This is a genomic window from Dellaglioa algida (genome assembly GCF_030127605.1).
GTDB classification, from domain to species: Bacteria; Bacillota; Bacilli; order Lactobacillales; family Lactobacillaceae; genus Dellaglioa; species Dellaglioa algida.
The window spans coordinates 230,687-288,357 of sequence record NZ_JANXLE010000002.1 but is presented as its reverse complement, the minus strand read 5'-3'; the positions used below and the strand labels follow the sequence as shown (position 1 = coordinate 288,357).

Annotated in this window: 55 protein-coding genes, 1 riboswitch and 1 other annotated feature (2 of these 57 running past the window's edge); of the genes, 49 read left to right on the top strand and 6 right to left on the bottom strand. The window is 35.8% G+C overall.

Annotated elements, in window-relative coordinates:
- Positions 1 to 1,612 carry the 3' portion of a bifunctional glutamate--cysteine ligase GshA/glutathione synthetase GshB gene (gene gshAB, locus N0K73_RS03135; RefSeq protein ID WP_112250157.1) on the top strand. The gene continues 653 nt to the left of window position 1, outside the view, so only the last 1,612 of its 2,265 coding nucleotides appear in the window; the start codon falls outside the window, past its left edge; the stop codon is at positions 1,610 to 1,612.
- A gap of 46 nt (positions 1,613 to 1,658) precedes the next feature.
- On the opposite strand, the gene N0K73_RS03130 is transcribed toward gshAB, so the two are convergent.
- Positions 1,659 to 2,105 carry a YueI family protein gene (locus N0K73_RS03130; RefSeq protein ID WP_112250155.1) on the bottom strand — a complete coding sequence of 149 codons (447 nt, stop codon included), beginning with the start codon at positions 2,103 to 2,105 and terminating at the stop codon, positions 1,659 to 1,661.
- 69 nt (positions 2,106 to 2,174) lie between these two features.
- Here N0K73_RS03130 and N0K73_RS03125 point away from each other — a divergent pair, with 69 nt between their 5' ends.
- The gene (locus N0K73_RS03125) at positions 2,175 to 2,792 is read left to right on the top strand and encodes a DUF1054 family protein (RefSeq protein ID WP_181647358.1); all 618 of its coding nucleotides are present in this window, start codon (positions 2,175 to 2,177) and stop codon (positions 2,790 to 2,792) included.
- 25 nt (positions 2,793 to 2,817) lie between these two features.
- On the opposite strand, the gene rpsD is transcribed toward N0K73_RS03125, so the two are convergent.
- On the bottom strand, positions 2,818 to 3,426 hold the full coding sequence (gene rpsD / locus N0K73_RS03120) for a 30S ribosomal protein S4 (protein ID WP_112250151.1): 609 nt from the start codon (positions 3,424 to 3,426) through the stop codon (positions 2,818 to 2,820).
- A gap of 372 nt (positions 3,427 to 3,798) precedes the next feature.
- Between rpsD and ezrA the strand changes: the two genes are divergently transcribed.
- The 17 genes from ezrA to thiT all read left to right on the top strand — a co-directional run bounded on the left by ezrA (position 3,799) and on the right by thiT (position 22,761).
- The gene (gene ezrA, locus N0K73_RS03115; protein WP_112250149.1) at positions 3,799 to 5,520 is read left to right on the top strand and encodes a septation ring formation regulator EzrA; all 1,722 of its coding nucleotides are present in this window, start codon (positions 3,799 to 3,801) and stop codon (positions 5,518 to 5,520) included.
- 148 nt (positions 5,521 to 5,668) lie between these two features.
- Positions 5,669 to 6,820 carry a cysteine desulfurase family protein gene (locus N0K73_RS03110; RefSeq protein WP_112250143.1) on the top strand — a complete coding sequence of 384 codons (1,152 nt, stop codon included), beginning with the start codon at positions 5,669 to 5,671 and terminating at the stop codon, positions 6,818 to 6,820.
- A 15-nt stretch (positions 6,821 to 6,835) separates the two neighbouring features.
- Complete coding sequence (gene thiI / locus N0K73_RS03105; protein ID WP_112250141.1) at positions 6,836 to 8,053, top strand: tRNA uracil 4-sulfurtransferase ThiI; 1,218 nt, start codon at positions 6,836 to 6,838, stop codon at positions 8,051 to 8,053.
- 114 nt (positions 8,054 to 8,167) lie between these two features.
- Positions 8,168 to 8,656: a thiol peroxidase gene (gene tpx, locus N0K73_RS03100; protein WP_112250139.1), complete on the top strand. Its 489-nt coding sequence runs from the start codon at positions 8,168 to 8,170 to the stop codon at positions 8,654 to 8,656.
- Positions 8,657 to 8,964: 308 nt separating this feature from the next.
- Positions 8,965 to 11,610, top strand: coding sequence for a valine--tRNA ligase (locus N0K73_RS03095; protein ID WP_112250137.1), 2,646 nt, complete (start codon positions 8,965 to 8,967; stop codon positions 11,608 to 11,610).
- A 73-nt stretch (positions 11,611 to 11,683) separates the two neighbouring features.
- Complete coding sequence (locus N0K73_RS03090; RefSeq protein WP_225416481.1) at positions 11,684 to 12,994, top strand: bifunctional folylpolyglutamate synthase/dihydrofolate synthase; 1,311 nt, start codon at positions 11,684 to 11,686, stop codon at positions 12,992 to 12,994.
- Positions 12,995 to 13,047: 53 nt separating this feature from the next.
- On the top strand, positions 13,048 to 13,728 hold the full coding sequence (gene radC, locus N0K73_RS03085; protein ID WP_057973852.1) for a RadC family protein: 681 nt from the start codon (positions 13,048 to 13,050) through the stop codon (positions 13,726 to 13,728).
- 208 nt (positions 13,729 to 13,936) lie between these two features.
- Entirely contained in the window at positions 13,937 to 14,941 is a 1,005-nt protein-coding gene (locus N0K73_RS03080; protein WP_057973947.1) for a rod shape-determining protein, read from the top strand.
- 100 nt (positions 14,942 to 15,041) lie between these two features.
- Positions 15,042 to 15,893, top strand: coding sequence for a rod shape-determining protein MreC (gene mreC, locus N0K73_RS03075; protein WP_057973853.1), 852 nt, complete (start codon positions 15,042 to 15,044; stop codon positions 15,891 to 15,893).
- A gap of 13 nt (positions 15,894 to 15,906) precedes the next feature.
- Complete coding sequence (gene mreD, locus N0K73_RS03070; RefSeq protein ID WP_057973854.1) at positions 15,907 to 16,428, top strand: rod shape-determining protein MreD; 522 nt, start codon at positions 15,907 to 15,909, stop codon at positions 16,426 to 16,428.
- Between the two features lie 19 nt (positions 16,429 to 16,447).
- Complete coding sequence (locus N0K73_RS03065) at positions 16,448 to 17,119, top strand: septum site-determining protein MinC (RefSeq protein WP_057973855.1); 672 nt, start codon at positions 16,448 to 16,450, stop codon at positions 17,117 to 17,119.
- A gap of 2 nt (positions 17,120 to 17,121) precedes the next feature.
- Positions 17,122 to 17,925 (top strand): septum site-determining protein MinD, encoded by an 804-nt coding sequence (gene minD / locus N0K73_RS03060; RefSeq protein ID WP_057973856.1) that lies wholly within the window; start codon positions 17,122 to 17,124, stop codon positions 17,923 to 17,925.
- A gap of 44 nt (positions 17,926 to 17,969) precedes the next feature.
- Positions 17,970 to 18,206 (top strand) — a binding site (T-box leader).
- A 165-nt stretch (positions 18,207 to 18,371) separates the two neighbouring features.
- A complete protein-coding gene (locus tag N0K73_RS03055; protein ID WP_112250131.1) occupies positions 18,372 to 19,028 on the top strand; it encodes an amino acid ABC transporter permease in 657 nt (218 codons plus the stop codon).
- Between the two features lie 11 nt (positions 19,029 to 19,039).
- A complete protein-coding gene (locus N0K73_RS03050) occupies positions 19,040 to 19,678 on the top strand; it encodes an amino acid ABC transporter ATP-binding protein (protein WP_112250129.1) in 639 nt (212 codons plus the stop codon).
- Between the two features lie 9 nt (positions 19,679 to 19,687).
- A complete protein-coding gene (locus N0K73_RS03045) occupies positions 19,688 to 20,542 on the top strand; it encodes an amino acid ABC transporter substrate-binding protein (protein ID WP_112250127.1) in 855 nt (284 codons plus the stop codon).
- A gap of 15 nt (positions 20,543 to 20,557) precedes the next feature.
- Positions 20,558 to 22,006: a cardiolipin synthase gene (gene cls, locus N0K73_RS03040; protein WP_057973860.1), complete on the top strand. Its 1,449-nt coding sequence runs from the start codon at positions 20,558 to 20,560 to the stop codon at positions 22,004 to 22,006.
- 53 nt (positions 22,007 to 22,059) lie between these two features.
- A riboswitch (TPP riboswitch) is annotated at positions 22,060 to 22,160 on the top strand.
- A gap of 46 nt (positions 22,161 to 22,206) precedes the next feature.
- Positions 22,207 to 22,761, top strand: a complete 555-nt coding sequence (thiT, locus tag N0K73_RS03035; RefSeq protein ID WP_112250125.1) for an energy-coupled thiamine transporter ThiT — start codon at positions 22,207 to 22,209, stop codon at positions 22,759 to 22,761.
- 83 nt (positions 22,762 to 22,844) lie between these two features.
- On the opposite strand, the gene N0K73_RS03030 is transcribed toward thiT, so the two are convergent.
- Positions 22,845 to 22,955: a DUF4044 domain-containing protein gene (locus N0K73_RS03030; protein WP_083478941.1), complete on the bottom strand. Its 111-nt coding sequence runs from the start codon at positions 22,953 to 22,955 to the stop codon at positions 22,845 to 22,847.
- 63 nt (positions 22,956 to 23,018) lie between these two features.
- The gene (locus N0K73_RS03025; RefSeq protein ID WP_057973862.1) at positions 23,019 to 23,969 is read right to left on the bottom strand and encodes a magnesium transporter CorA family protein; all 951 of its coding nucleotides are present in this window, start codon (positions 23,967 to 23,969) and stop codon (positions 23,019 to 23,021) included.
- Between the two features lie 199 nt (positions 23,970 to 24,168).
- On the opposite strand from N0K73_RS03025, the gene asnB reads away from it, so the two are divergent.
- The 30 genes from asnB (at position 24,169) to recD2 (ending at position 56,148) form a co-directional block, all read left to right on the top strand.
- Positions 24,169 to 26,055, top strand: coding sequence for an asparagine synthase (glutamine-hydrolyzing) (gene asnB, locus N0K73_RS03020; protein WP_112250123.1), 1,887 nt, complete (start codon positions 24,169 to 24,171; stop codon positions 26,053 to 26,055).
- A gap of 22 nt (positions 26,056 to 26,077) precedes the next feature.
- Entirely contained in the window at positions 26,078 to 27,277 is a 1,200-nt protein-coding gene (gene dapG, locus N0K73_RS03015) for an aspartate kinase (protein WP_057973864.1), read from the top strand.
- Positions 27,278 to 27,289: 12 nt separating this feature from the next.
- A complete protein-coding gene (locus N0K73_RS03010; RefSeq protein ID WP_057973865.1) occupies positions 27,290 to 27,655 on the top strand; it encodes a DUF3397 family protein in 366 nt (121 codons plus the stop codon).
- A gap of 172 nt (positions 27,656 to 27,827) precedes the next feature.
- A complete protein-coding gene (gene mraZ, locus N0K73_RS03005) occupies positions 27,828 to 28,259 on the top strand; it encodes a division/cell wall cluster transcriptional repressor MraZ (protein ID WP_112250121.1) in 432 nt (143 codons plus the stop codon).
- Positions 28,260 to 28,286: 27 nt separating this feature from the next.
- Complete coding sequence (gene rsmH, locus N0K73_RS03000; protein WP_057973867.1) at positions 28,287 to 29,237, top strand: 16S rRNA (cytosine(1402)-N(4))-methyltransferase RsmH; 951 nt, start codon at positions 28,287 to 28,289, stop codon at positions 29,235 to 29,237.
- Between the two features lie 27 nt (positions 29,238 to 29,264).
- Positions 29,265 to 29,645, top strand: coding sequence for a cell division protein FtsL (gene ftsL, locus N0K73_RS02995; RefSeq protein ID WP_057973868.1), 381 nt, complete (start codon positions 29,265 to 29,267; stop codon positions 29,643 to 29,645).
- A complete protein-coding gene (locus N0K73_RS02990) occupies positions 29,642 to 31,807 on the top strand; it encodes a penicillin-binding transpeptidase domain-containing protein (protein ID WP_112250119.1) in 2,166 nt (721 codons plus the stop codon). The genes ftsL and N0K73_RS02990 overlap by 4 nt, the downstream gene beginning before the upstream one ends.
- Positions 31,808 to 31,824: 17 nt before the next feature.
- Positions 31,825 to 33,297, top strand: coding sequence for a UDP-N-acetylmuramoyl-L-alanyl-D-glutamate--2,6-diaminopimelate ligase (locus N0K73_RS02985; protein ID WP_112250117.1), 1,473 nt, complete (start codon positions 31,825 to 31,827; stop codon positions 33,295 to 33,297).
- Positions 33,298 to 33,318: 21 nt separating this feature from the next.
- Positions 33,319 to 34,284 carry a phospho-N-acetylmuramoyl-pentapeptide-transferase gene (mraY, locus tag N0K73_RS02980; protein WP_284068606.1) on the top strand — a complete coding sequence of 322 codons (966 nt, stop codon included), beginning with the start codon at positions 33,319 to 33,321 and terminating at the stop codon, positions 34,282 to 34,284.
- A gap of 17 nt (positions 34,285 to 34,301) precedes the next feature.
- Positions 34,302 to 35,678: a UDP-N-acetylmuramoyl-L-alanine--D-glutamate ligase gene (murD, locus tag N0K73_RS02975; protein ID WP_112250113.1), complete on the top strand. Its 1,377-nt coding sequence runs from the start codon at positions 34,302 to 34,304 to the stop codon at positions 35,676 to 35,678.
- Positions 35,679 to 35,680: 2 nt separating this feature from the next.
- Positions 35,681 to 36,781, top strand: a complete 1,101-nt coding sequence (murG, locus tag N0K73_RS02970) for an undecaprenyldiphospho-muramoylpentapeptide beta-N-acetylglucosaminyltransferase (protein ID WP_112250111.1) — start codon at positions 35,681 to 35,683, stop codon at positions 36,779 to 36,781.
- A 19-nt stretch (positions 36,782 to 36,800) separates the two neighbouring features.
- The gene (locus tag N0K73_RS02965; protein WP_112250109.1) at positions 36,801 to 37,649 is read left to right on the top strand and encodes a cell division protein FtsQ/DivIB; all 849 of its coding nucleotides are present in this window, start codon (positions 36,801 to 36,803) and stop codon (positions 37,647 to 37,649) included.
- A 120-nt stretch (positions 37,650 to 37,769) separates the two neighbouring features.
- Positions 37,770 to 39,086 carry a cell division protein FtsA gene (gene ftsA, locus N0K73_RS02960; protein ID WP_057973875.1) on the top strand — a complete coding sequence of 439 codons (1,317 nt, stop codon included), beginning with the start codon at positions 37,770 to 37,772 and terminating at the stop codon, positions 39,084 to 39,086.
- Positions 39,087 to 39,103: 17 nt separating this feature from the next.
- Positions 39,104 to 40,336 carry a cell division protein FtsZ gene (gene ftsZ, locus N0K73_RS02955; RefSeq protein ID WP_112250107.1) on the top strand — a complete coding sequence of 411 codons (1,233 nt, stop codon included), beginning with the start codon at positions 39,104 to 39,106 and terminating at the stop codon, positions 40,334 to 40,336.
- Positions 40,337 to 40,366: 30 nt separating this feature from the next.
- The gene (locus tag N0K73_RS02950) at positions 40,367 to 40,780 is read left to right on the top strand and encodes a cell division protein SepF (RefSeq protein ID WP_057973877.1); all 414 of its coding nucleotides are present in this window, start codon (positions 40,367 to 40,369) and stop codon (positions 40,778 to 40,780) included.
- Positions 40,781 to 40,801: 21 nt separating this feature from the next.
- Positions 40,802 to 41,095 (top strand): YggT family protein, encoded by a 294-nt coding sequence (locus N0K73_RS02945; protein ID WP_057973878.1) that lies wholly within the window; start codon positions 40,802 to 40,804, stop codon positions 41,093 to 41,095.
- 4 nt (positions 41,096 to 41,099) lie between these two features.
- Positions 41,100 to 41,882 (top strand): YlmH family RNA-binding protein, encoded by a 783-nt coding sequence (locus N0K73_RS02940; RefSeq protein ID WP_057973879.1) that lies wholly within the window; start codon positions 41,100 to 41,102, stop codon positions 41,880 to 41,882.
- Positions 41,883 to 41,901: 19 nt separating this feature from the next.
- Complete coding sequence (locus N0K73_RS02935; RefSeq protein WP_057973880.1) at positions 41,902 to 42,603, top strand: DivIVA domain-containing protein; 702 nt, start codon at positions 41,902 to 41,904, stop codon at positions 42,601 to 42,603.
- Between the two features lie 282 nt (positions 42,604 to 42,885).
- A complete protein-coding gene (ileS, locus tag N0K73_RS02930; protein ID WP_112250105.1) occupies positions 42,886 to 45,669 on the top strand; it encodes an isoleucine--tRNA ligase in 2,784 nt (927 codons plus the stop codon).
- 120 nt (positions 45,670 to 45,789) lie between these two features.
- Positions 45,790 to 46,764: a diaminopimelate epimerase gene (gene dapF, locus N0K73_RS02925; RefSeq protein WP_284068605.1), complete on the top strand. Its 975-nt coding sequence runs from the start codon at positions 45,790 to 45,792 to the stop codon at positions 46,762 to 46,764.
- 69 nt (positions 46,765 to 46,833) lie between these two features.
- Positions 46,834 to 47,769 (top strand): alpha/beta hydrolase, encoded by a 936-nt coding sequence (locus tag N0K73_RS02920; protein WP_181647353.1) that lies wholly within the window; start codon positions 46,834 to 46,836, stop codon positions 47,767 to 47,769.
- Positions 47,770 to 47,795: 26 nt separating this feature from the next.
- On the top strand, positions 47,796 to 48,356 hold the full coding sequence (locus tag N0K73_RS02915) for an NUDIX domain-containing protein (protein ID WP_112250099.1): 561 nt from the start codon (positions 47,796 to 47,798) through the stop codon (positions 48,354 to 48,356).
- On the top strand, positions 48,349 to 48,606 hold the full coding sequence (locus N0K73_RS02910; RefSeq protein ID WP_112250097.1) for a twin transmembrane helix small protein: 258 nt from the start codon (positions 48,349 to 48,351) through the stop codon (positions 48,604 to 48,606). Before N0K73_RS02915 ends, N0K73_RS02910 begins: the two co-directional genes overlap by 8 nt.
- 28 nt (positions 48,607 to 48,634) lie before the next feature.
- Positions 48,635 to 49,318: a 5'-methylthioadenosine/adenosylhomocysteine nucleosidase gene (locus N0K73_RS02905; RefSeq protein ID WP_112250095.1), complete on the top strand. Its 684-nt coding sequence runs from the start codon at positions 48,635 to 48,637 to the stop codon at positions 49,316 to 49,318.
- Positions 49,319 to 49,343: 25 nt separating this feature from the next.
- A complete protein-coding gene (locus N0K73_RS02900; RefSeq protein WP_112250093.1) occupies positions 49,344 to 50,492 on the top strand; it encodes a cysteine desulfurase family protein in 1,149 nt (382 codons plus the stop codon).
- A 13-nt stretch (positions 50,493 to 50,505) separates the two neighbouring features.
- Complete coding sequence (locus N0K73_RS02895) at positions 50,506 to 50,847, top strand: DUF1831 domain-containing protein (protein WP_057973887.1); 342 nt, start codon at positions 50,506 to 50,508, stop codon at positions 50,845 to 50,847.
- Between the two features lie 245 nt (positions 50,848 to 51,092).
- Positions 51,093 to 52,232 carry a tRNA 2-thiouridine(34) synthase MnmA gene (gene mnmA / locus N0K73_RS02890; protein WP_057973888.1) on the top strand — a complete coding sequence of 380 codons (1,140 nt, stop codon included), beginning with the start codon at positions 51,093 to 51,095 and terminating at the stop codon, positions 52,230 to 52,232.
- 110 nt (positions 52,233 to 52,342) lie between these two features.
- The gene (locus N0K73_RS02885; RefSeq protein ID WP_112250091.1) at positions 52,343 to 52,999 is read left to right on the top strand and encodes a histidine phosphatase family protein; all 657 of its coding nucleotides are present in this window, start codon (positions 52,343 to 52,345) and stop codon (positions 52,997 to 52,999) included.
- Between the two features lie 11 nt (positions 53,000 to 53,010).
- Positions 53,011 to 53,673, top strand: a complete 663-nt coding sequence (locus N0K73_RS02880; RefSeq protein ID WP_112250089.1) for a tetratricopeptide repeat protein — start codon at positions 53,011 to 53,013, stop codon at positions 53,671 to 53,673.
- 15 nt (positions 53,674 to 53,688) lie between these two features.
- Positions 53,689 to 56,148, top strand: a complete 2,460-nt coding sequence (gene recD2 / locus N0K73_RS02875) for an SF1B family DNA helicase RecD2 (RefSeq protein ID WP_112250087.1) — start codon at positions 53,689 to 53,691, stop codon at positions 56,146 to 56,148.
- A gap of 41 nt (positions 56,149 to 56,189) precedes the next feature.
- Here the strand turns inward: recD2 and N0K73_RS02870 are convergent, their stop codons facing one another.
- Both N0K73_RS02870 and rnjA read right to left on the bottom strand, forming a co-directional pair.
- Positions 56,190 to 57,137 (bottom strand): diacylglycerol/lipid kinase family protein, encoded by a 948-nt coding sequence (locus tag N0K73_RS02870; RefSeq protein WP_112250085.1) that lies wholly within the window; start codon positions 57,135 to 57,137, stop codon positions 56,190 to 56,192.
- A gap of 121 nt (positions 57,138 to 57,258) precedes the next feature.
- Positions 57,259 to 57,671, bottom strand: partial view of a ribonuclease J1 gene (gene rnjA, locus N0K73_RS02865; protein ID WP_057973893.1) — the 3' portion only. The gene runs 1,264 nt beyond the window's last position; only the last 413 of its 1,677 coding nucleotides appear in the window; its start codon lies off the right edge, out of view; the stop codon is at positions 57,259 to 57,261.

The window sequence follows — 57,671 nt, the reverse complement described above, 5'->3', positions numbered from 1 at the left end:
TAGGAATAGTGAACTTGGTTATACCAATATAGACGATTCTATTCAAGCATCTTATCAATCTATCGAGACCTACGTTACGTCATTGAAAAAAATGGTTCAAGAGGGAAAACTGTTATCATTTTCTGAATTCTATGGGGACGTTCAATTTAAGTCAATCGACAAAAATGAGGATTCCTTGATTTCAAATGGTATCAATTATTTTGAATTGAGTGGACTAGATGTCGATCCATTTTCACGCGTAGGCATCAAGGGTGAGACAATTAAATTTGTTCAATTACTGTCAGCCTATTTTTTAATGACGCCCGATTTGGCAGAAGGTGAAGTTGATCAAACTTTACTCAAAGCAAAACAACTTAACAACGAAGTTGCGATGGAGGACCCTAAGACTGAGTCAGTTACTAAAAATATCGGTATAAAGTTACTGGATGAATTAATTCTATTTAATAACAATTTCTATTTGGATGATGAATTAAAAAATGAACTGGTCAGTTATAAAGAGCAGTTTGAACAACCTAAATTAAGTTTAAGTGCAAAAATAAATGAACAAGTTACTAATCAATCGTTGATCAAATTTGCGATGAATCAAGCGAATTTAAATAAACAATTCTATCAGTCACAATTAAGTTCACTAACTGGATTCAATAATTACTCAAGTAACACACAGCTTATTTTGGCTGGATTATTAAAAAAAGGATTGCGTTTTGACCTTGTCGATGATGACGGAGATGTTATCAGAGTTAATGGACATTTGTTACAACATGGGACAATTTCAGATTTAGACTCGAGCATCTTAAATCAAGTTGTACATGACAAGCAAACATTAAAAAAAGTGTTAGGACAGTTTGATATTAAGGTTCCTAGCGGAATTAGTGTACGTAGTCTGGACGAGGCAATGGATTATTATCCTGACATTGTTGGTAAGGCATTAGTTATTAAACCTAGGTTTGTTAAAAGCAGCCAAATGACGCACATATTCCGAGTGGCGCCAACGCTAAACGAGTACAGAGAAGCTATTAAACGAAATTTATTAGTGGACACTCAAGTTTTAATTGAGCAAATTGTTGTTGGTTCAGTTTATCGGTTTATGATGGTTGATAGGCGTGTGCAAGGAATTGTTGAAAGATTGCCCGTCAGTGTAGTTGGTGATGGTCGACAAACGTTAGCAGAATTAATTGCGCAAAAAAATGCGAAAATAGGTCGATCTAGTCGTGGCCCTTGGCACCAACTTAATTTACTAGAAGTTGAAAGGCAAACGTTGGAAACACAGGGCATAAATGAAACGACTATTATTCCAAGGGGATCTGAAGCCATTATTCGATACGATAATAATTTTAATGCTGGGGCTAGCCAGACCGAGGTTAGTGGGCAAATGGACGATTCCTACGTTTCATTAATAGAGGACTATGCCAAACGATTAAAAATAATGATTGGAGCATTTGATGTGGTAATACCCAATTTGTATATACCATATGATGCGAAACATGCGGATTCATTGATCGTTCTTTCAGTTGAAACAAGTCCGGATTTAGCGATTAATTCATTTCTAAATTTTGGAGATAAACAAGTTATCGCCGATAGAATTATAGAACTTCTACAAAAAAATAAGAACTAAACCTAACGCTTAATAGATAATGGCGTTAAGTTTAGTTCTTACTGGCTTAGTCAAATAGATTTTCAAAAAACGATTTTTTACTTTGTTGTGGTTCACTTTTAACGATTGGGTACTTCTCATTGATTGCAATAACAGGTTCATTTATTGCCGTTTTTTCAGTTGCAACAACCAAGCCCATAATCTCAGCACCTGCTGGATCTTCACTATTTGATGTTAATGTAAAATTAACATTGTGCTGATGAGCTAGGGTGATATAAGGTGCCAGTGAATCTTGATCAATCATACCGTTTAGTAAGACGCGGTAGTCCGGATGAGCTACTAATTCTTTTTCGAATCCAGTCATATTATCGGCAGCCGTCACCTCGTTAATTGTCATTGCTAAACTGACCCGTTCTCTGAATGTACCTAAGTATTTTCTTTGTTCGTCTGGATGAAGCTGTGGGACCCCATACAGTCCAGATTGAAGATGCGGGTCTATATTATTATCAGTCATTGTTGTTACCACCTTCTATATAAGTTATGTTTTTAGCATACCATGTTTGGTACAAAAGGAGAGAATGAAATGTTTATTAAAGACGATTTCTTGATTTTTAAAGATCAGACCTTAGATGGTCGATTGGAAAAGATCAAAGCAATTATTGATCCAAAATTTGAAAAGATGGGTGCAGAGCTAATACCATTTTTAAATAAACAGTTAGATAGTGAAATGTATTTGCATATCGCAAAACACGCACGAAGATCGAAAAATCCACCGCCCGATACTTGGATGGCTTTTAGTGGGAACAAGCGTGGTTATAAAATGATGCCTCATTTCGAGATTGGGTACTGGGATGATCGGTTATTCATCTGGTTATCAGCACTCGCAGATATTAAAGATAAAAGCGCGTATGGAGATAACGTCATTGAATCAGTAAAAACAATTCAGCAGTTAGATAGTTCATTTGTTCGCTCAGTGGATCATACAAACAAGGAAGCGACAGTTGCAGCAAATATGATCACACAAGCTGATGGCCAAAAGTGGAGTCGGGTACAGACCAGGGAATTATTGATAGGTCAAAACTTAGACGTAGCGGATAAGTTTTTTGAGTTGGATAAAGACGAACAACTTAATTATTTAAGGCAAATGCTGATACCATTAATTGAAATATATAAAATTTGGACAAAAAAAACATCCCATTAAAAATGAGATGTTTTTTATTTTGAAATTATAATTTGTTGTAGTATTCAACGATAAGTGATTCGTCAATATCTGCTTCAAGTTCTTCACGTTCTGGTAAACGAGTTAATGAACCCTCTAATTTATCAGCATCAAATTGTACGAATTGTGGACGACCAACTAATGCTTCCATTGAGTCTTTAACAATTTGTAAAGTTTTTGATTTTTCACGTAATGAGATTACTTGACCAATTTCAACAGCGTATGAAGGAATATCAACACGGTTGCCATCAACAGTAATATGACCATGGTTTACCAATTGACGAGCTTGACGACGAGTAGAAGCCAAACCTAAACGATAAACAACGTTGTCTAAACGACCTTCAAGTAAGAGCATGAAGTTAACACCATGCTTACCTTCGCGAATTGTACCAGCTTTAATAAATAAGTTAGCAAATTGACGTTCTGATAAACCGTACATCATACGAAGTTTTTGTTTTTCTCGTAATTGTAAACCATATTCTGATAATTTACGGCGATTGTTTTGACCATGATCACCGGGTGCATAAGGACGACGAGCTAATTCTTTACCAGTACCTGTTAAAGAAAGACCTAATCGACGTGAAACTTTCCAACTTGGGCCAGTATAACGTGACATATATAAATTCCTCCAATATTTGTTTTGGAGTAAAATAATCCTTTGTGAGCTTAGTATTCGTGCAGTTTGTTTTGCAATGTTCACCTTTGCAGCTGAAAGGGTACTAATTGAACCAAGAAAATTGGGCAACAAACTGTTGACGAGCTTACCGCTCACCGCTGCATTATTTTACACAAGATTCATCATACTGTCTTTAGAGACTAATGTCAATCTGTTTTCATGTTTGTTTACATGCCAAATCAATTTTCTTTCCATAATATTATAGAAAGCTAGTGAACGCTTTAAAGGTCTATGATATAATGATTAGAAGCATAAAATTTGAATGTGAATAATTGGATATAAATTTTAGTAAGCTAAAGGCGGGATTAGGATATGACACAGATTTTTGTTGGAATAATAGTAGTAGCCATTATTATCTATGCAACGGCGTTTTTTCTTCAGAAGCGTAATGAAAAAAAATTCGAAACATTTCGTAACCAAGTAGAGGTTATTTTTAATTCTGAAGTTGAAGAACAACTTCGATTAACGAAAGATTTGGGACTGACTGGAGAGAGTCTAAAAACTTTCTCAGCGTTAGAATCAGATTTTAAAGAAGTAAAAAATGCAAAACTACCTAAAATTACAATACAAATCGATGAAGCTTATGAAGCAAATGCGAAATATCAATTTCTTTCTAATCGCCAATTGACAGCAGAAATTGAAGTTAAATTAATTTCAATTAATAAGACGCTTGAGGGTATTAAAAAGGCTTTGGTATCTTTGAAGAAAAGTGATGAGAGTAATCATCAGGCAGTTGACTCGCTTGAAAAAAAATATCAAGATTTACGTAAAACGTTATTATCAAAAAACTTTTCTTATGGACCTAGTATCGATAAATTAGAGGATAAATTAACGGGTCTTGAAGACGATTTTGATCGTTTTTCAACGTTGACTTCCGCTGGTGATCACGATACGGCGGAAAAAGTTTTGGGTAACTTGAGAGAAGACACGGCATCGCTTGAAAAAATTCTTGAAGAAATCCCACCATTATATAAGAGCTTAAAAAATGAATTTCCTGATCAACTTGCAGAACTACAATCAGGTTACATGAAATTAATTGATGAAAATTATAATTTTCCAATTGCTGATGAGATTCCTAAACAAATTGATGAGTTACAGACGGGTGTCGATAAAGCATTAGCTGAATTGGAAACGTTAGAAGTTGCCACAACCAGCGTTGAGGTTAACGATATTGCTAACCAAATTGACTATTTATATGATGTCATGGAAAAGGAACTAACTGCAAAAGATAAATTGGAGAAACAAGAGACTAGTTACCGTAAATTTATCGACCACGCTGAAAAGCAAAGTCAGATGCTTTTGGTAGAATTAGACAGACTAGGTCAAAATTATGAATTAGACCATAACGAATTAGAGGATGCTCAAAAGTTAGGTCGAGAGATTGCAACCATCAATTCACAATATGATATTGATAAGGCCGCCATCGAATCGGGTGACGCAATCTATAGTGAGGTAGCAGATCGCGTTGAACAAAATTCTAAGTCGTTAGAAAATATCGAACTGGAACAACAAAAAATTAATCATAGTATTCAGGATTTACGAAGTGATGAGAAAAAAGCTAGCGCAACAATACAAAGATTTGATATTGAATTACATCAAATCAAGCGCCAAGTTGAACAAGTTAATCTTCCTGGATTGCCAAATGATTACTTGGACTTTTTCTATGTCGTTAGCGATGAAATTGAAGCAGTTGAAGTAGCCATCGGAAAGTTAAAAATTAACATTGAAAAAATTACTAAACAAATTATTGATATTGAAGCAGATCTTGAAAAATTACAAGACAAAACGCATGATTTGATTGATAGTGCATCATTGTCAGAGAGCTTACTGCAATATGCGAATAGATTTAGAAATTCGAATGAAGAGATTGCGATTGCATTCGGTAAGGCACAACAATTATTTAATAATGATTTTAATTATGCGGCTAGTTTAGAAACAATTGCGACGGCTTTAGACAAAGTTGAGCCTGGGTCATATAAGAAGATTGAAAAACAATACTATGATAATATAGACGACGGCTTTGAAATTGAATAGTAATCATTAAAGTGGGGGCTAGAACAAAAAATTGTTCAGTCGCCACTTTTATATTTAATAAAGAAACACCAGGGATGAATTAAAAGTGTCAATCTGATACGAAGTATATTATAATGAGAAAAGTATTTTTCAGAAAAGAAGGTAGCTAATGATTTATTTTGATAATAGCGCAACAACAAAAATTGCGCCCGAAGTTTTAGATACTTACAATAAAGTTAGCGAACAGGTTTGGGGTAACCCATCTAGCCTGAACAATTTGGGCGAAGTAGCTCATAATTTATTGGAACAATCTCGACAACAAATTGCAAGTTTACTAAACGTACTTGAGGATGAAATTTTATTTACCGGAAGCGGTACTGAGGGGGATAACTGGGTAATTAAAGGAACGGCTATGGCAAAGATGAGTCATGGTAAACATTTAATTACGACAACAGTTGAACATCCCGCCGTCATGAATACAATGGCTCAACTAGAGCAGCTTGGATTTGAAGTGACCTATCTACCCGTTGATGATGAGGGCAGAATTAATGTTGAAGATTTAAAGGCTGCCTTAAGATCTGATACGATTCTGGTTTCCGTTATGGCAGTCAATAATGAAATTGGAACGGTTCAACCTTTAGTTGAGATAGGCAATGTTCTAAAAGACTATCCGACCGTTCATTTTCACGTTGACGCTGTTCAAGCTATTGGTAAAGGTGTGCAAGAAGCTTTTATGAGTGATCGAGTTGACTTTGTGACTTTTTCGGGTCATAAATTTCATGCACCACGTGGAGTTGGGTTTATTTACAGCAAGCGGGGCCGTCATATTGAGCCACTTCTCACGGGTGGTGGACAAGAGCACAACTTACGTAGTGGAACTGAAAATGTACCCGCAATCGCAGGTATGTCCAAAGCATTACGTTTACTATTAGAGAACGAAACGGAAATGGTTACAAAACAAAAAACCGTTAAAGAAGTCGTCTTTAATCATATTAGCGAGTTTGGCAAGATAACTACTTTTTCAAAAATGCAGACAAATTTTGCACCGCATATTTTATGTTTTGCCATCGAAGGTGTCCGTGGTGAATCAATTGTTCACGCATTTGAGAGTGAAGGGATTTATATTTCAACGACGAGTGCTTGTTCATCGAAGAAAAACCAGGCGTCTGGTACCTTACTGGCAATGAATGTCCCAGAGGCACTTGCAAAATCTGCTGTTCGAATTAGTTTTGATGAAAATAATACATTGGAAGAAGCAAAAGAATTTAATCGCGTTTTTGATATTTTGTATCATAAATTTGAAAAAATTAATTCTAAATAACGAAAGGATGTCGACATGCAATACACAGAAATAATGGTTCGTTACGGCGAATTATCAACAAAAGGAAAAAATAAGAGGAACTTTATTGATCGTTTAGGAACGAATGTGCGTAATAGTTTACGTGGTTTTGATGATTTAGTCGTCAAAGCTAACCGTGATCGTATGCATATTAATTTAAATGGTGATGATAGCGAACTAGTCATGCAACGTTTATCTCAGGTTTTTGGTATTCAAAACTTTTCACCCGCAATTCGTGTTGAACAAGATTTGGATGCAGTAAAAGAAACAGCTGTTGCAATGGTTAGCGAACAGTTTGTTGAAGGAACAACTTTTAAAGTTAATACACGCCGTTCAGATCATGATTTTGAATTAGATACAAATGAAATGAATGATGAATTGGGTGGCTGGATTTTAGATCATGTCCCCGGTATTACCGTTAAAATGAAACAACCAGATATTATTTTGCGTGTTGAAGTCCGTGCTAATGGTATTTTCTTATCATCTGAAACACGGCAAGGTGCCGGTGGATTGCCTGTTGGGACTGCTGGTAAAGGGATGCTTATGTTATCAGGTGGTATTGATTCACCAGTCGCAGGTTACCTTGGTATGAAGCGTGGTGTTTCAATGGAAATGGTTCATTTCTTTAGCCCACCTTATACAAGCGAACAAGCCCTAGCTAAGGCAAAAGAGTTAACAGTTAAATTGACACCTTATGTTGGTACGATTCAATTTATTGAGGTGCCATTTACCGAAATTCAAGAACAAATTAAACACGATGTTCCGGAACCATACTTGATGACCATTACACGTCGTTTCATGTTACGTTTAACTGAGAAAATTGCTGAATTACGTGGCGGATTGGCTATCTTTAATGGTGAGTCATTAGGCCAAGTGGCTTCTCAAACACTTGAAAGTATGGTCGCAATTAACGACGTTACAACGATGCCTATCATTCGTCCAGTTGTTTCAATGGATAAAAATGAAATCATTGATGTTGCTAAGAAGATTGACACATTCGATCTTTCGATTAAACCTTTTGAAGATTGTTGTACTATTTTTGCGCCACCAGCACCTAAAACTAAACCTCGTTTAGACCGTTCAAGAGAATTTGAAGCTCGTTTAGATATTGATGGTTTAATAGAACGTGCTTTAGCGGGTGTTAAAGTGACAAAAATTCATATTGGTGAAGAGTACTTAAATGAAAATAGTGGTCTGTTTGCAGAATTACTCTAAAGGTCACTTTAAGATTAGAAACTAGTTTCTAATCTTTTTTTGCGTAATCAAATAAGTCGCTTCGTGACTCAAAATTGCGTAGAATGGTAGTTATAGAAGAAAGGGTGGTTAATTATGAAAGTAACTCGTCATGGTAATGAAATGGATACAGTAGGTGAAGCACCAAAAGTAGGAGATATTTTCCCAACAGTTATTGCTTACGATGAAGATGATCAAGCAGTAACGTTACCAAAGAATACCGGAAAAAAACTTTTATTAAGTGTTGTCCCAAGTATTAATACGCGCGTTTGTAGTATAGAAACAAAACGGTTTAATATGGAAGCCGACAATTTTAAAGAGGTTGAATTTATTACGGTCTCAGATGATTCAAAAGAAGATCAAAAGAATTGGTGTGCTGCTGAGGGCGTAACTAATTTACAATTACTTCATGCAGATAAGGGTGATTTTGCTGAAGTTACTGGGTTAGATGTCCCAGAATTCGGTCATATGGCAAGAATGGTTTTTATTTTAGATGAAACTGGACGTGTTATATACGAGGAATTAGTTACAGAAATTTCGAGTGAACCCGATTACGCCAAACTTCTTAACGAACTAAAAAAATAAGATATTGACGATTTTTAGAATAAACGCTAAAATATGACTACAGACGAAGAACGAGAACACCAGTCATTTCAGAGATAAAATGCTAGGCTGAAACATTTTAATCAGACACTATGGTGGTAGCTCGGGAGTTGTTATTCTGAAATTAAGTAGGGGTAACCGGACATTATGGTTCGTTAAAAAAGTAATTAAGAGGGGTTAAAACCCAATTTAGGTGGTACCACGGCACTGTCGTCCTAAAACAGAAATGTTTTTTGATGACGGTGTTTTTTTATGCCTAAAATAAAATTAATGAACGAAAAGGAGAATTCATGACAAAAGAAGTTGAACTATCAACAAAATATGATCCAAGTCAGGTTGAACCTGGCCGTTATGAAGAATGGTTGAAAAAAGATTTATTTAAACCCAATGCTAATCCGGAAGCAAAACCGTACTCAATTGTTATTCCACCACCAAATGTAACGGGTAAACTACATTTAGGACATGCTTGGGATACGACGTTACAAGATATCTTAATCAGACAAAAAAGAATGCAAGGTTTTGATACGCTTTGGTTACCAGGGATGGATCATGCGGGAATTGCGACGCAAGCCAAAGTTGAAGCTAAATTAGCTGAGCAAGGTGTAACACGTTACGATTTAGGTCGCGAAAAATTTGTGGAACAAGTTTGGGATTGGAAAGACGAATATGCTGATGTCATCCATAAACAATGGGCAAAAATGGGTCTATCTTTAGATTACAGTCGTGAACGATTCACTTTAGACGATGGATTATCTGACGCCGTAAAGAAAGTATTTGTTAATTTATATAATAAAGGCTTAATTTATCGTGGTGAGTACATTATTAATTGGGATCCTAAGGCAAGAACTGCTTTATCAGATATTGAAGTTATCCATCAAGATGACGAAGGCGCATTTTATCATGTTAAATACCCATTTGCCGATGGATCAGGATTTATTGAAATTGCGACAACTCGTCCTGAAACAATGATGGGAGATGTTGCGGTAGCCGTTCATCCTGATGATGATCGCTACAAAGACATCGTTGGTAAAAAAGTTATTCTACCACTCGTTAACAAGGAAATTCCAATTATCACGGATCATTATGTTGATATGGGATTTGGTACAGGGATGGTTAAAATAACACCAGCGCATGACCCTAATGATTTTGAAGTTGGTAACCGTCATGATTTACCTCGTATTAATACAATGAATGAAGACGCAACAATGAACGAAAATGCTGGCAAATATGTTGGAATGGATCGTTTTGAAGCACGTAAAGCAATTGTTAAAGATCTTGAAGCAGAAGATTTAATGATTAAGATTGATCCAATTACGCATAGCGTTGGTCATTCTGAAAGAACCGGTGTTCAAGTTGAAGCGCGTCTGTCAACACAATGGTTTGTTAAGATGAAGCCACTTGCTGAAGAAGCTTTAAAATTCCAACAAGGTGAAAATAAGGTTGGATTCGTACCAGAACGCTTTGAAAATACCTTTACACAATGGATGGAAAATGTTCATGATTGGGTTATTTCACGTCAATTGTGGTGGGGTCATCAAATCCCAGCTTGGTACCATAAAGAAACTGGTGAAATGTACGTTGGAGAGGTTGCACCAACGGATATTGAAAACTGGGAACAAGATAATGATGTCTTAGATACTTGGTTCTCAAGTGCTCTATGGCCTTTCTCAACAATGGGCTGGCCAAATACGGATGCCCCTGATTATAAACGTTATTTCCCAACGAATACACTTGTTACGGGATATGATATTATCTTCTTCTGGGTATCACGTATGATTTTCCAAAGTTTAGAATTTACCGATGAACGTCCATTTGAACATGTTTTAATTCACGGATTAATTCGTGATGAAAGTGGTCGTAAAATGAGTAAATCACTTGGGAACGGAATTGACCCAATGGACGTTATTGAAAAATATGGCGCTGATGCACTTCGTTGGTTCTTATCAAATGGTTCCGCACCAGGACAAGATGTCCGTTTTAGTTATACTAAAATGGATGCTTCATGGAACTTCATCAATAAGATCTGGAACGCTAGTCGTTTTGTAATTATGAACTTAGATGGTGTTGATAAGATTGAATTGCCAGCTAAGTCAGAATGGCAACTTGTTGATAAGTGGATACTTAGTCGTTTAAATACGACTGTTTCTGAAGTTACACGATTATTTGATACTTTTGAATTTGGTGAAGCCGGTCGTGCGCTATATAATTTCATCTGGAATGATTTCTGTGATTGGTATATTGAAATGAGTAAAGAAAATCTTAACGGTGACAACCAAGCTATTAAGCAAAATACACAACAAATTTTAGCTTATGTCTTAGATCAAACGTTAAAACTACTTCACCCAATCATGCCATTTGTTACTGAAGAGTTATGGCTAACGATGCCTCATGAAGGAGAATCAATTGTTGTAGCTGATTATCCCGTTGTCCACTCAGAATTTGAAGATGAACAATCCGTTACTGACATGAATAATTTAATTGAATTGATTCGTGCCGTTAGAAATAATCGTGCGGAAGTTAATGCACCCATGTCTAGTGCGGTCGATTTATTGATTAAAACAACGGATGATAAAACAAAGGTTATTTTCGAGAATAATCAAGAGTTTATCCAACGCTTCTGTCATCCTAAAGAGCTTCAAATCAGCCCAGATGTTATTGCGCCTAAACTTGCAATGACGTCTGTGATAACAGGGGCAGAGATTTATATGCCACTTGCGGAATTAATTGATTTGAACGACGAAATTGCTCGCCTTGAAAAAGAAGTTAAAAAACTTGATGGTGAAGTAATGCGTGGAACTAAGAAGCTTGGCAATGAAAAATTTGTTGCTAGCGCTCCAGAAGCAGTTGTGACAAAAGAAAAAGAAAAACTAGCTGATTACCAAATTAAATTAGCTGCAACTAGGGACAGGATTTCTGATTTAAAAGCAGAAGCTTAACCAAACAATATAGAGGTATTTCGGGTACAATAACCTGAGATACTTCTATTTTTTTAGAAAGTGGGACTGGAAATTGATCACAAATTATGAAGAAGCAATTGCATTTATTCATGGCAGAACACAATTTAAAAAAAGCCCATCTTTGGGGAGAATGAAATCGTTGATGCAACGATTGGATAATCCGCAAGATGATATAACCATGATTCATGTCGCGGGAACGAATGGAAAGGGATCAACGGTCGCCTTTCTACGTGAATTATTCATTGCGCAGGGACTAAGTGTAGGGACGTACACATCACCTTTTATTGTGAAATTTAATGAACGCATTTCGTTAAATGGACGGATGATTGATGATGACGCTTTATTGAGTTTAGTTAATATTGTAAAGCCAATTATTGACCAAATGGATGTCGAATTAGCTGATTTGGAAGGTGGGCCAACTGAATTTGAGATTATCACGGCAATAATGTTTGTTTACTTTGGTATGAGTCATCCAGTAGACATTGTAGTTGTTGAAACCGGCTTAGGCGGAAAATACGATTCAACTAATATTATTGACCCCATTCTTTCAGTTATAACAACGATTGGATTAGATCATATGAAAATTTTGGGTGATACGATTGAAAAAATTGCCCAACAGAAGGCGGGCATTATTAAACATAATCGTCCGCTTGTCGTTGGTAATGTCACTGATGCCGTCTTTCAGGTTATTACCGAAGAAGCTGAAAAGAAAAATAGCCATATAGCTCGGTTAGGCTTTGATTTTAAAGTGAAATCTGAAGGCGTTAAATCATCTTGGGCAGAAGTTCTAACATATCAGTCAAAAGAACTGACAATAAAGCAACTTACAGTTCCTTTATTGGGAATGTTTCAAGATGAGAATGCGGCAACGGCAATTGCTGCATTTGAGCAAGTCGCCAGTATTCAAGGTTGGGCACCTAATATGAAACTAATTAGACAAGGGATTAATGCAACAACGTGGCCGGGACGTTTTGAAAAAGTAAATGATGAACCACTAGTTGTTTTGGATGGTGCACATAACGTTGCGGCAATAGATAGGATTGTTCAGTTATTACGGACGCGTTTTCAAGATAAAGAGATAACAATTATCTTTTCGGTATTGGCTGATAAACAGGGCGAGCAGATGCTTAAAAAATTAGTAACGGTACCTAATGCGCATATTATTTTGACACAATTTGCGGGTCCAAGAAAAGTAAGTCAATTAAATGATTTTGACATTACGCAATTTAAAAATGTATCGTTTCAAGATAATTGGAAAACTGCATTAGTCCAAAGTGTTCATTCAATGTCGACTGACGATTTATTGCTTGTGACAGGTTCACTTTATTTTATTTCAGAAGTTCGTCGTTATTTTATCGAATAATAATTTTATCACGTAAATTTATCGTATTTAGTTAGAAAATAGGAGGAATTGAGATGTCACTTATTTCTAACTGCCCAAATGAGTATTTATTAAACCAAATTAAAAAGTATCAATGTGATAATTTGACGGATAGAGAATTGCTAACGGTTATATTTAGTTTATTATTAACGAAGTCTACCGATATTGACCGGGCAATCACTTATTTTTCTTCGCGTTACCAATCACTTGGACAACTTAAAAAAGCGTGTTTAACTGATTATCATCTATTATTAGGTGAGAAAAATGAAGCGTCGGCGTTACAATTACAGGCCATAATTACACTTGGTGCACGGGTTAACAGCGAACCACATTTCATTTGTGGCCAAATTTGCTCAAGTCATGACGCCGGGGAAAGAATGGTCGCGGAGTTGAGCGGATTGAATCAAGAATATTTAATTGGGTTATTTTTGGATACTAAGAATCAGATTGTGAAGCAAGAAACGCTATTTATTGGAACCTTAAATTCTGCGACAGTTCATCCAAGGGATGTTTTTGCGGTTGCATTGAAGTATGGTGCGGCTAAGATAATATTAGTTCATAATCATCCAAGTGGAGACGTTACGCCTTCCAAAAATGATATTATATTTTCTAAACGAGTTGAAAAGTGTGGAATCCTTATGGGTATCGAATTATTGGACCATATTATTTCAGGTAATACCAACTATCTTAGTATGAAAGAAGAGAGCGTCCTTTGAATATCAAGGGCGCTCTCTTGTTCTATGAAAATAGATATGATAGACTTAATAACGTTATGGGTTCAGGTTTAAATCACTTATAACTAATTTAAGATAATCTTAATAAAATTTAGCAAATATTGAATGAAATCTCACTTTTGATTATGATATAATATGAAGACTACGAATAAAAGCGCCTAGAAGGCTGACGATGAAGGGAAGAAAGACTGTGTTTGGATTTGGAACAAAGAATATTGGAATTGATTTAGGAACAGCTAATACAATCGTGTATGTTGAAGGAAAAGGTATCGTTTTACGTGAACCTTCAGTCGTCGCTAAAAATGTTAAAACGGATGAAATTGTTTCTGTTGGAGAAGATGCTCGTGCAATGATCGGCCGTACACCAAGTAGCATTGTGGCCATTCGCCCAATGAAAGACGGCGTAATTGCTGATTATGACACAACAGTTGCTATGATGAAATATTACATTCAAAAAGCTTTAGGTAAATCTGCAGGTAAACCTTACGTGATGGTTTGTGTACCAAGTGGTGTTACAGAAGTTGAGAAGCGTGCTGTTATCGATGCAACTCGTGTTGCTGGTGCGCGTGACGCCTACGTTATCGAAGAACCTTTTGCTGCAGCGGTTGGTGCTGGATTACCAGTTATGGATCCAACGGGTAGCATGGTTGTTGATATCGGTGGTGGTACAACTGACGTTGCTACTATTTCTTTGGGCGGTATTGTTTCAAGTCGCTCTATTAGAATGGCCGGCGACAAATTAGACGATTCAATTGTGTCATATATTCGTCAAAACTTTAACTTATTGATTGGTGAAAGAACTGCTGAACAATTAAAAATGGATATTGCATCTGCCTCAGTTGAGGAAGCTGCTTCAATTGCCGATGCAACTGTTAGAGGGCGTGATTTAATCACGGGTCTTCCTAAGACGGTTACGATTAAAGCAACTGATATCGCAGTTGCCATTCAAGAATCTATTACTGAAATTATTACAGCTATCAAAGAAACTTTGGAAGAAACTTCTCCAGAAATTGCTGCCGATGTAATTGATCATGGTATCGTCTTAACCGGTGGTGGCGCATTATTGAAGAATTTATCAGAAGTTATTTCAGAAGTAACAAAAGTTCCAGTCTTTATCGCAAATGATCCGCTTGACTGTGTTGCAATTGGTACAGGTGAATCATTGAAGAGTATTGACGTAATGAAGAAAAGATAGTTTTAAAAATCACATAAGCTAGAAAATAAAGAGGTTGGAGGTTATTCATCCAACCTCTTAATTTTTTAGTTAATCATAAGGTAAGTGGAGGATAGCGAACATGCAAAAATTTTTTTCAAATAGAAGACTAATAATCATTTTAATTGCCATTATTGTGAGCTTTAGTTTAATTTCATTTTCAGTTTCCGTTAGAAATAAAAAATCAACACCGCCGCTAATTCAAGAATTTGGCAATGATGTTGTTGGTCTATTTGATAGAGCAGTTAGTTATCCTGCAAATGGCTTAAAAAGTTCAGTTGTTGGCATATCTGATCTTTTAAATACATACCAAGAAAATCAGAAATTAAAAAAGCAAGTTGATAAATTAGCACAGGTTCAAGTTGAATCGGATACTGTCAAAAATGAAAATAAACAATTAAAAAAAGAATTGAAGTTAAACAGTACATTGACTGATTATACGTCGATAAATGCTTCAGTCTTAACGCGGCTACCTTCGGGTTGGTTAAACCAACTTGTTATTAGCAAGGGTAGTGCATCAGGTGTTAAAAAGAATGCACCAGTAATGGCTGGCTCTGGATTGATTGGTCGAGTGATTGAGGTTAATAAAACCAATAGTAAGGTTGAATTAATATCAACTACAAATGATTCTGCTAATCGATTTGCCGTGCAGGTAACTAATTCTGATGGTGACATTGTTAACGGATTAATCACTGGTTATGATAAGACAGATAATTTATTAATTATGGGTCAAATTACTTCCAAAAAATCCTTGAAAAAGGGTGATGCAGTTGTGACCTCTGGTCTTGGTGGTACAACACCGAAAGGCTTAAATATTGGAGATGTATCTAAGATTGAAAAGGGTGATTACGGCCTTGCATCTAAAATATATATTAAACCTGCGGCAGATCTGAGCGATTTGACAGTAGTCACAATTGCTCAGACTCTAAATTAGAAGGTGAAAATAAATGAAAAATAAAAATAAGCGGTACCTTTTTCCGGCGGGAATGATTATTTCCTTCTTTTTGGATGGTACAATACAATTTATTTTTACACCACAATTACAATCGCAAACAACCATTATGGTTAGCCATCTGTTATTGCTATGGTTAATAATGGGTATCTTTTATTCAGATAATAAACACCTTGAACTATGGGCATTTGGGATTGGATTAGCCTTTGATAGTTACTACACTGGCATTCTAGGTGTCTATATGATTCTATTACCGCTAATTGTTTACTTGACTAAAATTGCCTATCAATATTTTGAACCGTCATTTTTCGTTTTATTACTTATTTATTTTATTGATTTAACGGTTTTAGAGGTCTCATACTATGCGATTAATGAGATGATAGGATTTGCTAATGAATCTGTAACGACGTTTATTAGTACATCATTTGGACCAACGTTAGCATTTAATTTAGTGTTATTCGTGATTTTGTACTATCCAATATCAAAATTAATGGAATCAGTGAATCGATATAATTAAGACTTAGGGGTGAATGTAAATGCAGAGTGTTATTTTAAAAGGATATAAGGATGGTTACGAAATTATCCTTAAGCAGGACTTTGGTCTCGATAAGATTTTAGTTGAGCTTAGAGAATTATTTGATAATTTGAGTGCTGAAAAGAAAAATGCCGACGATACAGTAATTTCGTTTGACATTAAAACAGAAAATCGATTATTTACGGCAGAAGAAAAGCAAAAAATCGAGAAAATTATTTCTGAGTACCATAATTTTAAAGTGCATAAAATTGAATCAGAAGTAATGACCATAGAAGACGCTAATATTTTAAAAGAAAATGACAATGTGCATCTTTCCTATCGAACAATTAGAAGTGGTCAAATAGTTGATTTAAAAGGTGACGTTTTATTTCTAGGTAAACTACACCAGGGTGGGCAGTTACGGGCTACCGGTAATATTTTTGTTATGGGCGAGGTCCAAGGCGTCATCCATGCGGGATTTGAAAACGATACAGACAGTATTATTGTTGGTAATGTATCGGCGGCCTCGCAAGTTCGAATTGGTGAATTAGTTGATATTATTGATGATGAGAAAGTCACGAATAGTCAAGATACTGTTATTTATGTTAATGATTTACATATCATTGATTATGGTAACCGAGACGAATTGAAATCACTTCGACCAAAATTATTTAATCAAGCAGGAGGATATTAGAGATGGGAAAAGCAATCGTTGTAACATCTGGTAAGGGTGGGGTTGGTAAAACAACTTCATCTGCAAATATTGGAACTGCATTAGCACTTCTTGAGAAAAAAGTTGTATTAATGGATTTGGATATTGGTTTACGAAATTTGGACGTTGTTTTAGGTCTTGATAATCGTATTTTATTTGATATCGTGGATGTGGCAGAAGGCCGTGCTCGTTTGCACCAAGCCTTAATTAAAGATAAACGATTTAATGAATACTTGTACTTGTTACCAGCTGCACAGAATACGGATAAATCTGCATTGGTTCCTGAACAAGTTAAGGCCATCGTTGATGAGTTAAAAGAAGAATTTGATTATGTAATTATTGATTGTCCTGCTGGTATTGAACAAGGATTTATGAATGCTATTGCAGGAGCAGATATGGCAATTATTGTAACAACACCTGAAATTTCGGCAGTACGTGATGCAGATCGTGTAGTTGGTTTGTTAGAACAAAATCCACTACTTCAACAACCTAAATTAATCATCAACCGTATTCGTCGTCAAATGATGGAAGATGGCCAATCAATGGACGTTGACGAAATCACACGTCATTTATCGATTGATTTATTAGGTATTATTGTTGATGATGATGCCGTAATTAGTACATCCAATCATGGGGAACCCATCGTTTTGGATTCAAAAAATCCAGCCGGTTTGGGTTACCGCAATATAGCACGTCGATTGCTTGGTGAAACAGTGCCACTTATGACAATTAAACAACCGCAAAAAGGGTTCTGGAAAAAAGTGGGATCATGGTTTAAAAAGGACTAAGCCTTGACATTGTTAAGACCTATGTGCTAAATTATTATCAATTAAGAAAAACGTTGAACAGAAGATTAAGTCTTGGATAAACTTTTAAAGAGAGTATCGGTTGCTGCAAAGATACAGTCTCCAAGTCTGAAACACATCTGCGAGTTGGGTTCCTCAACTAGTTTACTAGGGAATCCCGGGATAAGCCCGTTATAGCTGCAGTTTAATAAACTCGTTGAGATTGAATTCGTGAGAATTTGATAAAGCTTGAGGTGGAACCGCGACTTTTTGTTGCCCTCTATAGTCAATTTTTGACTATAGAGTTTTTTTATACCCATTTTTATTTATCTGCATAAGATATTTTTCGTGAGGAAAATATAAATTTGAGGTGGAACCACGGTTATCGTCCTCTTGAGTCAATTTGGCTTGAGAGGATTTTTTTATTTAATTTAAAAGGAGATCATTTAATGACTTACATATTAGAAATTTTGCCATCGTTACTAGATGGTGCTAAGTTAACATTAGAAATATTTTTTTGGACGATTATTGGTTCAATTCCACTCGGATTATTAGTTGGCCTAGGATTAATTTCAAAAATAAAACCAATTAAATATTTTTTGAATTTTTATGTTTGGTTAATGCGGGGCACACCATTACTGCTACAATTAATTTTTGTATTTTATGGACTTCCTACATTACAACAGTTCCATATTCATATCGTATTTGGTCGTTATGATGCTGCACTTTTTGCCTTTATTTTAAATTACGGTGCCTATTTTGCTGAAATATTCAGAGGAGGGTTACAATCCATCCCTAAGGGCCAATACGAGAGTGCAAAAGTACTACGTCTGTCATATTGGCAAACAATTCGAACAATTGTTATTCCACAAGTGTTTAAAATTGTGTTGCCATCAATTGGAAACGAAATTATTAATTTAGTTAAGGACTCAAGTTTGGTCTACGTTATTGGTTTGGGTGATTTATTACGCGCTGGAAATGTTGCAACGAGTCGAGATGTGACGCTTGTGCCACTGCTAATGGTTGGCGCAATTTATCTGCTATTGACCGCGATATTTACACTTATTTTAAAGAAAATTGAAAAACATTACAGTTACGACAAATAAGGGGTGATTCTATGCTAGAGTTAAAAAATCTGACAAAGTACTATGGTAAACGATTAATTTTGGATAATATTAATTTAACGGTTAATGACGGGGAAATTGTGAGTATCGTTGGTCCATCAGGTGGTGGAAAAACGACGTTATTACGTTGTATTAGCGGATTAGAGTCAATTAGTTCTGGTGAAATTTTAATTGATGCTTCGCCATTTGATCCTTATCGGAATACAACTAATGAGAGTGTTATAGGCGTCGTTTTTCAAGAGTTTCAATTATTTCCACACTTATCAGTATTGGAAAATATCACATTAGCGCCAAAAATGGTTTTGAAACATGGTAAGGCTAAAGCAGAAGAAGATGCACAAAAGTTGTTGGATCGGTTATCTTTAGGGAATAAAGGGCATCTTTATCCTTATCAATTATCCGGTGGGCAAAAACAACGAGTTGCTATCGCGCGTGCACTGGCAATGAATCCTAAAATATTGTGTTATGATGAACCAACCTCGGCGCTCGATCCAGCTTTACGTCAAGAAGTAGAAGATTTAATATTATCGTTAAAGAGGGATGGTATGACTCAAATAGTAGTTACGCATGATGTTCCATTTGCTGAGAATATTGCGGATAAGATGTTGAAAGTTAAACCACTTGAGGATTAGAGGATAAAAATGACTCAATTAATAAAGAAAATTGTACTTCTAATGTTATTATTAGTGTTTTTTACTGGATTGACTGGATGTAGCAATGATAAAATGAAGGATGCAAACCAATCGATGAATTTAACTGATGATTGGAAGGCGATTCAACAAAAAGGCACAGTTGTTATTGGAATTGATGATAGTTTTGTCCCAATGACGTTTAGACAAAAAGATGGTAAATTAGTAGGATATGACGTCGATTTAGCGAAGAAAGTTTTTGAGAAATATGGAATTAAAGTTGATTTCCAAACCATTGACTGGTCCATGAAAGAAACCGAATTGAAGAATGGGACGATTGATTTAATTTGGAATGGCTACACAAAGACAACCGCACGCGCTAAAACTGTTGCATTTAGTCGAACATATTTAACGAATAAACAAGTAGTCGTTACAAAGAAATCGAGCGAAATTAATTCATTTTCTGAAATGAAAAATAAAATATTAGGTGTTCAGAGCGGATCTGCCGGATTTGATAGTTTGAATTTGTATCCTAATATTTTAAAAAATAAGATTCAAGATGAAGAACCGATACAATATGATTCATTCGATAATGCGTTCATCGATTTAAATGCCGATCGAATTCAAGGTTTGTTAATTGATGATGTTTATGCAAATTATTTCATTGAACATCAGACAAACTCAAATTCATATCGTGTAATTGATGGTAAGTTTAAGACTGAAGATTTCGCCGTGGGTTTAAGAAAATCTGATGTTACAATGAAGTTGAAGATTAATAAAGCAATAACTGAATTACAAAACGAAGGTTATCTTAAAAAGCTGAATCATAAATGGTTCGGTGAGGATACAACTGTTCGGAATAATTAAACCCGGAGGAACCAAATGACATACGTAAACATTGGTGTGCTACTTATTTTTGTATTAAACTTGCTAGCAGCAATTATGACTGTATTTAGAGAAAGACGGGATATTGCTGCAACATGGGCATGGCTTCTCGTTTTGATTGGTGTACCCATATTTGGATTTTTAATTTATCTTTTTTTTGGTAAGAAGATTTCTAGGGAAAAGATTTTTGATATTAAAACGCAAGATCGTATGGGCGTCGATCAATTAGTTAGTCAACAAAAAAAAGAATGGGCCAGAGGCGAGTTAACAACAAGTGGCGAGTTTACCGATGATGTAAATGAAATCATGCACATGTTTCTAGAGATAGAAAAATCGATTTTGACAAAAAAGAACGACGTGCAAATATTTACTGACGGACATGACAAATTTAAGTCCTTATTTGATGATATCCGAAAGGCCAAACATCATATTCATGTTGAATACTATACGTTTGAGGACGGACGAGTAGGCAACGAATTACTAACATTACTCGAAACTAAAGTTAGTGAAGGACTTGAAGTTAGAATTATTTACGATGCCCTAGGATCGAAAGGGACAACTAGAAAATTTTTTAGACGGTTCGAAAAATTGGGTGGTAAGGCGGAAGCGTTCTTTGGATCGCATTTTTCATTCTCAGATCTTCGATTAAACTTTAGAGACCATAGAAAAATCGTCGTTATTGATGGCGAAATTGGGTACATTGGTGGATTTAACGTAGGGGATCAATACTTAGGCGAGAGTGAAAAATTTGGTCACTGGCGAGATACACATATTCGTATCTTTGGAAACTCAGTTGGTTCACTACAAAGTCGATTTATTATGGATTGGAATGCAACTGCAGGAAATAATCAGATTAACTATCAGTCGGATTATTTCCCTCAGACGGAATCTAAGGGTAACGTCAATATGCAAATTGTATCGAGTGGTCCTGATTCAGAAATTGAACAAATAAAAAAGGGTTATATCAAATTAATTAATTCCGCAAAAAAATATATTTATATACAAACGCCATATCTTATTCCCGATGATTCCGTGATGGAAGCCTTAGACATCGCCGTATCGTCAGGTGTGCAAGTGAGAATTATGATTCCGTCAATGCCAGATCATGCTTTTGTTTATCGCGCCACGCAATATTATGCGAAAGACTTAACTAATATTGGAGCAGAACTTTACCAATATAATGATGGGTTCTTACACGCTAAAACGGTTGTGATAGACGATATGGTTGCATCCGTTGGATCCGCTAATTTTGATTTTAGAAGCTTTAAGTTAAATTTTGAAGCAAATGCATTTATCTATGACGCGGCAGTTGCGGTATCACTCAAAAATATTTTTGAAACGGATATGAAACAAAGTAATTTATTAACGAAAAAGTATTTCCATGATCAATCTCATTGGTTAAAGTTTAAACAACAATTTTCAAGACTTCTTTCACCTATACTATAGCAATTGAAAACGCTTGACGTTTCTTTGGTTGTATGCGATATTAGTCGGTGGAGACCAACACAAAGGGGAGCCGATATCTGGCTGAGAGTGAAGAAATTCAGACCCTTGGAACCTGTTTGTTAATGCAAACGTAGGAATTGTGTGTAGAAGATTAACACCTTCTTTGTGCTTGGTTTACTAAGTCAAAGGAGGTTTTTTTGTTGGAAAGAAAAAAATTATTAATTCTGTTAGAAGGGGTCGTTATGGCCGCTTTAGCAATGGCTCTATCATTTGTACCTAACCCACCGAACGTGGATATTGCATTGGGTATTTTGCCCATTGTCGTGTATAGCTTAAGACGTGGGTTGAAAATGGGGTTAATTATTGGATTGCTTTATGGTATCTTACCGATACTAATTGGAACGGCTTATGTTTTAACGCCGGTCCAAGCTATTCTAGAATATCCCGTTGCTAATGTTGTATTGGGCTTTTCTGGCCTGTTCTCTGGGCATTTTTTGAATCAGTTACGTTCTAAAAATACGAATGGTGCTATCCAATCATTGACGTTGGCGATTTTACTGGCCGTCTTCTTGAAATATCTTGCTCATTTCATGGCTGGTATCATATTTTGGTCGAAGTATGTTCAGTGGGGTCTTTCACCAGTCGTTTATTCCGCCGTCATTAATGGTGGTAGTATGCTTATCAATATGATTATTGCTACACTAATACTGAATATTATGCTTAAAAAAAATCCGGGAATTTTTCTCGCTGAATAAAATATATAAATTAAGACGGCTGATTCTAGCCGTTTTTTTGTATAAAAAAAGAGCCACACCCAGTTAGGATATGACTCTTTAAATTAAGCGATTGACATAACTGCGGTTAAAACAACGCCACCGATTGTTACGAGAATCATTAACCAAACAACAACCATTGTAATCTTTTGGAATGTAGATTTCTGTTTTTTCATATTTTATCCAACCTCTCAAATCTAATAGTGTAACTATAACTTTTTTAATAACGATATGTCAACTTAAAAGTAGTCATTTTTCTTTAAATAATAGGCAGTTAATAAACAGATAATTAAGGTTAACAATTGTAGCCACCAGAATGAAAAGGGCATATTTACCCCGGGAAGTGGAACGTTCATACCATACATTCCACCAATAATAGTTGGAATGGTTAAAATAATAGTCATGGATGTTAAAACCTTCATAATAATATTTAGATTATTTGAGATGACCGATGAAACCATCTCTCCATAATTATCTAAAATTTTAGTTTGAATCATTGTCATGGTCTCTGCTTGTTGATTTTCAATTAATACATCCGTCAATAAGTCATCAATCTTTTTTTGCTTAAAATGTTCATTGGAATCAGCCATGGATTGTAGAACTGGATTATTTTTTTTCAGTGCGGCATCAAAATAGACCAGACTTTTTTGCATGGACATCATTTGGTAGTACTGCTCATTTTTGGTCGCCTTGGCAAGAGATTTTTCTAAATTTTCAGTTTCTTGAATGATTGTATTAAGGGCAAATACAAAATTTTGTGATAAATACCAAAGTAATTTTAATGTAAATTGATCGGGTGTAGTTGTTTTAATTTTATGAACTGGGCTATCTGAGATAAAGTCATTGATAAAGTCAGGAGTACTATTTGACACAGTAATAATCGCATCTCCTGCCAGAATGATTGAGAAGGGGAAAGTTTGGTATTCAAGGTAGCCCAATGAATTTCTAATTCGATGAGGGTATTGCATTAATACTAAATCAGGGACAGCGTTTTGAGATAGGCCTTCCGTTCGAGAGTTTTCTTGATCATCTAATACGGCAGTTATGTAATCCCTGGGGATAGCATATTTACCGACAAGTTCATCAACTTCATCTACAGAGGGTGCCGTGACGTTAATCCAACATAAATCACCATATTCAGTTATTTTTTCAATTTTTCCGGTTTCAGTTGACGCGTAATATTCTATCAAATTTTAAAACTCCTTTATTCATATATCATGATACCCAGTATACCAAATTTTTTAAGCTTTCGTTAATTCAGACATCTAGTTGTTAAGATTAACTCAAATACGCTATAATGATAAACATAACTGTAAGCAAAATTGAAATTTGTTGTAGAAACATCTATAATATAAGACATTGATTTTATGAAAATGAGGGATGAAAATTATGTGTGGATTTGCAGGCGTATTGAGTAACAGACAAAAAAATACAGACAATGATTACGATAAAATTGTTCATAATATGACGAAGATGCTCGTTCATCGTGGACCTGATGATTCAGGATATTTTAATGATGATGATATCACAATGGGTTTTAGAAGATTAAGTATAATTGATTTGGAAGGTGGGCACCAACCCCTTTCATATGAAAATGAACGTTATTGGTTAACGTTTAATGGTGAAATTTATAATTACATCGAACTACGTGAATCGTTAATTGCCGATGGTTACGAATTTAAAACAGATTCTGATTCAGAAGTAATTCTTGGTATGTATGCTAAATATGGCGCAGAAGCGGTTAAACAATTCCGAGGTATGTTCGGATTTGTTATTTGGGATACACAAGAAAAGACACTTTTTGCCGCACGTGATCAATTTGGAATCAAGCCTTTCTATTACGCTACAGCTGATGATCAATTCTATTATGGGTCTGAAAGTAAGGCAATCTATAAGGTTTTGAAGAATAAAACGTTTGATAAGGACGCGCTTCAAGATTATATGACATTCCAATTTGTGCCGGAACCAGAGACGTTAACTAAAGAAATTAATATGTTACAACCTGGACATTATTTAACTAAAAAAATGGGTGAAGAACCTGTTATCACACAATATTTTTCTGCTGAATTTCATCCAGTGGTTCGTCCTGAAGAAACGTACATTAAACGCATTAAGGATGTCTTAATTGACTCCGTTGAAAAACATATGCGTGCTGATGTTCCCGTGGGTTCATTCTTGTCAGGTGGGATTGATTCATCTATTATTGTGGCCATTGCCAGAGAATTGAATCCAAAATTGGAAACAATTTCGGTTGGATTTGAACGTGAAGGTTACAGCGAGCTAGACGTCGCTCAAGAAACTGCAGAAAAACTGAATGTTGCTAACTTTAGTTCCGTTATTACGGCTGAGGCATTCATGAAGGCATTCCCACATTTTATCTGGAATATGGACGATCCCTTGGCTGATCCGGCTGCTGTGCCTCAATATTTCCTTGCCAAAGAAGCTAGAACGCGAGTTAAAGTTGCTTTGACAGGAGAAGGCGCTGATGAATTATTTGGCGGGTATACAATTTATCATGAACCCGAATCATTAAAGGGATTCAAATATACGAAACCTATTAATGGCGCATTAAATAAGATTGCCCAGATGATGCCAAAAGGTATGCGTGGTCAAAGTTTCCTTCTTAGAGGAACAACACCAATGGAAGACCGCTATGTTGGTAATGCCTTTATCTTTAACGAAAAAGAGAAGCAAGCGTTCTTTAAAGATTATAATAAGGAACATCCATTCCAAAGTATTACGGGTCAATATTATGATGCATCAAAAGATTACAACAAAATTGATCAAATGCAGTTTATTGATATGCATACATGGCTAAATGGTGATTTATTGCATAATGCCGATCGAACAACAATGGCACATAGTATTGAATTAAGAACACCATTCTTGGATAAAGAAGTTTTTGCGGTTGCTTCTGAAGTACCTGCTAATCTAAGAATTGCGCATGGAACAACTAAATACATCTTACGTAAAGCAGCTGAAGGTATTGTTCCTGATCATGTTTTAAATCGTAAAAAATTAGGTTTTCCTGTGCCAATTCGTTTCTGGTTGAAAGATGAAATGTATGATTGGGCTAAACAAATCATTAATGATTCTCAAACCGAAGAATTCTTTAATAAGCAATATTTCTTAGATTTGTTAGATGAACATCGTGATGGTATTCGTGATAACTCTAGAAAAATATGGACGGTTCTTACATTTATGGTATGGCATCGCATTTATGTTGAAAGTGATATGCTAGTAGATAGTGAGACAGTGACAGCAAGAGCGAAATAATAAATAGTGGGAGTTCAAAATAATGACAATTATGGTCCAGAAATTTGGTGGCACCTCAGTTCAAGACGATGAGTCAAGACGAGCAGCCTTGAAACATGTAAAGTACTCAGTTGATAAGGGGTATCAGGTTGTTGTCGTTGTATCTGCGATTGGCCGACAAGGGGCTCCTTATGCAACTGATTCATTATTAGGACTTGTCGATGGGGAACAGTCATTACTTTCGAATAGGGAGTTGGATATGATTGTTTCAGTTGGCGAAACTATTTCTGCCGCAGTTTTTTCTGAATTGTTGAACAAAGAAGGAATTAATGCTGCCGCTCTAACTGGTCAAGATGCCGGTGTTGAAACGAATGATGAATTTCAAAATGCTAAAGTCGTTAATATTAATACCGACTTAATTTATGAAGCATTCAATACAGCCGACGTTTTAGTGGTAACGGGTTTTCAAGGTGCAACTAGTCAAGGCCAAACGACGACTATTGGACGTGGTGGGAGCGATACAACTGCGGCATTACTTGGCGCGGCGCTGGATGCTGAACGTGTTGATATTTTTACCGATGTTTCGGGAATGATGACTGCTGATCCGAGATTAGTAACAAAAGCCAAATTTCTCGAGACAGTTAGCTATGAAGAAGTTGCAAATATGGCCCATGAGGGTGCGAAAGTTATCCATCCGCGTGCCGTAGAGATCGCCCAACAAGCGCATGTACCCGTTCGAATTCGGTCAACTTGGCAAGGACCCGAAGAGCTGGGCACCCTTGTAACGGATCGTAATTTAGGTGTGAAACATTATCGTAGCGTAACCGGTATTGCACACGTGACGGGTCTCACTCAATTCACAATTAAAACGAATAATCATACAGCTAAGGATGTTTTTAATTTGATGGCGGATAGTCAATTGAGCGTTGATTTTATTAACATTTCACCCGGTAAAGTTATTTTTAATTTACTCAGTGATGATGTGGATAAGGCAAAACGACTCTTATCGGAAGCAAAAATTGATGTCTCAATTCTTGCAAATTGTGCTAAAGTTTCAATTGTAGGTGCAGGTATGACAGGTACACCAGGCGTAACATCAAAAATTGTGACGGCATTGGCTGAAAATGATATTAATATTCTACAAACGACTGATAGTTATACAACAATTTGGATTTTAGTTCAGCAAGATGATTTGAAAACCGCCGTTAATGCACTGCATGAGGTCTTTTTAAACAATATCTAAAGGGAGTAGTTTATGAAACTCTTTACATTTTTCGGAACTTGGGTTGGGTCAATAATTTTGGTAGTTGGATTTGTTTTGATTTTAACGTTATTAAAACGAATTTTACGTAAACATTGGCCAAAGTGGCTACAAGTTGTTGATTTTCTACCGCCATTACTACTCTTGTTAACGCATATTTTATCGTTGCATGGCTTTGGATTAACCGTTGCGCCATTTTTAATATTGGCATGGTGCTTAATTGGAATTGCCAGTGCGCTTATGTACGCTTATCGAGATGGCGAATTAATTTACGCAAAGTTTTTCAAGACAATTTGGAAAATAACTGATATTTATATGATTATTTGGTATTTAATTATTTTAATTTTGTTATTATTTTAATTAAACGCTCCTATATTCGAGTAATTACTTACGCAAAAATCACTTGACCCGAAAGGGTTAAGTGATTTTTTGTATTTAACGATATAAAAATATAAGATTGTGAAATTGAGTGGTGGAATGTGGGGCATTGTGGTAAAATTTAAATAGTTACTACGAAAGGGGGCGTACACTAATGTTTATGGGTGAATTTAAACATACTTTAGATACCAAGGGTAGATTGATTATTCCGGCTAAATTTCGTGAAGAATTAGGCGATAAATTTGTTATTACTCGTGGTATGGATGGATGTTTATTCGGCTACACGCAAACAGAGTGGGCGCTTCTAGAAGATAATTTAAAAACGCTTCCATTGACGAAAAAAGATTCTCGTGCTTTTGTCAGATTCTTATATTCAGCAGCTACAGAATGCGAATTTGATAAACAAGGGCGTATTAATATTCCAGCTTCTTTAAGGGAACATGCTGACTTAGAAAAAAAGTGTGTCCTAGTCGGCGTTTCGAATCGTTTTGAGGTCTGGAGTGAGGATCGTTGGAATAGTTTTACGGAAAGTGCATCAGAGAATTTTGACGAAATTGCAGAAAATATGGTTGATTTTGGATTTTAAATAAAACGTATGAAGGGAGACAAAACCATGACAACATTTGAGCATGAAACAGTATTATTAAATGAGGCAGTGGACGGGTTAGCAATTAAACCGGATGGTGTATATGTTGACTGTACCTTGGGTGGTGGCGGCCATAGTGCCTTAATCCTGTCTCAATTAAGTGCGGAAGGGCATCTATATGCCTTTGATCAAGATCAAACCGCAATTACGTATAATGAAGAACATTTAAAAGAATACATAGAAAACGGACAAGTTACATTTATTAAACGTAACTTTAAAGATTTAAAAGTTGCCCTACTAGAACTTGGCGTAACAACAGTAGATGGCGTACTTTATGATTTAGGGGTATCATCCCCACAATTTGATGTCGCGGAACGGGGATTTAGTTATCAACATGATGCGCCTTTAGATATGCGAATGGATTTAAGTGCAGAATTAACGGCTAAAGAAATTGTAAATCAATGGACATATCAAGAATTGATTAGAATATTTTTCAGATATGGTGAAGAAAAATTTGCGAAATCTATTGCTCGTCAAATTGAAAATGCTAGAGAAACGGAAGAAATCGTGACAACCAGTCAATTGGTTGAACTCATTAAAATGGGTATCCCGGCACGTGCACGACGTACAGGTGGACATCCCGCAAAGAAAGTATTTCAGGCAATCCGTATTGCGGTTAATGATGAATTAGGCGTTTTGGAAGATTCATTAGAGCAAGCGATTGAGTTAATTGATGTTACGGGACAAGTTAGTGTAATTACATTCCAGTCGTTAGAAGATAGATTAGTTAAAACAATGTTTAAAGAACGAACAAGTCTTCCAGAATTGCCACCAGGGTTGCCAGTTATACCAGATGATATCCAACCAAATTATGCGCTAGTCAATAAAAAACCAATTTTGCCGTCAGAGCAAGAATTGGAGAATAATAGACGCGCGCATTCAGCAAAATTAAGAATTATAAAACGATTGAAAAAATAACGTACAATAATAAAGGGGTTACATACTATGGCACAAAATAGCACAGCAAGACAAATGCCAGCAGTACCAACAAGAGAATACAAAGGAAGTCCAAGACAACAAACAGTACATAAAACACAAGCTGACGCGCAACGGGTTGCATTTTCTAACATGGAAAAATCATTCTTTTGTTTTATTGGTGCTGTTTCTTTAGTGTTGATGATCATGCTGGTCTCATCACAAGTTGAATTATCTAATAGCAGCCAGTTTCTACAAAATATCAATAGTGAAATAACGGCTATTCAAACTAAAAGCTCTGATTTAACGCAAGAAGTGAACGAACTTGCAAGTAATGATCGATTAAACGGTATCGCAAAAAAGAATGGTCTTGACTTGAGCGAGAGTAGAATAAGGAATGTAACGAAATGAATAATCAAAAACAACGAATGATAAATGACATGAAAAAGAAACGTAGAAACAGGCAAAGGTTTGGTGTGCTACTAATCCTGACTGTTTTAGCGATTCTTTTAATGTTTATCATTCGTTTTTCTTATATTGTCATAGGTGGGAAAGTTTCAGATGTTAATTTGAGTAGTCAAACGCAGTCACTGTACGAAAATAGTCGTATTGATAAGGCGAGTCGCGGGACAATTTATGATGACTCAAATCAGCCGATTGCAGAAGATACAACCAATTATTCAGTGTACGCTGTTTTATCAAAAACATATGTCGGCGCTAACCATAAGCCTTTGTATGTAACCGATAAACGTAAGGCAGCTAAGGTTATTGGTGATGCAATTGGCATGAAAGAAAATAAAGTTTATGATACTCTGAATGCAAAAAAAGGTACTTTCCAGGTAGAGTTTGGGAACTCTGGAAAAAACTTGTCATTAGAAACTAAAAATAAAATTAATTCTGCCGGATTAAGTGGTATTTATTTCACAAAAACGCAGGCAAGGTTGTATCCAAACGGTGTCTTTGCATCTCATTTAATTGGTGTGACAAAAACGACAGAAAAAACAGGTGACTCAAAATTATCGGGTGTAATGGGTCTTGAATTAGCATTTAACAAGCAACTGAGTGGGACAGATGGATTAAAAGAGGTTCAAAAGGATAGCTATGGTTATCAATTACCTAACTCGAAAACAAAAACGAAAACTGTAGAAAATGGTAGCAACATTTACACAACGATTGATACGAAATTACAGACGTATCTTGAAACCACTTTGACACAGGTTCAAAAAAAATATAATCCAAAATCCATGAATGTTGTCGTTATGAATGCAAAAAATGGGAAAATTTTAGCGGGTAGCCAACGTCCAACATTTAATGCGGATACTAAAAGTGGTATTTCTAAAATGTGGCGTAATACCTTAATTGAAGACAGTTATGAACCCGGATCTACTATGAAGGTCTTTACGATGGCCGCTGCCATTGAAAATGGTGCATACAACGAAAATGCAACATATAAATCAGGGGTTTTAAAAGTGGGAACTAAAATGGTACCCGATTGGAATACTTCTGGTTGGGGGTTAATTACTTATCGTGAAGGTTTCGCTCGTTCAAGTAACGTTGGTATGGCTAAGTTAGAACAAATAATGGGACCTAACGCATGGCTTGAGTATATCAAGAAATTTGGATTCCTTAAAAGTACAAATTTAGGTTTGGCAAGTGAGGCAAACGGAAGTATTGAATTCCAATACCCAATTGAACAAGCGGATACCGCTTTTGGACAAGGAATTAATGTGACAACTATGCAAATGATGCAAGGTTTTACGGCGTTTGCTAACAATGGTAAAATGATAAAACCGACGCTTGTTGATAAGATTGTAGATCCTAATACGGGTAAAACGACCTACCAGGCAAAAACAACGAGCATGGGACAAGTCATTAAAAAATCGACTTCTCAAGAAGTCCTTAGTATGATGCAAGATGTTATTTATAAAGATTATGGAACTGGGAATGCATTTAAAATTGATGGCTATAAATTAGCTGCTAAAACAGGGACAGCTCAGATTGCTAATTCAGATGGAACGGGTTATCTGACAGGGGATGCGAACTATGTCTTTTCAGTTGTTGGAATGGCCCCAGCGAAGGATCCTAAATATGTCATTTATGTCACAATGAAACAACCACAAAATATGCAAGGTACGACCGGTAACGATATTCTAGCGCAAGTCTTTAATCCTTTGATGAAGAGGACTTTAGAAGAAGATAGCTCAACGGCCCTTTCATCGTCTAAAACTAATGTAATGGTTGCGGACGTTAAAGGTAGCAAAACTTCTTCGGCTAAATCAACATTGAATGAGCAGAATTTAGATGTCGCAGTTATTGGAAATGGAAGAACTATAGCAAACCAGTACCCGGCAGCGGGAGCTACTGTATTGTCTGGTCGTAAGGTCCTGTTAGTAACTGATGGCGAAATGGTGATGCCTGATTTAACGGGATGGTCGAAGAGTGATGCCGTTAATGCCGCCGAAATAATGAAATTAAACATAACAACGACGGGTAGTGGTTACGTTTCAGAGCAAAGTATTAAAGCAAATACGGTTGTAAAGAAATCAACAACAGTTAAATTAACGTTAAAATAAAAAGGTGAATGTAGACTATGAGAGTAGACAAATTAATTCAAAGTTTAAAATTTAAAAAAGTATCTATGGCAATTGATTCAGAATTAGATATTAAATTACTGACGCAAGATACAAGAGAAGTTGTTGAAAATAGTATATTTGTTGCTGTTGAGGGTTATACGGTGGACGGCCACGATTTTGTTACTCAAGCAGTTGAAAAAGGGGCAAAAATTATTATAGCCCGCAAACCAATATCCGTATCAGTTCCTGTCGTATATGTGCAGGATACTAATCGTGCAATGGCAATTCTTGCCGATGTCTTTTATGGCGTTCCCAGTCAAAAAATGCGAATGATTGGCGTTACAGGTACTAATGGTAAAACAACTGTGACACATTTAATTGAACAAATTTATCGTGATTTGAATCAAAAAACGGGCTTAATAGGGACGATGTACCGAAAAATAAATGATACGGTTTATCCTTCAAATAATACAACGCCTGACGTTATTACATTACAACGGACTTTAGCACAAATGAAACAAGAAAAAGTTGACACCGTTGCAATGGAAGTTTCTTCACACGCATTAGTTTTAGGGCGTGTTTGGGGGATTGATTTTGATATTGCAGTCTTCACGAACTTAACGCAAGACCATTTAGATTTTCATAAAACAATGGACAATTATGCGCATGCGAAAAGTATGTTATTTGCGCAACTTGGTAATCACTACACGGAGTCTGGTGACGCAAAGGTAGCTGTCTTGAATTTTGATGACCCGGTTGCCAGAACGTTTACACAATTTACTTCCGCTCAGGTATTATCATATGGTATTGAAAATGACGAAGCCATGATTCAAGCTAAAAATATTGAAATAAAAAGTCATGGAACTGAATTTGATTTAATTATTTTTGGGAAAACAACGCATATAACAATGCAACTCATTGGATTATTCAATGTATACAATATGTTGGCGGCATTTAGTGCTGCGTATGCTGCTGGACTAGATGAAAAACAGATAATAAAATCACTTGAAAAAGTGACCGGAGTTAAAGGACGCTTCCAATTAGTGCCTTCTAAGACTGGTGTCAGCGTCATTGTTGACTATGCACATACGCCAGATGGATTGCTTAACGTTTTAGAAACGATTCAAGACTTTGCTCAGAAAAATGTGTATTGCATTGTGGGTTGTGGAGGAGATCGTGATAAAAGTAAACGACCTAAAATGGCTAAAATAGCTTCAGATTATAGTGATTATCCAGTATTTACGATGGATAATCCTAGAACTGAAGATCCTAATCAAATTATGGCAGATATGTTAACTGGTATTCCAGAAAACAGAGCAACAGTTATAATGGATAGACATGATGCGATTGCTGAAACAATCGGTAAGGCACAGCCTGGTGATATTGTTTTGATTGCAGGTAAAGGGCACGAAGATTATCAAATCCTTGGTCGAGAAAAAGTTCATTTTGATGATGTAGAAGAAGCAACAGTAGCGTTAAATAAAAAATAAGAATTAAGCGAGGATGAGACAATGACTAAGCCGGAAATGATTATACCGTTGGTGAGCGGATTTGCACTAACATTTATGTTTATGCCACTATTTATTGGTTATTTTAGAATGCGAAAACAAGGTCAAATGATTAGAGAAGAAGGACCAAAATGGCATGAAAAAAAATCAGGCACACCAACAATGGGCGGATTTGTCTTTAACATTGCAATTATTATCACAGCAATTTGGACGTCAATCTGGGCGAAAACTATGACGCCAGCAATGTTGATTCTAATTTTTATCCTGTTCTTATATGCTGTACTAGGTTTTTGGGATGATAGTATCAAATTATTTAAACGACAAAATGAAGGCCTGAAGGCTTGGCAAAAATTGTTAGGACAGATAGTAGGGGGATTAATCCTTACCGGAGTCTATATGCATGAACAATTACCACTTTCCATTAATATTTTAGGGTTCGGTGAAGTCTCAATAGGCATCCTTTATGCGGTCTTTATTATTATTTGGCTCGTTGGGTTCTCTAACGCAGTTAATTTAACTGATGGAATTGATGGTTTAGTTGCTGGACAAGCTATTATTGCTTTTGTCGCATATGCCGTCGTTGCACACGTACAACACCAAGACGACGTACTTATTTTCTGTTTATCAGTCATAGGTGCTCTTATCGCGTTTATCTGGTTTAATCATAAACCCGCTAAAGTTTTTATGGGGGATATGGGTTCTTTAGCCTTGGGCGGTGCATTAGCAACCGTCTCAATCTTATTGCACCAAGAGTTATCACTTATTTTTATTGGTATCATATTCGTTTGCGAAACGGCAAGTGTTATTTTGCAAGTCGCTTCGTTTAAATTGACGGGTAAACGTATCTTTAAAATGAGCCCAATTCATCATCATTTTGAAATGAGCGGTTGGAATGAATGGAAAATTGATATTGTCTTTTGGACAATTGGATTAATTTTTGCAATATTGACATTGTTAGTTATTTTATAAAGGGAGATCTTATTGGAATGAAGAATATTACGAATTATCAAAATAAAAAGGTTCTAGTAGTTGGCTTAGCGAAGAGTGGCATGAACGCGGCTAAGCTTTTAAAAGAGTTAGGCGCATCTGTAACAGTAAATGACCGAAAAAACATTGATGATAATCCAGACGCCAAAGAATTGTTGGACGAAGGTATTCAAGTGATTACGGGCGGGCATCCACTCTCTTTACTAGATGAAGGTTTTGAGTTAATCGTAAAAAATCCTGGAATTCCATATACGAATCCAATTATCGCAAAGGCAATGGAAAAAGGTCTACCAATTATTACAGAACCAGAATTGGCTTATGAAATATCTGAGGCACCAATGATTGGTGTTACAGGAACTAACGGTAAAACAACGACGACCACTTTAATTTCATTAATGTTAAATCAAGAAAGAAAACAAGGCCAGGCATTTGTGGCTGGTAATATTGGTGTTTCATCTGTTGCTGTTGCTAAAAAAGCAACCCAAAATGATGTCATTGTAACTGAATTATCAAGTTTCCAACTATGTGGTATTGATAAGTTAAAACCCGAAATTGCTGTAATTACTAATATTTATGAAGCGCATACGGATTACCATCAAACACGAGAAAACTACGTAAAAGCAAAAATGCGGATAACAGAAAATCAGGATTCAAATGATTTTTTTGTTATTAATTGGGATTTAGAAGAGCTTCGTGAGTTAGCCAAAACTAGTCATGCAAAGGTAATTCCTTTTTCTAGATTGGCTAAAATACAAACGGGTGCTTACGTCAAGGATGGTAATATTTGTTATCAAGATGAAGTTATAATGAAGACAGATGACGTTAATATTCCTGGCGAACATAATATTGAAAATATACTTGCAGCTATTGTAGTTGTTAAAATTAAGGGCGTAAAAAACTCAGCTATCAAAGATGTATTAACGACGTTTACCGGGGTACGACATCGTACACAATTCGTCAGTACATGGCATCATCGTAAATTCTATAATGATTCAAAAGCAACTAATATTGAAGCAACTGAGATGGCCGTTAAAGGCTTTTCACAGCCAATTATTTTATTGGCGGGCGGATTAGATCGCGGGTTTACGTTTGAAAAATTAGTGCCTGTACTTAAACAACATGTTAAAGCAATGATTGTTTTTGGAGAAACGGCCGACTTAATGAAAGACGCTGGAGAAGCAGCGGGGATTACAGAAATTAAGCGGGTTACAGATGTTGTCGCTGCAGTTCCGGAAGCCTATAAGTTAAGCACGGATAATGATATTATTTTATTATCTCCGGCAGCGGCAAGTTGGGATCAGTACCCTTCATTTGAAGTCCGTGGGGATCAATATATTGATGCAGTGGAAAAACTAATGCAAGTAGAGGATAACTAAATATGAAAATTATGGTTTCTGGTGGTGGGACTGGTGGGCATATTTATCCCGCCTTAGCCCTTATTGAAGCATTAAAAATAAAAGACCCAACAACGGAATTTTTATACGTTGGAACTGAAAAAGGACTTGAGAGTCGGATTGTACCTGATAATCACATCCCGTTTAAAACAATTAAAATTCAGGGATTTAAACGATCGTTGTCGATGGAAAATGTTAAAACAATTCAATTATTTTTAAAAAGTGTTAAAGATGCTAAAAAAATGATTAAAGCGTTTAAACCGGATATTGTTATTGGGACCGGGGGGTATGTGTCTGGTGCAGTCGTATACGCCGCTGCGCGGTTACATATACCGACAATTGTTCATGAACAAAATAGCGTTGCGGGTATTACAAATAAATTTTTGAGTCATTTTGTTGATAAAGTGGCGATATCATTTGAATCCGTTGCGGACCAATTTCCAAAGAAAAAAGTTGTCTTTACGGGGAACCCAAGGGCACAACAAGTTGTAAATGAAACAAAAATAGACGCGTTATCGGAATATAATTTGTCAGATGACATCCCAACAATGCTCGTTTTTGGTGGCTCAAGGGGCGCTGAAAAAATTAATCAGGCAATGGTTACTGCAATTCCAGAATTGAATAAAAAACCATATCAAATATTATTTGTTACTGGTAATGTTCATTACGATAAAATTATGGCTAATCTAGATGGTGTTCAATTGAATGGAAATATTATTGTTAAACCATATCTGAACAATATGCCTAATTTATTAAGTAATATTTCTGTTATTCTGGGTCGTGCCGGTGCAACAAGTATCGCAGAAATTACGGCGCTTGGATTACCCTCTATCTTAGTGCCTAGCCCATATGTCACAAATAATCATCAAACGAAGAATGCAATGAGTTTAGTGAATAACAATGCGGCAAAATTAATTACTGAGGACGCATTAACTGGTGAAAAACTGGTTGAAGTTGTTGATGAAATAATGCTTAACGATGACGTTAGAAAGCAGATGGCAGAGAACTCACGTAAGATGGGTGTGCCTGATGCTGCCGATAGATTAATTGTCGTTATGGAAGATTTAATTAAAGAAAAAAAATAAGCTAGGGAGGCCAAATAAGATGTCAAAAAATAAGTTCTTTAAAAAGAAAAAAAACGAATTGACACCTTGGGAGGCCTTGCAAGGTAAAAAAGAAAAGAAAAGTAAACGATTTGATTTTTTTGGTAATCCCAAAATGATTAGTGATCGATTACCAAAATTAAAGAAGTATCAACATCATGTTCTTCGACAAAAATTGATTATTATTGTTGGCTCATTCTTGGTGATTGGGCTGGTTGCGTTATATTTTGTCTCACCGTTGAGTAAAGTTCAAACTATCAATGTTTCAGGTGAAAAGACAGTATCAAAGCAACAGGTTGAAAATGCAAGTAACTTGCATACCAATGATCCTTTATCGAGTGCACTTTTTAACAAAAAAAAGACTTTACGTGAGATAAAAAAAGAACTACCTCAAGTTAAATCTTTAACCATTAGTCATGATAAATGGAACGACGTTAAATTATCTATTGTTGAATACGATCTTGCCGGATATGTTTATAAAAACAAAGCATATTATCAATTATTCTTGAACGGTGCGGTGGGTGCAAGTACATTTAAACAACCAGTTGGTAATTATCCAACCTATTCAAAATTTGACCAACCTACTATATTACAGAGTATGGTTGCACAATATCGAAAAATTCCATTAAAAATTAGGAATGGTATCTCAGAAATTGATTATCAACCTTCAAAGGTAAATAATCAGAGGATTTATATTTATATGAATGATAGAAATAAAGTAATCGCAAATATTGATAACTTTGCAGACAAAATGGCCTTTTATCCAAGTATTTCATCAAAAATGAAGGAAAAAGGTGTCGTTGATTTAGAGGTTGGAGCATATTCTTATCCATATAATAAGAAAAGTTAACAAAATTGATATACGCTATGGGATATCCTTTCTAAATAGGGTCTCACTGTGGTAAAATGTGTGTATTATATCTTATAAAAAATAATATTAAAAGCATGCTGTAAGGAGGTTCTTTTTCAGATGGGTAATGCAGGTATATATGTTGGGTTGGATATTGGAACGACGTCAATTAAAGTTATCGTTTCTGAATACGTTAATGGCCAATTGAACGTTATTGGTATTGGTAATGAGCGTTCAGTGGGCTTAAACAGGGGAATTGTAGTTGATATTGACAAGGCAGTCGTTTCGGTGCAAAAAGCGATTAAACAGGCTGAAGAAAAAGCAAATATTCAGATAAATGAAGTACATGTGGGTATTCCCGCTAATTTACTACAGATTATCCCTTGTAATGGCATGATTGCCGTTTCGGATGAATCAAAAGAAATTACAAATGAAGATGTTGTTAACGTTGCAAGTGCGGCGTTAGTTCAAAACTTACCGCCAGAACGAGATATCATAGATATCATCGCTGATGAGTTTGTCGTCGATGGATTTGATGGTATTAAAGATCCAAGAGGTATGATTGGTGTGCGGTTAGAAATGCATGGTTCAGTTTATACGGGGCCTAAGACAATCATTCACAATTTAAAAAAATGTGTTGAAAACGCTGGACTAACTATCAGGGAAACCATTGTGAACCCATTGGCACTTGCGTCAGTTGCAATGTCTGATGGTGAAAGAGATTTTGGAACTGTACTTATTGATCTTGGGGGTGGACAAACAACTGCTTCCGTAATACATGATCACAAATTGAAATTTACATATGTGGACCAAGAAGGTGGCGATTTTGTCACTAAGGATATTTCTGTGGTCCTTAATACATCTGTTGAAAATGCCGAAAAATTAAAACGTAATTATGGATTTGCAAATTCTGACTTAGCTTCGGAGGATGATATTTTCCCCGTTGATGTTGTTGGGCAGAGTGAGCCACTTAATATTTCTGAAAAATACTTATCTGAGATTATTGAAGCAAGGATTTCTCAAATTTTAGATAAGATCAAGAATGCATTGGATGCTACAAAAGCACTAGACTTACCGGGTGGCGTTATACTAACCGGAGGACTTGCCGCATTACCTGGTATTTCAGAACTTGCATCTGAAATTTTGCAAGTTCAAGTTAAAACTTATGTTCCCGATCAGATGGGATTACGTTACCCATCTTTTGCTCAAGCTTTAGGCTTAATTAATTATGCGGTGAGACAAGATGAAGTCACATTACTAGTGAAAAGTGCAATGGGACTAGATGGTGATCAATTAAGTTATAGTGTTGTTGAAATGGATAACGATAAACCTAAGAAGCAGGCCGTAAAAGGTCAGGCTAAAAAAACTAAAAAACCAAAAACATCTAAAGATCCATTAAAATCAGTAAAAAACTTTTTTAATGAATTTTTCGACTAAACAGGAGGAAGTAAGTAATGGAATTTTCTTTGGACTCAAGTGAAGATAAAGGCGCAGTAATTAAAGTAATTGGTGTCGGTGGCGCTGGTGGTAATGCTGTTAACCGCATGATTGACGAAAATGTTTCTGGTGTTGAATTTATTGCATTGAATACGGATGTTCAAGCACTGGAAAGCTCAAAAGCAGAAATTAAAATTCAATTAGGACCTAAATTAACTCGTGGTTTAGGTGCTGGTGCAACACCAGATATTGGAAGCAAAGCTGCGCAAGAAAGCGAAGAAGCAATTATTGAAGCTATTGATGGCGCAGATATGATTTTTGTTACTGCAGGAATGGGTGGTGGTACTGGTACTGGTGCTGCTCCTGTTGTCGCTAAGATAGCTAAAGATCAAGGTATCTTAACAGTCGGAATAGTAACTCGTCCATTTACCTTTGAAGGACCAAAACGTAGTCGCTTTGCTGCTGAAGGAATTGCTAATCTTAGAGACCAAGTCGATACATTAGTCGTTATTGCTAATAATCGTTTACTTGAAATTATTGATAAGAAAACACCAATGCTTGAAGCATTCCAAGAAACGGATAATGTTTTACGTCAAGGTGTTCAAGGTATTTCTGAATTAATTACCTCACCCGGTCTAATTAACCTAGATTTTGCTGATGTTAAAACAGTGATGGCAGATCAAGGTACTGCTTTAATGGGTATCGGTTCAGCTACAGGTGAGAATAGAACTGCTGAAGCAACAAAGAAAGCTATTTCTTCACCATTACTAGAAGTTTCAATTGACGGTGCAAAACAAGTTCTGTTAAATATTACTGGTGGCGCTGATATGAGTCTTTTTGAAGCGCAAGAAGCTTCTGAAATCATTTCACAAGCTGCATCTGATGAAATTAACATTATTTTTGGAACGTCAATTAATGAAGACTTAGGTGATGAAATTGTCGTAACTGTTATTGCAACTGGTATTGACGATGTTAAAGAAGAAAAAAAAGCAACAGCTCGTACAAGAACGTTGCCAAGAACTGAAGCACCTAAAGTAACACCAACTGAAAAACAAGAAGACCGTTTTGACGATTGGGATATCATGCACCCAACAAGTCAACCTGAAGAAAAAAAATCAACGGAATTTGATAATGTGGAAAAACCAAGTTTTGACGTATTTAAAAATGACGTTAATAAAGATGAAGAATCAACAAATAACGATGATGGATTAAGCACACCACCGTTCTTTAGAAGAAGACGTAAAGATTAACTAAATTGAATCAGTGGGGAGATTACTATTATGGCTTTTGAAAAAATTGGTCGTTTTTTTGGCTTAGCCGAGGATGACGATTTTGAAAATGATGGCTATCAAGCCGAAGGGGCTATGCAAAACGCGTCGTTGAATCAAAGTAATAAAGTTGTTTCAATTAACGGAAAGTATAGTCAGCCACAAAAAATTAATTTATTCGAACCTAGAATTTATTCTGACGTTAAAGATATTGCGACACATCTATTACAAAATCAGGCGATTGTCGTGAATTTTCAAAAGATGGATGAAGTTCAATCTAAAAGAATCGTTGATTTTTTGTCAGGAACGGTCTTTGCTATTAACGGAACCATTCAAAGAATTGGAGATAATATTTTCCTCTGTACACCAAATTCATTTACGGTTGAAGGTAATATGGCGGATAATATTTTTGAAAAATTCGAATAACAGAAAAATCGAGGTGTATACATGATTGAATTTATTCAATTACTAGCCAGAGTTATTAGCTGGGCTTTTGATGCTTATCAGCTGGCAATCATTATTTACGTATTAATGTCATGGTTCCCGGGTGCGTATAATACACCGGTCGGTCATTTTTTAAGTAGGATTTGTCAGCCGTATCTTGCATTTTTTGATCGTTTTATTCCGGCAATTGGAGGCATTAGTTTTTCACCGATTGTTGCAATAATCGCGTTAAGTTTCATTCAAAACGGAATCATGGGTATTTTAACGACCTTAATTCGTCTTTCTATTGGAGGATAATAATATGAATGATGCAATATATCAACATTTCAGACCTGATGAAAAAGAAATTATTGATACGCTATCAGATTATATTGAACAAGCTAAGTCGGAATACAGAGCCGTTTTAACTCATTTTTTGAATCCTAGGGAAGCTCACATTGCAACTTACCTGTTGGGTCAAAGTGATGAGATTAGCATGAAATTATTTGGTGGTACAAAAGATGCTGAGCGAAGAAGATTACTTTTTTATCCGGCTTATTTTGAAGTTCAGGATAGCGATTTCGATTTACAGCTAATTGAAATTAAATACCCCGTTAAATTTGCCACGTTAAAGCATGGGCAAATTTTAGGAACGCTAGCTAACGCAGGATTAGATAGAGAAGTTCTGGGAGATATTGTGACAGACGGCCAGCAATGGCAAGTTGTTGTTGAAAAAAAGATGGCTGATTACTTAATTAATCAAATTGATCGTATTGGTAAAATTAAGGTTTCTCTTGAAGAAGTTTCTTTTTCTCAGATAGTTTCTGTAACGGATGAATGGCAGTCCCAATCTGAGTTAGTTGCTTCATTACGAATTGATTCAGTTATTTCGGCCGTATATAATATGTCTCGTCAAAATGCTAAAAATCTAGTTAATTCTGAAAAAGTTAGTTTAAATTGGCAAGTAATTAGTAAACCTGATTACGAGTTGGCAGAGTTTGACGTGCTTTCTATTCGAGGCTTTGGTCGGATTAAATTAGATTTAGTGGCAGGTATGACAAGAAAAGATAAATATAAATTAGAGTTGTCTGTTTTAAAAAAATAAATTTTGAAGGACGTGCAAAATGACTTTAAGTCCATTGGATATTCATAATAAAGAATTTAACGTAAAATTGAGAGGTTATGACCAAGATCAAGTTAATGATTTTCTTGATAAAATTATTAAAGATTACGAATTAACTTTAAAAGAGAATGAAAATTTAACTGATGAAGTTAAAACGAGTAATGAAAAATTGGAATACTTTAACGATTTAAAAGATTCGTTAAACCAATCAATCATTGTAGCCCAAGAAGCTGCTGATCGTGTTAAAGTTAATGCTAAACGTGAATCTGAAATTATTAATAAGGAATCACAAAAGCAGGGTCATGATATTATTGATGAAGCTAACGAAAAGGCTAAACATATTATTGATATGGCATCAGAAAAAGCTAAAAAGTTAGCTGTCGAAACTGACGACTTGAAGAAACAAGCACGTATCTTCCGTCAACGTCTTAAAGTTATGATGGAATCACAATTAGAAGTTGTTAAAAGTTCTGATTGGGATGAAATTTTAAAACAAGGTGAAACCAGCACATATTCTGAAATTCAAGACGTTTTAAAACGTGAAGAAGATAAAGAAAAACGTGAAGCTAAAGAGATGAAGGAAGCAGTTAATAATAATGATGATGGCATCGTCGTTACTGAAATTATTGCTGAATCAGATTCAAATGAAGTTTCTGAACAAAATGATCAAGATACAATGGTTATTTTTCCAGACAATAAATAAAAATTGAGAACAACAATTATATAACATATTTTTAGCGAATCGATGATAGTGGGAAATCGATAATCACTGTTATGTAATTTATCCTCTCAATAAGTTAATTAAACTGAACTATTAAGTAAGTTTAATCGGAATCATCTCCGTTACCATGATGATTGAGTGATAGATAAAAGTAAAAGACTAGTGTCTGTCTAAATTTGGGTGGTAACGCGAAGACTTCGTCCCTTGTAACGGAGTCTTTTTGTGTATAATAAGATAAAATAACTTTTAAAAGGAGTTTATATTATGAAAATGAAAGAAACCTTAAACTTAGGTAAAACGGAATTTCCAATGCGTGGTAATTTACCCGTTAAGGAAGCCGAACGCCAAGATGGATGGAATCAAGATAGCGTTTATGAATTAAGACAAAAATTGAATGAAAACAAACCAAGCTTTATTTTGCATGATGGACCTCCATATGCCAATGGTAATATCCATATGGGTCATGCTTTAAATAAAATCACAAAAGATATCATTGTCCGTTCAAAATCAATGATGGGATTCAGAGCTCCTTACGTACCGGGCTGGGATACACATGGTCTACCAATTGAACAACAATTGGTTAAACAGGGCGTTGATCGTAAAAAAATGTCAAAAGCTGCTTTCCGTGAACTTTGTGAAAAGTATGCTTTAGAACAAGTTAACTTACAACGAGAAGATTTTAAACGTTTAGGAGTCGCAGCTGAATGGGACAACCCATACATGACACTACAACCTGAATTTGAGGCTGAAGAAGTTAGAATGTTTGGTGAAATGGCCGAAAAAGGGTATATCTATAAAGGTAAAAAACCAATTTACTGGTCACCATCATCTGAATCAGCATTGGCTGAAGCAGAAATCGAATATCAAGATATTAAATCACCTTCAATGTATATCACATTTGATGTTGTAGATGGAAAAGATATTTTAGATACAGATACAAAAATGATTATTTGGACAACAACACCATGGACGATTCCCGCTAATTATGGTGTAGCAGTACATCCTGATTACAAATACATCCAAATTGATGCTGATGGCACAAAGTATGTAGTCGCAGAAGAACGTTTAAGCGTATTAAAAGAAGAATTTGATTGGGAAAATGTTGAAGTGCTAAAAGAGTTTTCTGGTCGTGATATGGAATATATGACGGTACAACATCCGTTATATGATCGTACATCATTAGTTATCCTTGGATACCATGTCACTTTAGATTCTGGTACGGGACTTGTCCATACAGCTCCAGGACATGGTGAAGATGATTTTATTGCAGGACAAAAATATAAATTACCTGTTGTTTCTGTATTAGATGAAAAAGGTATCATGAATGAAGATGCTCCTGGTTTTGAAGGTATCTTTTATGATAAAGCAAACCCACTTGTAACTGATCAGTTGAAAGAAAATGGTCATTTACTTAAGTTATCATTCTTTACGCATAGTTATCCACATGATTGGCGTACAAAGAAACCAGTTGTATTCCGTGCAACAGCACAGTGGTTTGCATCAGTAGAGATGTTCCGGGATGATATTTTAAAAGAAATTGATAAAGTTGATTTTAAAAACGAGTGGGGTAAAGTTCGCCTCTACAACATGATTAAAGATCGTGGTGATTGGGTAATCTCACGTCAACGCGCATGGGGCGTTCCGTTACCAATCTTCTATGCAGAAGATGGCACACCAATTATTACACCAGAAACAATTGAACATGTTGCGCAATTATTTGAAGAACATGGCTCAAATATCTGGTTTAAACACGATGCTAAAGCATTGCTTCCTGAAGGCTTCACGAGTGAACACAGTCCTAACGGCGGGTTCACAAAAGAAGAAGATATTATGGATGTTTGGTTTGATTCTGGTTCTTCTCACAGAGGCGTACTGGGCAAACGTGATAATTTAACGTATCCTGCAGATCTTTACATGGAAGGTTCAGATCAATATCGAGGATGGTTTAACTCAAGTATTATTACGTCCGTTGCGACTAATGGTATTGCGCCATACAAACAGTTGATGTCACAAGGATTTGTTCTAGATGATAAAGGTCATAAGATGAGTAAGTCACTTGGTAATATTATTTTACCAAGTAAGGTTATTAAACAGTCAGGTGCTGAAATTGTTCGATTATGGACTGCTTCAGCCGATACTTCATCTGATGTTGCTGTTTCAATGGACATCTTAAAACAAGTTTCAGAAACATATCGTAAAATTAGAAATACATTTAAATTTATTTTGGCTAATACAACTGATTTTGAACCAAGTAAAAATGCCGTTGCATTTGACGATTTGGCATCAGCAGATAAATACATGTTAATCAAATTAAATGCCTTTTCAAAAGAGGTATTAGATAATTATGCTGAATATGATTTCTTAGCAATTTACAAGAAAGTGATTACGTTTATTTCAAATGATTTGTCTGCATTCTACTTAGATATCGCAAAAGATATCGTCTACATTGAAGCTGAAGATAGCTTCGAGAGACGTTCAATGCAAACAGTTCTCTATCAGATTGTGACGACAATGGCTAAGTTATTAACGCCTATCTTGCCACATACAACTGAAGAGGTCTGGGACTATTTAAAAGAACCAGAAGAATATATTCAATTAAGTGAAATGCCAGAAGTTGCTCATTTTGACGGTGAAATTAAAATTGTCGAAAATTGGCAAGCATTTATGAAAATGCGTTCACACGTGTTAAAGGCGTTAGAAGATGCCCGCGATGCAAAATTAATTGGAAAGTCATTTGAAGCAAAAGTTAGTTTATATGTGAATGATTCTGACAAAGCTTTATTAGATGCGCTTAACACGGATGTACGTCAACAACTAATTGTTTCTGATTTAGAAATTTTATCAGTTGAAAACGCACCTGAAGATGCAACCAAATTTGATGATTTAGCTGTCAAGGTCGAAGTTGCCAGTGGCGAAGTTTGTCAAAGATGTCGTATGATTAAGACAGATGTGGGTGAAAATCCTGAATTACCAACTCTTTGTCATCGTTGTGCAACAATTGTTGAACGTAACTACCCTAAAGCAGTTACAGAAGGATTCGAAAATTAATCAAATTTCTGAAAAGGAGTAACATTATGTTATTCCTTTTTTTGAGCCAAAATGATTACAAAACTCAGATTATGAGGTAGTATGTGGGTTATACAATTACAGTGGAAGTGGGTGTTTAATGTGCAATTAATTAAGGTGCATGGATCAGAAAATGATTTCTTTCTTTTGGATCAGACAAAATTAGAAGTCGCGTTGTCCGATGAACAATTAAAAGAGTTAGCAATTAAAATGTGTAACCGTATAACTGGTTTACACGGTGGATCAGATGGTATTTTGGTTGTTGATCATTCCGAACATAGTGGTGTTTTGGGCCAGATGAGAGTTATTAATGCTGATGGTACGGAAGCCAGTATGTGCGGAAATGGCTTAAGAACAGTTGGACGTTATTTAGAAAAAGAATATGGACAAACGACATTTAAAGTTGAAACAATGCATGCTGATTTGAAGGTTGAAAAAGCGCCAGACCTTAAATTGAACGTCGCTGCATATAATGTTGAAATTTCGCCCGTTAGTTTTATGTCAGAGACGTTACCGATGTTTCTAGACCGAGAAACTTTGGTTGATGATTATGTTCCTGAATTTTCAAAAACGTTAAAATTTTCAGCAGTTTCGGTTCCTAACCCTCATCTAATAGCTTTTGTTGATCATGAGACGTTGGAAGGGCCAGAGCTTGAAAAAATTGCAACATATTTAAACGGTGAGAATCCTTACTTCCCTGACGGAGTCAACGTTAGTTTTGTTGAAAAATTAGACGGTCATTCGATTTTTGTTAGAACGTATGAACGTGGGGTCGGTTTTACCAATGCATGTGGAACAGCGATGTCTGCATCAAGTTTAATGTTTGTGATGTTAAGTAACAAACAGGTACCTTTTGAAACTGAGATTAACGTTAGAAATCCTGGTGGGATGGTTAAAACGATAGTACATCAAAATGATAATGGCGAATATTGGATGTCATTAATCGGTAATGCGACTAATGTTGCAAATGTAACAGTTGACTTAGCTGATGCCATGAATGGTGATTATTCTCATGCAAAATGGGTCCCAACAAATGAACAAGAAAATTATTTAGAATTTATCTCAAGTATCAGGTAATTTAATTAGGGTAAAAGACATAAATGACTGTCTTTTATCCTTTTTTTAATTTAAAATGAAAGGAAACACTTGAGGAAACAAATGAAAAAATGGATTGTTGGAATTTGTATAGTTTTTGTCATAATTGGGCTTATTATTTTTGGAATTAGCTATTATTTATTTAAATATGCGGAGACACCGACGAATAAAGGATTTATTAAATCCGAAACGGCGAGTGTTGAATTAAAAAGAGAAAATGAATGGTTAAATCGGATTAAAAAATTGAACTGGGAACTTACGTCTGATGATAACTTAAAACTTAAAGCAATCTATGTGCCGGCAGAAAAAAAGACTAATAAAACAATATTTGTTGCCCATGGGTTTATGGGTAAGAAAGAGTCGATGGTTCGATTTATTCATTTTTATCATGATCAGGGTTATAACGTTATTGCCCCGGACGCTAGAGCACATGGGCAAAGCCAAGGAAAGTATATCGGATACGGATGGTTAGAGAGAAATGATAATTTAAAATGGCTTAACAAGGTCATAGATTATCAAGGGACAGATTCAAAAATTACATTATTTGGGATCAGCATGGGCGGTGCTACGGTTATGATGTTAAGCGGTGAAAAACGATTGCCCGTACAAGTTAAAGCAATTATTGAGGATTGCGGTTATACCAGTGTGGCCGATGAGCTAACTTATCAGTTGAAACAAATGTATAAGTTACCTAAAATCCCATTTATACCGGTTGCCAGCGTGATATCTAAGTTTAAGGCGGGTTATTCATTTTATGAAGCGAGTTCAATTAAACAGTTGAGTAAGAATAAATTGCCTGTTTTGTTTATTCATGGTGGCACTGATAAGTTTGTTCCGACTGAAATGATTTATAAAAATTATGCAGCAACAAAAGGCCCTAAAGATATTTTTATAGTGTCGGGTGCAGAGCACGGGAACTCCTTTACTAAAGATAAGTCGGGTTATACAAAAAAAGTAACTCATTTCTTGGAACAATATTTTAATTAAAAAAGTAAAATTGCGAGGTTGATTGGATGAACTTAGAAGAAAAAGTATTATCTGAAGAAATATTTTTTAAAGGTCATGTTATAGAAGTTGCGAAGGAGACTGTTGAATTACCTAATGGTGAACAATCGACTAGAGAAATTGTCCATCATCACGGGGCTGTCGGTATATTTGCAGTGACGGATGAAGATAAGATTGTTTTAGTTAATCAATGGCGTGCGCCAATTAGAAAAACGTCGTTAGAAATTCCGGCTGGCAAAATTAATGGCGAGGACCATGATTTAATGGAAACCGCAATGCGCGAACTTAATGAAGAAACGCGATATGCACCAAAAAAAATAACGAAAATTTATGGGTTTCATTCTGCGGTTGGTTTCGCCGATGAATATCTAACTCTATATCATGCAACTGGGTTGGTAAATGTCGAGACCGAATTACCTCAAGATGCTGATGAATTTTTAAATTTGATGGAATTGACGTTTGATGAGGTTCAGGATAAGATTAAATCAGGCGAGATTACAGACGTTAAAACTATTTTAGCGGTCGCTTATTGGGAAATTCAACGATTAAAAGGTGAATTACATGGATGATGAAACAAAACTATCAAGAAGTGAGTATCAGAGATTACAAGAACTAGAGAATAATCCTGAATTGCGTCAAGAAGAGCGTCGACGAGTAGAGAAAGAATATCTGGAGGAGCATCCTACCAGAAGTTCCCTCACGGATGAACCAGAGAGAACGGGTAAAAAAAATAAATTAAATCGATTTTTAAATTGGACAATTGGTTTTTTGATTGTCGCAATCATAATCGTTTTTTTAGCGTTATTCTTGTTACCCTAATTATTAATATAAAGTGGAGGTCACGACTATGATTTACGGTATTTTGTGCGCGATGGAAGAAGAAATCATTTCGCTTAGAAGTCATTTAGAAGATAGAACAGATAAAGAAATTGGTGGTATTTCATTCTATACTGGTCAAATTAATAAACATAAGGTTGTTCTAGTAAGGTCCGGTATTGGTAAAGTTCAGGCCGGGATGACAACTGGACTTCTGATTGCAGAATTTGGCGTAACAGCTGTTATCAATTCTGGATCTGCCGGCGGTATTGGCCAAGGACTTAAAATTGGTGATGTTGTCTTGGCTACAGATGTTGCCTATCACGATGTTGATGCAACAGCATTTGGCTACGAAATTGGCCAATTACCACAGCAACCAGCGAAATATTCGGCAGATATAGATTTAAATGCTGCAATTACCAAGGCTGCTCAAGAGAATAACTTAAGTATAAAACCGGGACTTATTGTGACCGGGGACCAATTTATTGCGAGTCAAGAACAAACAGATGCAATTCTCAATCATTTTCCCACGGCACTTTGTAGTGAAATGGAAAGTGCAGCAGTTGGGCAGGCCGCATATCAATTTGGCGTTCCTTTTACAATTGTTAGAGCCATGTCAGATGTAGCGGACGAAGAAGCTGGTCAAACGTTTGATGAGTTTATTATTGAGGCTGGTCAAAAATCAGCAAAAATGATTCTTTCGTTACTAAAATAAAGTTTAAAGGAGACTATAAAATTTTATGTCAGGAATATATTTAGATAATGCGGCAACAACACCAATGGCAAAAGAAGTCATTGAAGTCATGACGAATACCATGCAGACTACTTTTGGAAATGCTTCTAGTACTCATCAATTTGGACGCTCAGCACGTATGGTACTTGATGATAGCCGAAAAGTTATTGCCGATAGTATTCATGCTAAGGAGTCAGAAATTATCTTTACAAGTGGTGGTACAGAAAGTGATAATATGGCCATCATGCAGACAGCAATTCAAAGAAAGTCGCTGGGTAAGCATTTAATTACTTCTGCGGTTGAGCATCAAGCGATTTTAAAATCAATGAAATATTTGGAATCAATTGGATTTGAAGTTACTTATTTGCCAGTTAATGAAGATGGCGTCATAGATATAACAGATTTTAAAAATGCACTGAGGGATGATACGATTTTAGTATCGATTATGATGGGTAATAACGAAACAGGAAGTCATATGCCTATCCATGAAATTGGTGATATCTTGAAAGATCATCAAGCTTGGTTTCATACGGATGCCGTTCAAGCATATGGTTTATTGGATATTGATGTTAACGCAGACCATATCGACATGCTATCAACTTCGGCCCATAAATTGAATGGACCTAAGTTTCTAGGCTTTTTATATAAGCGCGACACCATTTTTTCTCCACCATTTATTAAAGGCGGAGAACAGGAAGATAAAAGGCGTGCGGGAACAGAGAATGTACCAGCAATTGCAGGGTTTGCGAAGGCCGTTTCTTTAGTCTCGGATGACGAAAAGAAAGCGCGTCAATTAAAATATCAAGGATTTAAACAACAAATCATTGCGGCATTAGAAGTGAATAAGATTGATTTTGAAATTAATGGAACGCTTTCAGATGATAATTTGCAACACGTGTTTAACATTTGGATTAAGGGAGTCCAGACGGAAGTCCTACAAACGCGTTTAGATTTGGCTGGTATTGCCGTTTCTGGTGGTTCAGCATGTACTGCCGGCAACTTGGAACCTTCACATGTTCTGATTGCCATGTATGGTGAGAATAGTCCTCGAGTGACCGAATCTATTCGATTAAGTTTCGGTAAGGACAATACTGATGAAGAGATTGCTGTTTTTGTTACGCAATTAGTTCGAATTGTTGGACGGTTAAAAAAATAGGAGGTAGTTAATTATGGCATTTGAAAAAAGTATTCAACTTTTGGGAGATATAGTGACTTATGAATTAAGTGCTGATGTAAAAAAATATACGCTAAGAGATTTAGGCTTTGCGGAAACTAAAGCAGGCAATTTTCAGTTAGAAAGATCGTTGGATCCTAATTCACCTTTTAATCAAGGTATTAAAGTTAAAATTGTTGTTGATAAAACGTTGAGTGGGTTTAAAATGTCAACGACGACTGCAAATGGACTTAAGGCAGTTAATATTTTTAAAGATGAGAATAAAAAAGCCGAAACTGAACAATTTGATTATGTTATTGGTCAGTTAGTTGACAGAGATGTCTTGAAGAAAATATAGTCTCGGAAATATAAATTGTGATGGTGCATGGTAAAATTGTACAAATAATTTAAAGTATTCTCATTAAGAATATTAATGAGGTACTTTTTTATTTAATCAAAATTTTAATTTAGCTAGGATTACAACTATTTATGACACACTAGGCTTGTATAAGTTCGTATTATTGGTATAATAGTATTTACTGAAATAGTGCGACCTTCAAATCGTAGATTTTTTCAGAATCTAATTGAAATGATGGTGATAGTATGCCAGATAATAGTAAAACTCGTGTTGTTGTTGGAATGAGTGGAGGTGTCGATTCATCAGTTGTTGCTTATTTATTGAAGCAACAAGGATATGATGTTGTTGGTGTCTTCATGAAAAACTGGGACGATACGGACGAAATGGGTGTTTGTACGGCAACGGAAGATTACAAAGATGTTGCTAAGGTAGCAAACAAAATTGGAATTCCTTATTATTCCGTTAATTTTGAAAAGGAATATTGGGACCGTGTGTTCACGTATTTCTTGGACGAATATAAGAAGGGTAGAACGCCAAACCCTGATGTGATGTGTAACAAAGAAATTAAGTTCAAAGCTTTTTTTGACTACGCTATGGAACTTGACGCTGATTACATTGCCATGGGACATTATGCACAAGTTGAACAAGATACCGACGGTATTATGCATATGTTACGTGGGGATGATAGCAATAAGGACCAAACTTATTTCTTGAGCCAGTTATCACAAGAGCAAATTCAAAAAGTAATGTTTCCAATTGGAAATATTGAAAAACCAGAAGTTAGAAGAATTGCTGAAGAAGCTGGTCTTTCAACTGCAAAGAAGAAAGATTCAACGGGTATTTGTTTCATTGGTGAACGTAACTTTACTAAATTCCTTGGTGAGTACTTACCAGCACAGACGGGTAATATGATGACCGTTGATGGTGTGAAGATGGGCGAGCATTATGGTCTTATGAATTACACAATTGGTCAACGTAAAGGTTTGGGTATTGGTGGTACAGGTGAAGGCAATGATCCTTGGTTTGTTGTTGGTAAGGATCTGTCAACAAACACGTTGATTGTCGGACAGGGTTACCATAACGACTTACTTTATGCGGATTATCTTGAAGCATCAGAGCTAAGCTTTATTGCACCCATTGATCGATTTGGTAATGATTTCCATATCACTGCTAAGTTTAGATATCGTCAAACTGATGTTGGTGTGACGGTTCATTTAAATGATGATCATACAGAGGCCACAGTAACATTCGATGCACCGGTACGTGCGATTACACCGGGACAAGCCGTTGTTTTTTATGATGGTACAGAATGTTTGGGCAGCGGTATCATTGATGCTGCATTTAAAAGCCTAGATAAGGGTTCAAAACAGTTACAATACGTTTAAATTGAATTTATGATATGAAAGGCACAAACAAAACAAATGTTTTGTTTGTGCCTTTTTATTTTTGTGGCATAATATAATAGAGATAAAAAAATGGAGGGTCCTACTGACAGATGACTAATATATATTTTATTCGACATGGTAAAACAGAATGGAATCTTGAAGGACGATATCAAGGTGCGAATGGGGATTCCCCTTTGCTTAAACAAAGTTACACAGAGATTCAACAACTTATCAGCTCTCTGAAGGAAAAAAAGTTTGATGCCATTTATTCAAGCCCAATTAAACGTGCAAGAGACACTGCGGATTTAATTAGCGAGGGCCTTAATCAAAAATTAAACGTTATTTTAGATAAAAATTTAGAAGAATTTCATTTGGGAAAAATGGAAGGGATGAAATTTACCGATGTGGCAAGTGAGTTCCCTGATGAACTTGATGCATTCCGTAATCATCCAGATAAATATGAACCTCGTAAAATTAATGGCGAGACATTTCAAGAATTATTAAAACGTATGGTCCCAGCCGTTAAACGAATTGTGGCACAAAATAAATCGGATGCAAATATTATTGTTGTCAGTCACGGTGCAGCACTAGGCGCTTTAATTCAAAATTTATTAGGTGTACCACTGAAGGATCTTCGCAAACAAGGTGGACTATCAAATACGAGTACAACTATTTTAGAAACCAAAAATGGAACTGACTTTAATTTAATCAAATGGAATGATACCGACTATTTAGATAGAGTACGAGATGAAAGTGATGTCGTTTAAGGAGTAATAAAGTGAATAAAAGAGAAGAGCAGGAAGTAGAATCAAGTAAAATCATTCATGAGTTGATCGAAAAAGTTGAACAACATCCTGACAATCAAGATGTTTATTACCAACTTGGGAGTTATTTAACCGAAGTAAAAGATTACGTTCATGCGGAAGAACTTTATAAAAAGGCACTTTCACATTTTGACGCAAAAGATATAAAAGCGGACTTATTAGTCTATGGACTGGGTAATGTATTTTATGAGGCAGAATTATATGTTGAAGCAATTCAAGCATTCCAAAAGGTGACTAATCCAGAAATGAAAGAAAATGCATTTTTGATGTTGGCACAATCGTATATGGCACAAGAATCATACCAACAGGCGCTGGCATTTGCAATTACGGCACAAGAAATAAATTCTAAAAATATCGATACTAATGAATTGATTGGAGATATTTTTTTAGCATTGGGACAATTTGAAAATGCTGCGCAGTACTATGATTTAGTACTTGAGAGTGATCAGAATCATGCAAAAGCGAATTTCCAACGTGGCTTGGTAAATATGGTTTTAGGACTTGAATTTGATACGTATTTCACGCGGTCTAGGTTAACAAATAAAAAATACTTTGATGCACAAAAAAAGCGATTAAGCGAGATAGAATCATTTATAAAATTACGTGATAATCGGTAGAAGGGATGTGGCATAATGGTTGCTCAGAAGGTAAGTTTATTTGATGATGGTTCTCAAAGTAATGAAACTCAAGCTTATTTAGTTGGGAAAGTTGCAACCATTTTTTTTCAAAGCCAAGATAGTTTTTATAAGGTGATTTTAATTCATAGCGTTGAGAGTAACTTAGAATGGCCTGAGGATGAAGTTGTCGTTACCGGAAATTTTGCCGATATTAAGGAAGAATCAACTTATCGTTTTTATGGACAACAGGTTGAGCATCCTAAGTATGGTAAACAATTTCAAGCCAGTAATTACCAAAATGAAACGCCTACTTCAAAGATGGGTCTCATTACTTATTTGTCGGGTGCCGAATTCAAAGGTATTGGGAAAAAAACGGCAGAGTCAATCGTTGATAAACTTGGAACTAAAACAATTGACAAGATATTAGCGGATGACACCGTACTGGATTCTTTAGAGTTATCGAATAAGCAAAAAATAACGGTATTAGAGACTGTACGTGTAAATAACGGAATGGAACAAATTATTATTGGATTAAACGGATTTGGATTTGGTAGCCAACTTGCGGCAACCATTTATCAAACCTATAAAGAAAAAACACTTGAGATTATCCAGGAAAATCCATATCAGTTAGTCAATGATATTGAAAACATTGGATTTAAAAAGGCTGATCAAATTGCGGAAGAGTTGGGATTCGCGGCCGATTCATCGGGTCGAATTCAGGCTGGTATTTTACAAAGTATTAATGATTTATGTCAACAAGATGGAGATACTTATGCGACAGCAGAGCCTTTGTTAACGGCTTCTTTACAATTATTGGAAGGCAGTCGGCGGGTTCGAATTAATCCTGAAGCGATTTCGAAAGAACTAGTCAATTTGGCCAAGTCAGGATTAATTGTTGGTGATGAACAACGTATTTATTTGAAAAATCTGTATCATGCAGAATATAAAATCGCTGAACATTTAAAAAGACTCCTTTCGTCAAATCAAGAAAAAAAGGGTTCATCAGATAAAGATCTTAATAAAGCAATTCGTAAAATAGAAAAAAAACTAGATATGAACTATGGCGAATCGCAAATAGATGCTATTAAAGAAGCAATGAACTCACAGGTGTTTTTATTAACCGGTGGTCCAGGAACTGGTAAGACAACCGTTATTAATGGCATTGTGGAGTTATTCGCGGAATTAAATGATTTCTCTCTTGATGTTAGCGGCTACGGAGAAGGCCAAACATTTCCGATTCTTCTAGCCGCACCTACTGGTCGAGCCGCAAAAAGAATGACCGAAACGACCGGATTACCCGCTAGCACGATCCATAGGTTACTAGGATTGACTGGAAGAGAATCAAATAATGAAGTTGAAACCAAAGATTTAGAAGGTGGATTATTAATTATCGATGAAATGTCGATGGTTGATACCTATTTATTAAACACACTGATGAATGCAATACCAACTGATATGAAAGTTATTTTGGTTGGTGATAAAGATCAATTACCATCCGTTGGTCCTGGACAAACATTTTATGATTTATTAAAGAGTGACTATCTTGAACGAAAAGAGTTAACAGATATTTACCGACAGGGAGATGGGTCATCAATAATCTCACTTGCTCATTCAATTAAAAATGGGGAATTACCGGCCGATTTCACGAAAAATCAAAAGGATCGTTCTTTTTTTGCAAGTCGTGAATACCAAGTTGAATCAATTATTAAACAGGTCGTCGAACGTGCTAAGACAAAAGGATTTACGTCTAGTGATATTCAGGTTTTGGCGCCAATGTACCGCGGTGCGGCAGGAATTAACCGATTGAACGAGATGCTACAAGAAATTATGAATCCCCTTGAGAATAGTCGCCAAAAAGAAGTCCTTTTCAGAGACCAGAAATTTAGAATTGGCGATAAAGTATTGCATCTTGTTAATAGTCCTGAAAATAATGTTTTTAATGGGGATATTGGGAAGATTGTTGGTATTACGGTTGCCAAGGATAGTGAAGATAAAGTTGATGAAATTATTATTGCATTTGACCAAACAGAGGTGACTTATAGGCGAAATGAATGGCAAAAAATTACGTTAGCATATTGTACGTCAATTCATAAGTCTCAGGGTAGCGAGTTTAAAATGGTAATTTTACCAATGGTCTCGCAATATAAGCGTATGCTTAAACGTAACTTACTGTATACGGCAATCACACGTGCTAGCCAATTGTTAATTTTGCTTGGAGAAGAGAAGTCGTTTGAAGAGTGTGTTGAAAATGAATCAGCGAATCGAAAAACAACGTTGTTATTGAGAATAGAGCAGATCTTTGACGGTGATATCAAAAAAATAAATGATTCAAGTGGTAGTGGTCAAACAACTAAAAAATTAAAAAAAGAAACTCAGTTAGATCCTAGTCCCATTGAACAATTTATTTTAACGAATGACATGATTGCCAGCGGAACGATTGACCCAATGATTGGAATGGCAGATATTCAGCCATAGAAAAAAACTAATTAACTCTGCTCAATGAGTTAATTAGTTTTTTAATTTAGCCAAAATGGGTATGATAATACAGAATATTCAATTTCAAAGAAACGCGTACCTAAATCTTCGCCATCCATTTGTCCATATTCTAATGAGTCAACAGACAATTTAATCTTATTCGATGTAAAATGATGGACACCTTTTTGTGTAATATGCTTACCGGATAACATTAAAATGGCTAAATAAAGTAGTTTTAAGATATTAGATTTTTCAATAATAATTAAATCTAAGTTACTTTTGGCTGGGTCCGCCATTGGTAGAATGGGAACGCCACCACCAAAGTAGGGATGATTCGATGTTGTCAGTAGAAATGCATCTTGATAAAATTCACGTTGTCCGTTTACCTGAACAGTTACGGGAAATGCAGCTTGTTTTGATAGGGTACCAAGTAGTGCACTCAAGTAGGTAAGTGAACCCAGATGAAGTTTATTCAATAGTTTTTTTGAACGAGATTGATTGGCGATACTTACGATTTGTGCATCAAACCCAACGCCCACATTATTAATAAAATATTTTTTTTCATTTCGTGAAAGTTCCTGCATAACACCTAAGTTTAATAATTTAGGTGAAGTTGTATTTAATATTTGTTCAAGTGCTACAAGTGGTGCCTTAGGTATACCGGCACCTCTGGCGAAATCGTTTCCAGATCCTGCGGGGATATAGGCAACGGGAATATCGAATTTACCGGCATTTTTAATACCATTAATACATTCATTTAAAGTACCATCGCCGCCGATAACTAAAATAATTTGGTTATCAGCAGTTTTGGAAGGTTGGAAATGTCTGGCATAATTTTCTGTTAAGAGGGAAGCATGACCCATATATTTTGTTAAATGTGCATCGAAGTGAACTTCTTTTGTGATTAATGATTTTTTTATAGATTGCCAGATTTGTTTAGCATGTCCGCTGCCAGCTGATTCGTTGACAACGATATAATAGTGATCCATGAGCTTCCCTCCTTAAATTAACACTAAATAATTATAACTAAAATTAAGTTAGATTTAAAGATAAATTTTAAACACATAAAAATAAGCCAAAATTCTGAATCGAATTTTGGCTTATTTTTTATTAAACGATAACTAACATTGGTAAAATCATTGGTTTACGTTCAGTTTGTTCATATAAAAACTTCTGTAAGTCATCGACAATAGCATCATTAATCATTGCTTCTGTAATTTTATCATTTTTTAGTAAACGACTCATAACACGGAACAAACGACGGCGTCCTTGGTTAATTAATTCACCTGACTCACGCATGTAGACGAAACCACGTGATAGTAAATCTGGACCCGCTTGAATTTCATGTTTCTTCATATCAATAGTTGCGACAACGACAACGAGTCCTTCTTCAGAAAGAACTTGTCGATCGTTTAAGACCGCACTACCGATGTCACCAATGCCCGATCCATCTACGTAGATATCATCGGCTTCAAAGTGGCCAGCGATTCTGGCAGAATCACTCGTTAATGCTAGAACGTCAC

What these genes read in the sequence shown, in the direction of transcription:
- N0K73_RS03130 (WP_112250155.1), bottom strand. Translation starts at nt 2,105, where the DNA reads ATGACTGATAATAATATAGACCCGCATCTTCAATCTGGACTGTATGGG.
- N0K73_RS03125 (WP_181647358.1), top strand. Translation starts at nt 2,175, where the DNA reads ATGTTTATTAAAGACGATTTCTTGATTTTTAAAGATCAGACCTTAGAT.
- rpsD (WP_112250151.1), bottom strand. Translation starts at nt 3,426, where the DNA reads ATGTCACGTTATACTGGCCCAAGTTGGAAAGTTTCACGTCGATTAGGT.
- ezrA (WP_112250149.1), top strand. Translation starts at nt 3,799, where the DNA reads ATGACACAGATTTTTGTTGGAATAATAGTAGTAGCCATTATTATCTAT.
- N0K73_RS03110 (WP_112250143.1), top strand. Translation starts at nt 5,669, where the DNA reads ATGATTTATTTTGATAATAGCGCAACAACAAAAATTGCGCCCGAAGTT.
- thiI (WP_112250141.1), top strand. Translation starts at nt 6,836, where the DNA reads ATGCAATACACAGAAATAATGGTTCGTTACGGCGAATTATCAACAAAA.
- tpx (WP_112250139.1), top strand. Translation starts at nt 8,168, where the DNA reads ATGAAAGTAACTCGTCATGGTAATGAAATGGATACAGTAGGTGAAGCA.
- N0K73_RS03095 (WP_112250137.1), top strand. Translation starts at nt 8,965, where the DNA reads ATGACAAAAGAAGTTGAACTATCAACAAAATATGATCCAAGTCAGGTT.
- radC (WP_057973852.1), top strand. Translation starts at nt 13,048, where the DNA reads ATGTCACTTATTTCTAACTGCCCAAATGAGTATTTATTAAACCAAATT.
- mreC (WP_057973853.1), top strand. Translation starts at nt 15,042, where the DNA reads ATGCAAAAATTTTTTTCAAATAGAAGACTAATAATCATTTTAATTGCC.
- mreD (WP_057973854.1), top strand. Translation starts at nt 15,907, where the DNA reads ATGAAAAATAAAAATAAGCGGTACCTTTTTCCGGCGGGAATGATTATT.
- N0K73_RS03065 (WP_057973855.1), top strand. Translation starts at nt 16,448, where the DNA reads ATGCAGAGTGTTATTTTAAAAGGATATAAGGATGGTTACGAAATTATC.
- minD (WP_057973856.1), top strand. Translation starts at nt 17,122, where the DNA reads ATGGGAAAAGCAATCGTTGTAACATCTGGTAAGGGTGGGGTTGGTAAA.
- N0K73_RS03055 (WP_112250131.1), top strand. Translation starts at nt 18,372, where the DNA reads ATGACTTACATATTAGAAATTTTGCCATCGTTACTAGATGGTGCTAAG.
- N0K73_RS03050 (WP_112250129.1), top strand. Translation starts at nt 19,040, where the DNA reads ATGCTAGAGTTAAAAAATCTGACAAAGTACTATGGTAAACGATTAATT.
- N0K73_RS03045 (WP_112250127.1), top strand. Translation starts at nt 19,688, where the DNA reads ATGACTCAATTAATAAAGAAAATTGTACTTCTAATGTTATTATTAGTG.
- cls (WP_057973860.1), top strand. Translation starts at nt 20,558, where the DNA reads ATGACATACGTAAACATTGGTGTGCTACTTATTTTTGTATTAAACTTG.
- N0K73_RS03030 (WP_083478941.1), bottom strand. Translation starts at nt 22,955, where the DNA reads ATGAAAAAACAGAAATCTACATTCCAAAAGATTACAATGGTTGTTGTT.
- asnB (WP_112250123.1), top strand. Translation starts at nt 24,169, where the DNA reads ATGTGTGGATTTGCAGGCGTATTGAGTAACAGACAAAAAAATACAGAC.
- dapG (WP_057973864.1), top strand. Translation starts at nt 26,078, where the DNA reads ATGACAATTATGGTCCAGAAATTTGGTGGCACCTCAGTTCAAGACGAT.
- N0K73_RS03010 (WP_057973865.1), top strand. Translation starts at nt 27,290, where the DNA reads ATGAAACTCTTTACATTTTTCGGAACTTGGGTTGGGTCAATAATTTTG.
- mraZ (WP_112250121.1), top strand. Translation starts at nt 27,828, where the DNA reads ATGTTTATGGGTGAATTTAAACATACTTTAGATACCAAGGGTAGATTG.
- rsmH (WP_057973867.1), top strand. Translation starts at nt 28,287, where the DNA reads ATGACAACATTTGAGCATGAAACAGTATTATTAAATGAGGCAGTGGAC.
- ftsL (WP_057973868.1), top strand. Translation starts at nt 29,265, where the DNA reads ATGGCACAAAATAGCACAGCAAGACAAATGCCAGCAGTACCAACAAGA.
- N0K73_RS02990 (WP_112250119.1), top strand. Translation starts at nt 29,642, where the DNA reads ATGAATAATCAAAAACAACGAATGATAAATGACATGAAAAAGAAACGT.
- N0K73_RS02985 (WP_112250117.1), top strand. Translation starts at nt 31,825, where the DNA reads ATGAGAGTAGACAAATTAATTCAAAGTTTAAAATTTAAAAAAGTATCT.
- mraY (WP_284068606.1), top strand. Translation starts at nt 33,319, where the DNA reads ATGACTAAGCCGGAAATGATTATACCGTTGGTGAGCGGATTTGCACTA.
- murD (WP_112250113.1), top strand. Translation starts at nt 34,302, where the DNA reads ATGAAGAATATTACGAATTATCAAAATAAAAAGGTTCTAGTAGTTGGC.
- murG (WP_112250111.1), top strand. Translation starts at nt 35,681, where the DNA reads ATGAAAATTATGGTTTCTGGTGGTGGGACTGGTGGGCATATTTATCCC.
- N0K73_RS02965 (WP_112250109.1), top strand. Translation starts at nt 36,801, where the DNA reads ATGTCAAAAAATAAGTTCTTTAAAAAGAAAAAAAACGAATTGACACCT.
- ftsA (WP_057973875.1), top strand. Translation starts at nt 37,770, where the DNA reads ATGGGTAATGCAGGTATATATGTTGGGTTGGATATTGGAACGACGTCA.
- ftsZ (WP_112250107.1), top strand. Translation starts at nt 39,104, where the DNA reads ATGGAATTTTCTTTGGACTCAAGTGAAGATAAAGGCGCAGTAATTAAA.
- N0K73_RS02950 (WP_057973877.1), top strand. Translation starts at nt 40,367, where the DNA reads ATGGCTTTTGAAAAAATTGGTCGTTTTTTTGGCTTAGCCGAGGATGAC.
- N0K73_RS02945 (WP_057973878.1), top strand. Translation starts at nt 40,802, where the DNA reads ATGATTGAATTTATTCAATTACTAGCCAGAGTTATTAGCTGGGCTTTT.
- N0K73_RS02940 (WP_057973879.1), top strand. Translation starts at nt 41,100, where the DNA reads ATGAATGATGCAATATATCAACATTTCAGACCTGATGAAAAAGAAATT.
- N0K73_RS02935 (WP_057973880.1), top strand. Translation starts at nt 41,902, where the DNA reads ATGACTTTAAGTCCATTGGATATTCATAATAAAGAATTTAACGTAAAA.
- ileS (WP_112250105.1), top strand. Translation starts at nt 42,886, where the DNA reads ATGAAAATGAAAGAAACCTTAAACTTAGGTAAAACGGAATTTCCAATG.
- N0K73_RS02915 (WP_112250099.1), top strand. Translation starts at nt 47,796, where the DNA reads ATGAACTTAGAAGAAAAAGTATTATCTGAAGAAATATTTTTTAAAGGT.
- N0K73_RS02910 (WP_112250097.1), top strand. Translation starts at nt 48,349, where the DNA reads ATGGATGATGAAACAAAACTATCAAGAAGTGAGTATCAGAGATTACAA.
- N0K73_RS02905 (WP_112250095.1), top strand. Translation starts at nt 48,635, where the DNA reads ATGATTTACGGTATTTTGTGCGCGATGGAAGAAGAAATCATTTCGCTT.
- N0K73_RS02900 (WP_112250093.1), top strand. Translation starts at nt 49,344, where the DNA reads ATGTCAGGAATATATTTAGATAATGCGGCAACAACACCAATGGCAAAA.
- N0K73_RS02895 (WP_057973887.1), top strand. Translation starts at nt 50,506, where the DNA reads ATGGCATTTGAAAAAAGTATTCAACTTTTGGGAGATATAGTGACTTAT.
- mnmA (WP_057973888.1), top strand. Translation starts at nt 51,093, where the DNA reads ATGCCAGATAATAGTAAAACTCGTGTTGTTGTTGGAATGAGTGGAGGT.
- N0K73_RS02885 (WP_112250091.1), top strand. Translation starts at nt 52,343, where the DNA reads ATGACTAATATATATTTTATTCGACATGGTAAAACAGAATGGAATCTT.
- recD2 (WP_112250087.1), top strand. Translation starts at nt 53,689, where the DNA reads ATGGTTGCTCAGAAGGTAAGTTTATTTGATGATGGTTCTCAAAGTAAT.
- N0K73_RS02870 (WP_112250085.1), bottom strand. Translation starts at nt 57,137, where the DNA reads ATGGATCACTATTATATCGTTGTCAACGAATCAGCTGGCAGCGGACAT.